Annotated in this window: 55 protein-coding genes and 1 tRNA gene (1 of these 56 only partly in view); 26 read left to right on the top strand and 30 right to left on the bottom strand. The window is 69.5% G+C overall.

Going from position 1 to position 55,677, the window contains the following annotated elements; genetic code table 11:
• Together ACYVF6_RS32555 and ACYVF6_RS32550 are read right to left on the bottom strand one after the other, a co-directional pair.
• On the bottom strand, nt 1-22 hold the start of the coding sequence (locus tag ACYVF6_RS32555) for a response regulator transcription factor (RefSeq protein WP_460526725.1). The gene continues 695 nt to the left of window position 1, outside the view; only the first 22 of its 717 coding nucleotides appear in the window; the start codon lies at nt 20-22; the stop codon falls past the left edge of the window.
• Entirely contained in the window at nt 19-1,173 is a 1,155-nt protein-coding gene (locus tag ACYVF6_RS32550) for a sensor histidine kinase (protein WP_460526723.1), read from the bottom strand. Before ACYVF6_RS32550 ends, ACYVF6_RS32555 begins: the two co-directional genes overlap by 4 nt.
• A gap of 179 nt (nt 1,174-1,352) precedes the next feature.
• Between ACYVF6_RS32550 and ACYVF6_RS32545 the strand changes: the two genes are divergently transcribed.
• On the top strand, nt 1,353-2,039 hold the full coding sequence (locus tag ACYVF6_RS32545; RefSeq protein ID WP_460526721.1) for a YqeB family protein: 687 nt from the start codon (nt 1,353-1,355) through the stop codon (nt 2,037-2,039).
• A gap of 117 nt (nt 2,040-2,156) precedes the next feature.
• Nucleotides 2,157-2,594, top strand: coding sequence for a DoxX family protein (locus tag ACYVF6_RS32540; protein WP_460526719.1), 438 nt, complete (start codon nt 2,157-2,159; stop codon nt 2,592-2,594).
• Nucleotides 2,595-2,599: 5 nt separating this feature from the next.
• Here the strand turns inward: ACYVF6_RS32540 and ACYVF6_RS32535 are convergent, their stop codons facing one another.
• On the bottom strand, nt 2,600-5,119 hold the full coding sequence (locus ACYVF6_RS32535) for a Tex family protein (RefSeq protein ID WP_460526717.1): 2,520 nt from the start codon (nt 5,117-5,119) through the stop codon (nt 2,600-2,602).
• A 189-nt stretch (nt 5,120-5,308) separates the two neighbouring features.
• Here ACYVF6_RS32535 and ACYVF6_RS32530 point away from each other — a divergent pair, with 189 nt between their 5' ends.
• The 6 genes from ACYVF6_RS32530 (at nt 5,309) to ACYVF6_RS32505 (ending at nt 12,181) form a co-directional block, all read left to right on the top strand.
• Nucleotides 5,309-6,415 carry a glycoside hydrolase family 25 protein gene (locus ACYVF6_RS32530; RefSeq protein ID WP_460526715.1) on the top strand — a complete coding sequence of 369 codons (1,107 nt, stop codon included), beginning with the start codon at nt 5,309-5,311 and terminating at the stop codon, nt 6,413-6,415.
• 199 nt (nt 6,416-6,614) lie between these two features.
• The gene (locus ACYVF6_RS32525) at nt 6,615-8,471 is read left to right on the top strand and encodes an ABC transporter substrate-binding protein (protein WP_460526713.1); all 1,857 of its coding nucleotides are present in this window, start codon (nt 6,615-6,617) and stop codon (nt 8,469-8,471) included.
• Between the two features lie 19 nt (nt 8,472-8,490).
• Nucleotides 8,491-9,597, top strand: a complete 1,107-nt coding sequence (locus tag ACYVF6_RS32520; protein WP_460526711.1) for an ABC transporter permease — start codon at nt 8,491-8,493, stop codon at nt 9,595-9,597.
• Between the two features lie 7 nt (nt 9,598-9,604).
• Nucleotides 9,605-10,480, top strand: coding sequence for an ABC transporter permease (locus ACYVF6_RS32515; protein ID WP_460526709.1), 876 nt, complete (start codon nt 9,605-9,607; stop codon nt 10,478-10,480).
• Nucleotides 10,473-11,312, top strand: a complete 840-nt coding sequence (locus tag ACYVF6_RS32510; protein ID WP_460526707.1) for an ABC transporter ATP-binding protein — start codon at nt 10,473-10,475, stop codon at nt 11,310-11,312. Before ACYVF6_RS32515 ends, ACYVF6_RS32510 begins: the two co-directional genes overlap by 8 nt.
• 2 nt (nt 11,313-11,314) lie before the next feature.
• A complete protein-coding gene (locus tag ACYVF6_RS32505; RefSeq protein ID WP_460526705.1) occupies nt 11,315-12,181 on the top strand; it encodes an ABC transporter ATP-binding protein in 867 nt (288 codons plus the stop codon).
• 5 nt (nt 12,182-12,186) lie between these two features.
• On the opposite strand, the gene ACYVF6_RS32500 is transcribed toward ACYVF6_RS32505, so the two are convergent.
• Entirely contained in the window at nt 12,187-12,855 is a 669-nt protein-coding gene (locus ACYVF6_RS32500; RefSeq protein WP_460526703.1) for a helix-turn-helix transcriptional regulator, read from the bottom strand.
• 2 nt (nt 12,856-12,857) lie between these two features.
• Here ACYVF6_RS32500 and ACYVF6_RS32495 point away from each other — a divergent pair, with 2 nt between their 5' ends.
• Nucleotides 12,858-13,565 carry a 4a-hydroxytetrahydrobiopterin dehydratase gene (locus ACYVF6_RS32495; RefSeq protein ID WP_460526701.1) on the top strand — a complete coding sequence of 236 codons (708 nt, stop codon included), beginning with the start codon at nt 12,858-12,860 and terminating at the stop codon, nt 13,563-13,565.
• Nucleotides 13,566-13,578: 13 nt separating this feature from the next.
• On the opposite strand, the gene ACYVF6_RS32490 is transcribed toward ACYVF6_RS32495, so the two are convergent.
• Together ACYVF6_RS32490 and ACYVF6_RS32485 are read right to left on the bottom strand one after the other, a co-directional pair.
• Nucleotides 13,579-14,379 carry a hypothetical protein gene (locus ACYVF6_RS32490; protein WP_460526699.1) on the bottom strand — a complete coding sequence of 267 codons (801 nt, stop codon included), beginning with the start codon at nt 14,377-14,379 and terminating at the stop codon, nt 13,579-13,581.
• Entirely contained in the window at nt 14,376-14,957 is a 582-nt protein-coding gene (locus ACYVF6_RS32485; RefSeq protein ID WP_460526697.1) for an RNA polymerase sigma factor, read from the bottom strand. The genes ACYVF6_RS32490 and ACYVF6_RS32485 overlap by 4 nt, the downstream gene beginning before the upstream one ends.
• A 75-nt stretch (nt 14,958-15,032) precedes the next feature.
• Between ACYVF6_RS32485 and ACYVF6_RS32480 the strand changes: the two genes are divergently transcribed.
• The gene (locus tag ACYVF6_RS32480) at nt 15,033-16,190 is read left to right on the top strand and encodes a TolB family protein (RefSeq protein ID WP_460526695.1); all 1,158 of its coding nucleotides are present in this window, start codon (nt 15,033-15,035) and stop codon (nt 16,188-16,190) included.
• Between the two features lie 9 nt (nt 16,191-16,199).
• On the opposite strand, the gene ACYVF6_RS32475 is transcribed toward ACYVF6_RS32480, so the two are convergent.
• Entirely contained in the window at nt 16,200-17,504 is a 1,305-nt protein-coding gene (locus ACYVF6_RS32475) for a D-arabinono-1,4-lactone oxidase (protein WP_460526693.1), read from the bottom strand.
• Between the two features lie 46 nt (nt 17,505-17,550).
• Here ACYVF6_RS32475 and ACYVF6_RS32470 point away from each other — a divergent pair, with 46 nt between their 5' ends.
• A complete protein-coding gene (locus ACYVF6_RS32470; protein ID WP_460526691.1) occupies nt 17,551-18,726 on the top strand; it encodes an amino acid deaminase/aldolase in 1,176 nt (391 codons plus the stop codon).
• A 228-nt stretch (nt 18,727-18,954) separates the two neighbouring features.
• Nucleotides 18,955-20,190 (top strand): methyltransferase, FxLD system, encoded by a 1,236-nt coding sequence (gene fxlM, locus ACYVF6_RS32465; protein WP_460526689.1) that lies wholly within the window; start codon nt 18,955-18,957, stop codon nt 20,188-20,190.
• On the opposite strand, the gene ACYVF6_RS32460 is transcribed toward fxlM, so the two are convergent.
• Complete coding sequence (locus tag ACYVF6_RS32460; RefSeq protein WP_460526687.1) at nt 20,177-20,833, bottom strand: TetR/AcrR family transcriptional regulator; 657 nt, start codon at nt 20,831-20,833, stop codon at nt 20,177-20,179. The genes fxlM and ACYVF6_RS32460 overlap by 14 nt on opposite strands.
• Before the next feature lie 20 nt (nt 20,834-20,853).
• Between ACYVF6_RS32460 and ACYVF6_RS32455 the strand changes: the two genes are divergently transcribed.
• Both ACYVF6_RS32455 and ACYVF6_RS32450 read left to right on the top strand, forming a co-directional pair.
• Complete coding sequence (locus tag ACYVF6_RS32455; protein WP_460526685.1) at nt 20,854-21,699, top strand: class I SAM-dependent methyltransferase; 846 nt, start codon at nt 20,854-20,856, stop codon at nt 21,697-21,699.
• 67 nt (nt 21,700-21,766) lie between these two features.
• Nucleotides 21,767-22,345: a dihydrofolate reductase family protein gene (locus tag ACYVF6_RS32450; protein WP_460526683.1), complete on the top strand. Its 579-nt coding sequence runs from the start codon at nt 21,767-21,769 to the stop codon at nt 22,343-22,345.
• A 23-nt stretch (nt 22,346-22,368) separates the two neighbouring features.
• Here ACYVF6_RS32450 and ACYVF6_RS32445 read toward each other — a convergent pair whose 3' ends face one another.
• From ACYVF6_RS32445 to ACYVF6_RS32370, 16 genes are all read right to left on the bottom strand, one after another.
• Nucleotides 22,369-23,148, bottom strand: a complete 780-nt coding sequence (locus ACYVF6_RS32445) for a P-loop NTPase (protein ID WP_460526681.1) — start codon at nt 23,146-23,148, stop codon at nt 22,369-22,371.
• Nucleotides 23,148-24,698, bottom strand: a complete 1,551-nt coding sequence (locus tag ACYVF6_RS32440; RefSeq protein ID WP_460526679.1) for a spermidine synthase — start codon at nt 24,696-24,698, stop codon at nt 23,148-23,150. Before ACYVF6_RS32440 ends, ACYVF6_RS32445 begins: the two co-directional genes overlap by 1 nt.
• Before the next feature lie 12 nt (nt 24,699-24,710).
• A complete protein-coding gene (locus tag ACYVF6_RS32435) occupies nt 24,711-25,133 on the bottom strand; it encodes a DUF350 domain-containing protein (RefSeq protein ID WP_460526677.1) in 423 nt (140 codons plus the stop codon).
• The gene (locus ACYVF6_RS32430) at nt 25,130-25,957 is read right to left on the bottom strand and encodes a hypothetical protein (RefSeq protein WP_460526675.1); all 828 of its coding nucleotides are present in this window, start codon (nt 25,955-25,957) and stop codon (nt 25,130-25,132) included. The genes ACYVF6_RS32435 and ACYVF6_RS32430 overlap by 4 nt, the downstream gene beginning before the upstream one ends.
• A complete protein-coding gene (locus ACYVF6_RS32425) occupies nt 25,954-26,373 on the bottom strand; it encodes a DUF4247 domain-containing protein (protein ID WP_460526674.1) in 420 nt (139 codons plus the stop codon). The genes ACYVF6_RS32430 and ACYVF6_RS32425 overlap by 4 nt, the downstream gene beginning before the upstream one ends.
• Nucleotides 26,370-26,873 carry a DUF2617 family protein gene (locus tag ACYVF6_RS32420; protein ID WP_460526672.1) on the bottom strand — a complete coding sequence of 168 codons (504 nt, stop codon included), beginning with the start codon at nt 26,871-26,873 and terminating at the stop codon, nt 26,370-26,372. The genes ACYVF6_RS32425 and ACYVF6_RS32420 overlap by 4 nt, the downstream gene beginning before the upstream one ends.
• Nucleotides 26,874-26,877: 4 nt before the next feature.
• The gene (locus tag ACYVF6_RS32415) at nt 26,878-27,519 is read right to left on the bottom strand and encodes a DUF4178 domain-containing protein (RefSeq protein ID WP_460526670.1); all 642 of its coding nucleotides are present in this window, start codon (nt 27,517-27,519) and stop codon (nt 26,878-26,880) included.
• 114 nt (nt 27,520-27,633) lie between these two features.
• A complete protein-coding gene (locus ACYVF6_RS32410) occupies nt 27,634-30,738 on the bottom strand; it encodes a glycoside hydrolase family 2 TIM barrel-domain containing protein (RefSeq protein WP_460526668.1) in 3,105 nt (1,034 codons plus the stop codon).
• Nucleotides 30,739-30,805: 67 nt separating this feature from the next.
• Complete coding sequence (locus ACYVF6_RS32405) at nt 30,806-31,585, bottom strand: GNAT family N-acetyltransferase (RefSeq protein ID WP_460526666.1); 780 nt, start codon at nt 31,583-31,585, stop codon at nt 30,806-30,808.
• A gap of 1 nt (nt 31,586) precedes the next feature.
• Nucleotides 31,587-32,156 carry a hypothetical protein gene (locus tag ACYVF6_RS32400; protein WP_460526664.1) on the bottom strand — a complete coding sequence of 190 codons (570 nt, stop codon included), beginning with the start codon at nt 32,154-32,156 and terminating at the stop codon, nt 31,587-31,589.
• Between the two features lie 25 nt (nt 32,157-32,181).
• Nucleotides 32,182-33,051 (bottom strand): DUF6585 family protein, encoded by an 870-nt coding sequence (locus tag ACYVF6_RS32395; protein WP_460526661.1) that lies wholly within the window; start codon nt 33,049-33,051, stop codon nt 32,182-32,184.
• A gap of 92 nt (nt 33,052-33,143) precedes the next feature.
• A complete protein-coding gene (locus ACYVF6_RS32390) occupies nt 33,144-33,929 on the bottom strand; it encodes a TetR family transcriptional regulator (protein WP_460526659.1) in 786 nt (261 codons plus the stop codon).
• A 4-nt stretch (nt 33,930-33,933) separates the two neighbouring features.
• Nucleotides 33,934-34,224 carry a nuclear transport factor 2-like protein gene (locus ACYVF6_RS32385; RefSeq protein WP_460526657.1) on the bottom strand — a complete coding sequence of 97 codons (291 nt, stop codon included), beginning with the start codon at nt 34,222-34,224 and terminating at the stop codon, nt 33,934-33,936.
• An 11-nt stretch (nt 34,225-34,235) separates the two neighbouring features.
• Nucleotides 34,236-35,090: an SDR family NAD(P)-dependent oxidoreductase gene (locus ACYVF6_RS32380; protein ID WP_460526655.1), complete on the bottom strand. Its 855-nt coding sequence runs from the start codon at nt 35,088-35,090 to the stop codon at nt 34,236-34,238.
• Between the two features lie 82 nt (nt 35,091-35,172).
• Nucleotides 35,173-36,102, bottom strand: a complete 930-nt coding sequence (locus tag ACYVF6_RS32375) for an AEC family transporter (RefSeq protein WP_460526653.1) — start codon at nt 36,100-36,102, stop codon at nt 35,173-35,175.
• The gene (locus tag ACYVF6_RS32370) at nt 36,099-37,058 is read right to left on the bottom strand and encodes an NAD(P)-dependent oxidoreductase (protein WP_460526651.1); all 960 of its coding nucleotides are present in this window, start codon (nt 37,056-37,058) and stop codon (nt 36,099-36,101) included. Before ACYVF6_RS32370 ends, ACYVF6_RS32375 begins: the two co-directional genes overlap by 4 nt.
• On the opposite strand from ACYVF6_RS32370, the gene ACYVF6_RS32365 reads away from it, so the two are divergent.
• Nucleotides 37,049-38,470 (top strand): aminotransferase-like domain-containing protein, encoded by a 1,422-nt coding sequence (locus ACYVF6_RS32365; protein ID WP_460526649.1) that lies wholly within the window; start codon nt 37,049-37,051, stop codon nt 38,468-38,470. The two genes, ACYVF6_RS32370 and ACYVF6_RS32365, sit on opposite strands and share 10 nt — an antisense overlap.
• An 18-nt stretch (nt 38,471-38,488) precedes the next feature.
• Here ACYVF6_RS32365 and ACYVF6_RS32360 read toward each other — a convergent pair whose 3' ends face one another.
• Both ACYVF6_RS32360 and ACYVF6_RS32355 read right to left on the bottom strand, forming a co-directional pair.
• Nucleotides 38,489-39,154, bottom strand: a complete 666-nt coding sequence (locus ACYVF6_RS32360) for a response regulator transcription factor (RefSeq protein WP_460526647.1) — start codon at nt 39,152-39,154, stop codon at nt 38,489-38,491.
• A complete protein-coding gene (locus ACYVF6_RS32355) occupies nt 39,151-40,419 on the bottom strand; it encodes a sensor histidine kinase (protein ID WP_460526645.1) in 1,269 nt (422 codons plus the stop codon). The genes ACYVF6_RS32360 and ACYVF6_RS32355 overlap by 4 nt, the downstream gene beginning before the upstream one ends.
• A 166-nt stretch (nt 40,420-40,585) precedes the next feature.
• On the opposite strand from ACYVF6_RS32355, the gene ACYVF6_RS32350 reads away from it, so the two are divergent.
• Together ACYVF6_RS32350 and ACYVF6_RS32345 are read left to right on the top strand one after the other, a co-directional pair.
• Nucleotides 40,586-41,098 carry a M15 family metallopeptidase domain-containing protein gene (locus ACYVF6_RS32350; RefSeq protein WP_460526642.1) on the top strand — a complete coding sequence of 171 codons (513 nt, stop codon included), beginning with the start codon at nt 40,586-40,588 and terminating at the stop codon, nt 41,096-41,098.
• A gap of 86 nt (nt 41,099-41,184) precedes the next feature.
• Nucleotides 41,185-42,672 (top strand): flavin-containing monooxygenase, encoded by a 1,488-nt coding sequence (locus ACYVF6_RS32345; RefSeq protein WP_460526640.1) that lies wholly within the window; start codon nt 41,185-41,187, stop codon nt 42,670-42,672.
• Nucleotides 42,673-42,675: 3 nt separating this feature from the next.
• Here ACYVF6_RS32345 and ACYVF6_RS32340 read toward each other — a convergent pair whose 3' ends face one another.
• The 3 genes from ACYVF6_RS32340 to ACYVF6_RS32330 all read right to left on the bottom strand — a co-directional run bounded on the left by ACYVF6_RS32340 (nt 42,676) and on the right by ACYVF6_RS32330 (nt 47,981).
• Nucleotides 42,676-43,866, bottom strand: coding sequence for a thiolase family protein (locus ACYVF6_RS32340; RefSeq protein WP_460526638.1), 1,191 nt, complete (start codon nt 43,864-43,866; stop codon nt 42,676-42,678).
• 225 nt (nt 43,867-44,091) lie between these two features.
• Entirely contained in the window at nt 44,092-47,256 is a 3,165-nt protein-coding gene (locus ACYVF6_RS32335; RefSeq protein WP_460526636.1) for an AfsR/SARP family transcriptional regulator, read from the bottom strand.
• A 17-nt stretch (nt 47,257-47,273) separates the two neighbouring features.
• Nucleotides 47,274-47,981: a dienelactone hydrolase family protein gene (locus ACYVF6_RS32330; RefSeq protein ID WP_460526634.1), complete on the bottom strand. Its 708-nt coding sequence runs from the start codon at nt 47,979-47,981 to the stop codon at nt 47,274-47,276.
• A 142-nt stretch (nt 47,982-48,123) separates the two neighbouring features.
• Here ACYVF6_RS32330 and ACYVF6_RS32325 point away from each other — a divergent pair, with 142 nt between their 5' ends.
• The 3 genes from ACYVF6_RS32325 to ACYVF6_RS32315 are packed head-to-tail and all read left to right on the top strand — an operon-like array spanning nt 48,124 to nt 51,142.
• Nucleotides 48,124-49,248 carry an NAD(P) transhydrogenase subunit alpha gene (locus ACYVF6_RS32325; protein WP_460526632.1) on the top strand — a complete coding sequence of 375 codons (1,125 nt, stop codon included), beginning with the start codon at nt 48,124-48,126 and terminating at the stop codon, nt 49,246-49,248.
• 18 nt (nt 49,249-49,266) lie between these two features.
• Entirely contained in the window at nt 49,267-49,758 is a 492-nt protein-coding gene (locus tag ACYVF6_RS32320) for an NAD(P) transhydrogenase subunit alpha part 2 (protein WP_460526630.1), read from the top strand.
• Nucleotides 49,751-51,142 (top strand): NAD(P)(+) transhydrogenase (Re/Si-specific) subunit beta, encoded by a 1,392-nt coding sequence (locus ACYVF6_RS32315; RefSeq protein WP_460526628.1) that lies wholly within the window; start codon nt 49,751-49,753, stop codon nt 51,140-51,142. The genes ACYVF6_RS32320 and ACYVF6_RS32315 overlap by 8 nt, the downstream gene beginning before the upstream one ends.
• A gap of 14 nt (nt 51,143-51,156) precedes the next feature.
• Here ACYVF6_RS32315 and upp read toward each other — a convergent pair whose 3' ends face one another.
• Nucleotides 51,157-51,798: a uracil phosphoribosyltransferase gene (gene upp / locus ACYVF6_RS32310; protein WP_460526625.1), complete on the bottom strand. Its 642-nt coding sequence runs from the start codon at nt 51,796-51,798 to the stop codon at nt 51,157-51,159.
• Between the two features lie 156 nt (nt 51,799-51,954).
• Here upp and ACYVF6_RS32305 point away from each other — a divergent pair, with 156 nt between their 5' ends.
• The 6 genes from ACYVF6_RS32305 (at nt 51,955) to ACYVF6_RS32280 (ending at nt 55,577) form a co-directional block, all read left to right on the top strand.
• Complete coding sequence (locus tag ACYVF6_RS32305; protein WP_460526623.1) at nt 51,955-52,185, top strand: hypothetical protein; 231 nt, start codon at nt 51,955-51,957, stop codon at nt 52,183-52,185.
• Nucleotides 52,186-52,261: 76 nt separating this feature from the next.
• The gene (locus ACYVF6_RS32300; protein ID WP_460526621.1) at nt 52,262-52,756 is read left to right on the top strand and encodes a tRNA adenosine deaminase-associated protein; all 495 of its coding nucleotides are present in this window, start codon (nt 52,262-52,264) and stop codon (nt 52,754-52,756) included.
• Nucleotides 52,757-52,905: 149 nt separating this feature from the next.
• Nucleotides 52,906-53,385 (top strand): tRNA adenosine deaminase-associated protein, encoded by a 480-nt coding sequence (locus ACYVF6_RS32295; RefSeq protein ID WP_460526619.1) that lies wholly within the window; start codon nt 52,906-52,908, stop codon nt 53,383-53,385.
• The gene (gene tadA, locus ACYVF6_RS32290) at nt 53,382-53,843 is read left to right on the top strand and encodes a tRNA adenosine(34) deaminase TadA (RefSeq protein ID WP_460527203.1); all 462 of its coding nucleotides are present in this window, start codon (nt 53,382-53,384) and stop codon (nt 53,841-53,843) included. The genes ACYVF6_RS32295 and tadA overlap by 4 nt, the downstream gene beginning before the upstream one ends.
• Nucleotides 53,844-53,916: 73 nt before the next feature.
• A tRNA-Ser gene (locus tag ACYVF6_RS32285) sits at nt 53,917-54,004 on the top strand.
• Nucleotides 54,005-54,059: 55 nt separating this feature from the next.
• Nucleotides 54,060-55,577, top strand: coding sequence for a potassium/proton antiporter (locus tag ACYVF6_RS32280; protein ID WP_460526617.1), 1,518 nt, complete (start codon nt 54,060-54,062; stop codon nt 55,575-55,577).
• The last annotated feature ends 100 nt before the right edge of the window (nt 55,578-55,677 follow it).

The following is a 55,677-nucleotide window of genomic DNA, read 5'->3' as shown; positions in this document are numbered from 1 at the left end:
CCGCGGAATCGCCGGCTGTCATGCCGGCCAGGGTAGCCACGCCGCGAGCCGGAACCCGCCAGACGCGCCCGGTCCGTACTCCAGCCGCCCCGCCGCCAGCGCCACCCGCTCCGCCAGCCCGATCAGCCCCTGCCCCGACCCCAACTCCGACCCCAGCAGGGCTTCGTCACCCCGCCGGCTCGTCGCTGTGTTCGTCACCTCCACGGTCAGCCCGTCGCCTGCCGCACCCTGCACAACCACGACCACGGACGCACCCGGCGCGTGCCGCCGCACGTTGGTCAGCCCTTCCTGCACGATCCGGTACGCGGTCCGCCCCGGCCCGTCCGGCACCTCCCCGGAAATCGACGACCGCAGGTCGACCAGCGTCCCCGCCCGCACGGCATCCGCCACCAGCGCGTGAACGTCGGCCAGCGTGGGCTGCGGCAGGTCGCCCGCCGGCGCCCGCAGCACCCCGATCACCGACCGCAGGTCCTGCAGCGCCTGGTGCGCGCTCGCCCGGATCACCTCCGCCGCCTGCGAGACCTCCGAGGCAGAGGCATCCGGCCGGTACGCCAGCGCCCCCGCGTGCACGCTCAGCAACGACAGCCGGTGCCCGAGTACGTCGTGCATCTCGCGCGCGATCTGCTCCCGCGCCCGGTGCTGCGCCTGCTCCGCCCGCAAGGCGGCCTCGACCTCCGCCCGCGCCGCCCGGTCGCGCAGTGAGGCGATCAGCTGCCGCCGGTGCCGGATGAACAACCCCCAGCCCAGCACGGCGAACGAGGTGATCGTGACGTACCCGATCAGTTCGGAGATCGGCTCGTCCACCCCCGGCACAGTCAGCAGGAAGACCGACCGAAGGAGGATGTTCGAAGCGCAGATCGCCAGCGCGAGCTTCCACCGCCGGTGGATCGCCACCGTGAACAACGCGGCGAGCTGCGCCCCCGCGCTCAGGTCGGCGAACGTGGCCAGCGGCAGCAGCACCAGCGCCACACCCACCGGCCAGCGCCGCCGGAACCACAGCACGACGCAGCTCACGCCCGCGACGACCAGGTGGCTGTAGAGAGTACGGTCGCTGACCGTCGGATCGTCCCAGATCAGCAGCGCCACGACGGCGGCGTAGAGCGCGGCGAACAGGACCAGGCCGATGTCGGCGACCCAGTCCCGCCAGTTGCGCCGCCGCCCGGGATCGTTCACAAGCCCGAACCTACCCAGCGCCACCCCCACCGAGCGGCACCGTGACCAGCGCGGCGACCAAAGTCGACGGCCGCGAGACCTTCGTCGACCGCCGCCCGCCGCAGCCGGCTACTTCGGTCGGCCCGCGCCACCCCGGCGACCGATGTGCCGCCGGGTGCGAGCCGGAAACGATGAGCGGCATGAACGCACACAGCGCGACGGTGGTCGCCCAGCCGAAGGGCGAAGCCGCGTTGGTCTGGGCGGGCTTCCCGATCGTGGGCGCCGGCCTGGCCTGGTTGCTGCAGTCGCTGGCCGGCCGGCTGGTCTCGTTGCCCTGGGTGCCGTTCGAGGGCCCGCTGCGGTTGATCGACGAGATCCCCGAACCGCAGGCGACGATCGGCGCGCTCATCGTGGGCGCGCTCGCCGGCCTGGCGTTCGCTGCCTGGGGTGCGCGCGAGTACGTCACCGTGACCGTCGACAACGACCAGATCACCACGAAACAAGGGGACTCGACGCGCGTAGTCGGCCGCGGCTCGGTAACCGCCGCGTTCGTCGACGGCAAACAGCTTGTGCTCCTTGACCGTTCGAGCAAGGAGCTGCTGAGGCAACGCGGCGACCTGCCGAACGCCAAGCGGCTGCGGGCCGCGTTCGGCGCTCACGGTTACCCGTGGCGGGACGCCGACCCGTTCCAGGACGCCTACAAACGCTGGGTGGTCGACTCGCCGGACCTGCCGGCCGAGGCGCACGCGCTGTTGAAGGCCCGCGCCCGCGCGGTCGAGAACGACGACCGCGACGACGCGGACGAGCTTCGCGACGAACTGTCGAAACTCGGCGTCGTCGTCCGCGATCGCGACAAGCGCCAGTCCTACCGGCGTACCACAGAGTGAGATGAGCCCTTGTTTACATAGGGTTCACGAGACAAACCGAACCAGTCAATGCGACCATGCGTGAGTTGCTTTGGGAAGGGCACCTCCTCATCGCTCGACTGACTGGGAGTCCCAACGATGCAACGAAGGTTGAACGAAGCCGTCCCCGCACTGTTCAGGATCGTGGTCGGCCTGCTGTTCCTGCTGCACGGCTCCGCGTCGATGTTCGGCGTGTTCGGCGGCAACCGCGGCTCGGGTGAGTCGATCCCGCTGGGTCAGTGGCCCGGCTGGTACGCCTCGCTGATCCAGGTCGTCTGCGGCGCACTGGTCATCGCCGGGCTCGGCACCCGCATCGCCGCGGTGATCTGCTCGGGCTCGATGGCCTACGCCTACTTCGTCGTGCACCAGCCCAACGCGCTCTTCCCGCACGTCAACGGCGGTGAGACGGCGGCGCTGTTCTGCTGGTCGTTCCTGCTGATCGCCGTGCTCGGGCCGGGCCGGTGGTCGCTGGACGCGCTGATGGGCGGACGTAAGGCGGGCTCGAGCAAGCTCGAACCCGCCACCGCCGAGTCGTAGAAGAGCTACTTGCGTTTGCGGTTCTTGCGATCGGAGTCGCCGGAGCCGCCGACCAGCCCAGCGCGACGGAGGGCGTCTGCCATCGCGCCGCCGCCGGCCGGGACATCGCGGTCCCGGCCGCCGCGGTCGCGCTGCTGGCGTCCTCCGCCACCGCGGCCACCCTCACCGCGGCCAGCCTCACCGCGGCCAGCCTCACCACGACCGCCGTCGTTACGCCGGCCGCCGCCTCCACCCTCGCCGCGGCCGCCACCGCCGGCACCGCCGCCGCGCTGGGACTGGCCGCCGCCACCACCGCCACCAGAGCCGCTGCCGCCGCTCGCGTCGTCGTCCAGGCGCAACGTCAGCGAGATCCGCTTGCGCGGGATGTCGACGTCGAGCACCTTGACGCGTACGACGTCACCCGGCTTGACGACCTCGCGCGGGTCGGAGACGTACGTCTTCGACATCGCCGAGATATGGACGAGCCCGTCCTGGTGCACGCCGATGTCGACGAACGCGCCGAACGCCGCCACGTTCGTCACCACACCCTCGAGAACCAAGCCCCGCGTCAGGTCCTCCAGCGTCTCGACGCCCTCCGCGAAAGTCGCGGTCTTGAACTCCGGTCGCGGGTCGCGACCCGGCTTCTCCAGTTCCGCCAGGATGTCGGTCACCGTCGGCAGCCCGAACGTCTCGTCGACGAACTGGTGCGGCTGAAGCTTCCGCAGCACGGAAGCGTTCCCGATCAGCTCGGCGATGTCGCCACCGGAAGCCGCCGCGATCCGCCGGACGACGGGATAGGCCTCCGGGTGCACCGACGAGAAGTCCAGCGGATCGTCCCCGCCGCGGATCCGGAGGAAGCCCGCGCACTGCTCGAACGCCTTCGGCCCAAGCCGCGGCACCGACTTCAGCGCGTCCCGCGACCGAAACGCCCCGTTGGTGTCGCGGTGCGCCACGATCTGCCCGGCCAGGCCGTCGGAGATCCCCGAGACCCGGGTCAGCAACGGCGCCGACGCGGTGTTGACGTCGACCCCGACCGCGTTCACGCAGTCCTCGACCACGGCGTCCAGCGACCGGGACAGCTTGGTCTCCGACACGTCGTGCTGGTACTGCCCGACCCCGATCGACTTCGGGTCGATCTTCACCAGCTCCGCCAGCGGGTCCTGCAGCCGCCGGGCGATCGACACCGCGCCACGCAGCGAGACGTCGAGCTCGGGCAGCTCGGACGAGGCGTACGCCGACGCGGAGTAGACCGACGCTCCCGCCTCCGACACCACGATTTTCGTCAAGCGGGCTTGGGGGTACTTCGCGATCAGGTCGGACGCCAGCTTGTCGGTCTCGCGTGACGCCGTGCCGTTTCCGATCGCGATCAGCTCGACGTTGTGCTGGGCCGCGAGCCGCGCGAGCGTCACGATCGACTCGTCCCACCGGTTGCGCGGCACGTGGGGGTAGATCGTCTCGGTCGCCACCACCTTGCCGGTCGCGTCGACGACCGCGACCTTGACGCCCGTACGAAAGCCCGGGTCGAGCCCCATCGTCGGCCGCGCGCCCGCGGGCGCCGCCAGCAACAGGTCGCGCAGGTTGGCCGCGAAGACTCGCACCGCCTCGTCCTCGGCCGCCTGCCGCAGCCGCATCCGCAGGTCGATCCCCAGGTGAACGAGGATCCGCGTGCGCCACGCCCAGCGAACCGTGTCCTGCAGCCACCCGTCGGCCGGCCTGCCCTGGTCGGTGATGTCGAACCGTGCGGCGATCCGCTGCTCGTAGTCGCCCAGCCCGACCTCGACGACATCGGACGCGGCACCGGTCGAAGGCGCCAGCGTGAGCCCGAGCACCTCTTCCTTCTCGCCGCGGAACATCGCGAGGATCCGGTGCGACGGCAGCTTCGCGAACGGCTCGGAGAAGTCGAAGTAGTCGGAGAACTTGGCGCCCTCCTCTTCCTTGCCCTCGCGGACGGCCGCGACCAGCTCGCCCTGCGCCCACATGCGCTCGCGCAGGTCGCCGATCAGGTCCGCGTCCTCGGAGAACCGCTCGGCGAGGATCGCGCGGGCGCCCTCCAGCGCCGCCGCCGCGTCCGCCACACCCTTCTCCGCGGAGACGTACGAAGCCGCCACCGCAAGGGGCTCCTGTGAAGGATCGCCGAGCAGCCCGTCGGCCAGCGGCTCCAGCCCGGCTTCCCTGGCGATCTGCGCCTTGGTACGCCGCTTCGGCTTGTACGGAAGGTAGATGTCCTCCAGCCGCGCCTTGGACTCGGCGGCCAGGATCTGCGCCTCGAGCGCGTCGTCGAGCTTGCCCTGCTCACGGATCGACTCGAGGATCGCCGCCCGGCGTTCCTCCAGCTCGCGGAGGTAGCGCAGGCGCTCCTCGAGCGTGCGCAGCTGGGCGTCGTCGAGCGCTCCGGTCATCTCCTTGCGATAGCGCGCGATGAACGGAACCGTCGCGCCACCATCGAGCAAGTCGACGGCCGCGGCGACCTGTCCCTCCCGTACTCCGAGCTCTTCGGCGATCCGCTGCTGTACGCCCGGCTGTCCTGGCTGTGGCTGTGTCGTCACCCGCCCATTCTGCCGACTGCGATGACCGAACGGTGCGTGACCCGGAACTTCGCGTCCGACCAGCGATGGTGACGCCCAGCGACCGGCGCCTCATCAGATGTGTATGAATTTAAAACCACCCCTAGCCAAAGGGTTACCGGAAGGGGAAGACTCGATGCTGACTCGTGCGAACACCACCTGGAGGGGCCTGTGGCGCTCAGCAGAGGGATCGACGTATCGCGCTATCAAACCGTCACGTCGTGGAGCAGGGTCAAGTCGGCCGGCTACCGCTTCGTCATCATCAAGGCGAGCGAGCGCAACAACCTCGAGTCACCGGTCTGGCTGCGTTACGCACGCGACGCCCGCGCGGCCGGTCTGCTGATCGGTTCGTACCACTTCGGACGGCCCGCCCAGTCGTCCGCGGCGTCGCAGGCATCGTTCTACGTCGACCGGCTGCAGGAGGCCGGCTGGCGGTCCGGCCGCGACATGCCACCCGTACTCGACATCGAGGACACCGGAGGCAAGGGCAAGACCGCGCTCACCGACTGGGCCGTCGCATTCGTACGCGAGGTCGACCGCCAGCTCGGCCTGAGCGAGAGCTGGTTGCGTTGCGGCTTCTACAGCAACCGCGACTTCTACAACAACCGGCTCGACGGCGGCCGGCTGCACAGTGGCCGCTGGTGGTGGGCCGCGATCTGGCCCTCCGGTCAGGACCAGCCGACCCAGGACGGGCAGATGCCGTCCGGCTCGGCGATCTGGCAGTGGACGGACCGGGGCAGTGTGCCCGGAATCAACGAGAACACCGATCTCGACGTCGCGCGCGACATCGACCTGCGCAAGCTCGCGCCGGGCTTCTACGAGGAGGAAGACATGCCCACCTTCCGCCACTACGGTCTCCGTAAGGCGTTCGCGATCCCGCCGGTCAACGCGTCCGGTCAGCCGACGCCTCGGGCGTTGCCGTTCGACACCGAGTGGCACGACCCGGCACCGGCGTCGCACGGGCCGGGCGGGTCGAGCTACACCCGTAAGTCGAGTGACGGTTGGTCCGATCACGAGCTTTCAGCCCTCACGATCACGGGAATGAGCCCGGGCGACCAGTACCAAGTGCAGCTGGCGATCGTGGACGCCGAAGGTGAGGAATACCTCTGGACAGCGGTGTTGCACGAGGGAAGGGCCACGACGGGAGGGGAGTTCACCTCGGTGAGCCGCACCCTGCGTAGCCGGCGAAACCAGCGGGTCCGGTGGCGATTCATCTATCTCGGCAAGGAAACCGACGTCAAGGTCACGCGTGCCGACTGGATCATCAAGGAGTACTGACGCCTGCGCTCCGTCGCGCCGGTTGCCCGCGGTAACCGGCTACCGATATACCAACCGACATACCAATGTGTGTGCAATCGTTACCAGGAGCCGGATTCGGTCACGCCGGCAATCTTGACGGGTACTCCCCGAAGGGCCTTTGCTTAGGCCCAAAGTCGGCATGCGGCCGAGTCGCCGCGTATCCGGATGGAGGGTTGTCGTGGAAGATTCTGCTGGCAACCAGGACTGGAAGCAGTACGAGAATGTCGCCGACGTCGTCGCCTATCACCTGAATCGGCGCGGCGTACTGAAAGCGGGATTCGCTGCTTCGGCGGCCGCCCTGCTCGGCGGCGCGACGCTCGGCGCGTGCAGTGGGGACGGTGGCACCTACTCCGGCAACAACAAGAAACCGCCCGCGGGTGAGGAAGAACCCCTCGGCAAGGCCAATATCCCGACGCCTCGCGACAAGACGCTCATCATCGGACAGGTCGACTACCAGATCTTCAACAGCTTCAACGCGAAAATCCCGAACGGCGTGCAGTCGGGCTCCGGGTTCGACACCATGGTCCGGGAGTACCTCTTCTACCTCAACACGCCGACCGGCGAGCTGATCCCGTGGCTCGCCGACAAGTACGAGTACAACGCCGACTTCACGACGCTGACGTTCCACTTCAACCCGGGCGTCAAGTGGAACGACGGGAAGCCCTTCACGGCAAAGGACTTCAAGTTCACCGTCGAGCTGATGCGCGACAACGAGAACCTCATCGGCGGCGGTGGCGACCTGGCGGAGTTCGTCAAGACCGTCGAGACGCCGGACGACCACACGGCCGTCATCCAGCTGAAGCGGCCCGACCCGCGCTTCCACTACGGCTTCATCTGCAACATCGCCACCGGCTTCGAGGTGCTGCCCGAGCACGTCTGGAAGGGCCAGGACCCGACGCGGGTGAAGGACAACCCGCCGGTGCGCACCGGGCCGTACATGCTCGACAAGACGATCCCGAACCAGAAGATGTTCGTCTGGAAGAAGAATCCGGACTACTGGAACAAGGCGAAGTTCGATCCGGCGCCGGAGTACGTCATCTTCCAGTCGGCGGCGACCTCGCAGGACGCCGCGAGCCAGGCGTTCAAGCGCGCGGAGTTCGACGTCGGCTCGCTCGACGAGGAGCACGCGAAGATCCTGCGCAGCCAGGGCTACAAGTACCTCATCACCACGCCGTTCCACGACCCGTGCCCCCGCGGCCTGTGGCCGAACAACGACCCGTCGCGCGGCATCATCAGCGACCCGCGCATGCACTGGGTGGTGTCGTACCTCGTCGACCGGGAGAAGATCGGCAAGACCGTCTGGCCGGTCGAGACGCCACCGGCGCAGTATCCCTGGGCCGACTACGACGGCAACAAGAAGTACGAGAACACCGCGGTCGCGGAGAAGTACAAGCTCGCCTACGACCCGAAGCAGGCCGAGAAACTGCTCGACGAGATGGGCGCCAAGAAGGGCAGCGACGGCAAGCGGATGTGGAAGGGCAAGCCGGCGTCGGTCGAGATCATCACACCCGCGCCGGTCGACGGTGCGGAGTACATCATCGGCAAGCTGGTCTCCGACGAGCTGAAGAAGCTCGGCGTCGCCTCGACGATCCGGAGCTACAGCGGATCGGTCTACACCGACAAGAACCAGCGCGGCGAGTTCGACGTCACCTCCGAATGGCTTTGCCGCGCGTCGTGGGACCCGAACCAGCTCTACAGCTGGCTGAAGGCCAAGTACGCCAAGCCGGTCGGCAAGAACGCGGCCGACAAGAACATCCCGCGCTTCCGCAACGCGGACATGGACAAGATCACCAACCAGCTCGACAACCTCGACCCCGAGAGCGCGCAGGCCAAACCGCTGCTGGAGCAGGCGCTCACGGAGTACTTCGAGACGCTGCCGTGCATCCCGATCATCCAGACCGCGTATCCGGCCTACTACAACACGGCCTACTGGACCGGCTGGCCGACCGAGCAGAACCTCTATCAGGTGCCGAACAACTGGTGGGGCCAGTTCATGTTCGTCATCGGAAAGCTCAAGCCCACGGGCCGCAAGTGAAGCCGGAATCGAGCGCGAAATGAGTACCGAGCCGGCTCCCGCTCCCGAGGTCAAGGCTCCGGAGGACGAAGGCGAAGGGGCGCGCGAGGCCAACGCCGTGCAGGCGTGGTTCGCGCGGCACCCGCTGGGTGCGTACGCACTCCGGCGGTTCCTGCTCTACCTCGTGCAGCTGTGGGGCGCGATCACCGTCACGTTCTTCTTCTTCCGTCTGATACCCGGTGACCCGGTCCAGACGCTGATCCAGACGCTCGAGCAGAACTACGTCTACAACACCGAGGCGAGCGGCGCGGTGATCGAGCACTACCGCCAGGAGTTCGGGCTCGACGGCAACGTGTTCTCGCAGTACCTGCACTACCTGTACAAGGTGCTGTTCGAGCACGACATGGGCCCGTCGCTGCTGAACTATCCGACGCCCGCGCAGGACGTCATCTTCCGTGCCCTGCCGTGGACGCTCGGCCTGCTCGGGATCGCGGCCGTGCTGGCCTGGGCCATCGGCCTGGTGATCGGCGCGTTCGCCGGCTGGCGGCGGGGCAAGGCCGGCGCGGACCTGCTGACGAACCTGTCGATCGTGCTCGCGCACGTGCCGTTCTACTTCCTCGCGCTGATCCTGGTGTTCGTGTTCGCCAACCAGCTCGGGTGGTTCCCCGCCCGGTCGGCGTACGACTCGAAGCTGGATCCCGGCCTGAACCTCGACTTCGTCGGCAGTGTGCTGTGGTACGGCACGTTGCCGGCGCTGTCGATCGTCGTCATCGGCATCTTCGGCTGGCTACTGTCGACGCGGATGCTGATGGTGCCCGTGCTCGGCGAGGACTACCTGACGTACGCGCAGGCGAAGGGACTCAAGCCACGCAGGATCCTGACGCGGTACGCCCTGCGCAACTGCTACCTGCCGCAGATCACGGCGTTCGGCATCCAGCTCGGCTTCATCTTCAACGGCAACGTGCTGGTGGAGCAGCTGTTCAACTATCCGGGGCTGGGTGGAACGTTGGTGAACGCCATCAAGATCCTGGACTTCAACACGATCCTCGGCATCACCAACCTCGCGATCTTCGGTGTGCTGACCGCCAACCTGATCCTGGACCTGCTGCTACCCGTCCTCGACCCGCGCGTGAAGTACTGGCGGTGATGGCGAGATGAGAGCCCTACGCGCCATCTGGCGGACGATCCGCGGCAGCTGGAAACTGGCGGCCGGGCTGGTGGCGATGCTGCTGCTGACCCTGATCGCGTTGTTCAACGACGCTCTGGTGAACGCGATCGGGGGCGGGCAGAACCCGCTGGCGATCGCGGCGTACCAGAAGTGGCTGGTGCCGTCGCCCGCGCACTGGCTCGGCACCGACCAGTACGGCCGGGACGTGCTGGCGATGGTGATCGACGCTCTGGCCGTGTCGCTGCAGGTGGGTGCGATCGCCGGCATCATCTCCACAGTGGTCGGCGTCATCATGGCGTTCGTGGCCGGCTACAAGGGCGGCGCGGTCGACGGAGTGCTGTCGACGGTGACCGACATGGTGCTGGTCGTGCCGAGCTTCCCGTTGCTGATCGCGCTGTCGGCGTACACCAAGAACGTCGGCATCGTCGAGGTGGGCCTGATGCTCGCGGTGTTCAGCTGGCCGTTCGCGGCGCGGACGATTCGCTCGCACGTGCTGGCGTTGCGGGCGCAGCCGTACGTCGAGCTGGCGCGGGTCAGCAAGCTGCGCGACATCGAGATCATCCTCTACGAGCTGCTGCCGAACATGCTTCCGTACATCGGCGTGGGCTTCGCCTCCGCCGGGCTCGGCGCGATCTTCGCGCTGGTCGGCCTCGAGGTGATCGGCCTCGGACCAGGTGACGCGACCGACCTCGGGAAGATCATCTACGGCTCGATCACGACCGGCGCGATGACGCTCGGCGCCTGGCCGCTGTTCGTGGCGCCGATCTTCGTACTGACGGTGCTGTTCGCGGCGCTCAACCTGATCAACATCGGGCTCGAGGAGATCTACAACCCGCGGCTTCGGGGGGTGGCTGGTGCATAGGGCGGACACGACGGAGCCCGAGCTGCTCTTGCAGGTCAACGATCTGCACGTTCACTATCGGGCTGCCCGCGGCGACGTGAAGGCCGTGAACGGTGTGTCGTTCGGGGTGCGACGGGGCGAGATCCTGGGCATCGCGGGCGAGTCGGGAAGCGGCAAGAGCACGCTGGCCGTGGCGTTGCTGCGGTTGCTGAAGCCGCCGGGTTACGTCCAGGACGGCGAGATCCTGTTCCATCCGTCGGGCGAGTCACCGCTGAACCTGCTGACCGTCGACGAGCGGCGGCTGCGGTCGTTGCGGTGGCGGACCTTGTCGTACCTGCCGCAGGGCTCGATGAACTCCATGAACCCCGTGATGCGGGTCGCGGACCAGTTCCGGGATGTCATCGTCGAGCACTCGTCGCGTACGAAGGCCGAGATCGACGCGATGATCCCGCGGCTGCTGGGCCAGGTCGGGCTGGAGCCGCACGTGGCGCGGATGTATCCGCACGAGCTGTCCGGCGGGATGAAGCAACGCGTACTGATGGCGATCTCGATCGCGCTGGAGCCGGACCTCGTGATCGCCGACGAGCCGACCACCGCGCTGGACGTGACGATCCAGCGGGTCATCCTGCAGAGCCTGGCCGACCTGCGCGACGAGTTCGGCGTGACGCTGGTCGTCATCTCGCACGACATGGGCGTGCACGCGCAGCTCTGCGATCGGGTCGCGGTGATGTACGAAGGCTCGGTCGTGGAGGTCGGCGACGTGCACCAGGTGTTCCACCGGCCGGAACACGACTACACGCGGAGCCTGATCGAGTCGATTCCGCGAATCGGCGAGAGCGCGGAGGTGGGCTGAGCATGGCCGGTGCGGGCAAGCAGATCGAGCTGCGTGACGTCGAACAGCGGTTCCACGCGCGGGGGAAGCTGTCCGGCTTCACGACAGCCGTCGACAAGGTGTCGTTCACGCTCGGCTCGGACCTGGAGGCAGGCTCGGGTGAGGCCCGGATCGTAAGCCTGGTTGGGCAGAGTGGCAGCGGGAAGAGCACGATCGCGCGAATCGTGCTGGGCCTGCAGAAGCCGACATCGGGCACGGTGACGTACGGCGGCAAGGACATCTTCTCGCTGTCGAAGGGGGCGTACGACGACTACCGGCGCAACGTGCAGCCGGTGTTCCAGGACCCGTACGCCATCTTCAACCCGTTCTATCGCGTGGACCGTGTGTTGTGGACGGCGATCAGGAAGTTCGGGCTGACGAAGGACCGGGCGAAAGGGCTCGCGCTGATCGAGGAGTCGTTGCGTGCGGTGAAGCTGGATCCCGCTCAGGTGCTCGGGCGCTATCCACACCAGCTGTCCGGCGGCCAGCGGCAGCGGGTGATGCTGGCCCGCGTCCACATGCTGCGGCCGGCGTTCATCATCGCCGACGAGCCGGTGTCGATGCTGGACGCACAGGTGCGCAAGCTGTTCCTCGACATCCTGCTGGACTTCCAGCGGACGTACGGCATGACGACCTTGTTCATCACGCATGACTTGTCGACGGTCTATTACGTGGGTGGCGATGTCATGGTGATCACGAAGGGCGTGATCGTGGAGCGGGGTCCGGTGAAGAAGGTCATGCACACGCCCGAGCACCCGTACACCAAGCTGCTGCTGGCCTCGGTGCCACAGCCCGACCCGTCCAAGCGCTGGACCGACCGGATCGCGCTGGCGGACACCGAGACCGGCTGAGTGGTTCAGCCGCTGTCGTTGGCCGCCACGAACGCCTTCGCCGCGGCCACCGCCGCCTGGCGGAGCCGGCCGGGCTCCAGGACGAGCACTTCACCGCCGATGCCGAGGTCGTGGAGAACGGCGTGGGCGTTGTCCTCGTCGCCGACTTCGAGCACCGCCTCCACCCAGCCGTCGGCGTCGGGTTCGGACAGGGATCGCGACCGGACGTACACCCAGTCGACCCGCTGGATCGCGTCGCCGCGCAGGCGGAGCTTGACGACGTAGCTTCCCAGCGACCCGAGATAGCGGGCCGACGACGCCTTCCAGTGGGCGGCGAGGTCGAAGTCCTCCGGGCGTTCGAACGTCTCGTCCAGAACGCTCACGCTGCGGATGCGGTCGGCTCGGTAGGTCCGAAGCCCGGCGTCACGGCGGGCGACGAGATACCAGGTCATGTTGTCGCGGACCAGGCCGAACGGCGCCAGGACGACCGTGAACGGCGAGGACGTTCGGTACCGCAGGCGGACGAGCCGGTCGGCCCAGATCGCCCGCTGGAGCTCGGCGAGGAACGCCTTGGGCGGCTCGGGACCCCAACTGCCCTGGGTGACATGGATCCGCTGGCGGGCGTGCTCGACGCGGTCACGTGCGGCCGGTGCGATGGCGGCCAGCGGTGACGTATAGGCCTGCAAGGGTGCCATTCATGAGCAATCAAGCCATGCGCACTCAAGCACTGACCGGGCAGCAGGTCACCGACGCCGGTCTCGACGGCTGGGCGTTCCTCCTGCACTACGGCCAAGGCGGACTCGAGACCCGGATCCGCACGGAGAACTTCGCCGCCGGCCTGCGGATCGTCACCGCGATCGGCGATGCCGCGACGGAGCTCGGCCATCATGCCCAGCTCGACCTCCGTCCGACCATGGTCGACGTCCGGCTGACCACCCGTGGAGGCGGCGGCGTGACGGAGCTGGACGTACGGCTCGCCCGGCGGGTCTCCGAGATCGCCGCAGCCGCGGGCCTCCCACTCGCGGGCGGAGCCGTCTCGCGCCTCGAGCTGGGGCTCGGCACGCCGTCGTACGACAAGATCGCACCGTTCTGGACGGCGGTGCTGGACACCGAGCACGTCGTCGGCACCGAGGAGTGGGGAGACGCCGGCGACCCGGACAACGCGCTGCCGATGGTCTACTTCCTGCGCTCGGACACCGGCGAACGCTGGCATCCCGACGTCTGGGTCGACCCGTCGCAGGTGCGCCCGCGGATCGACGCGGCCGTCGCCGCCGGTGGCCGGCTGGTCAGCGACGAGCACGCGCCGGCGTACTGGGTGCTGGCCGACCCCGACGGCAATGTGATCCGCCTCTGCACCTGGCAGCCAGGCGACACCGTTCTCTGCGACTCGCAGTACCGGCCGTAGCCCACGCTGGGGTTCAGAGCAGGAGAGTCACCGTGGCGGTGGTGCCGTCTCGGTAGGTCACCTGGAGAGCAGCGCCATCGCGGCTGGCGGACTCGAGCTCGGTTCCGGGCAGCCAGAGCGCGAACTGTCCGCCGGCGACGGTGGCGGTGACCTCGCCACGGCTCGGGCTGGCGTAGCGGACTCCGGTGACGTCCGATCCCGCGGGTCCGGCAACGACCGACAGGTACCTGCCGTCCAGGGAGCCGGTGCCGAGGACAGTCGCGGAGAGGCCGCGGCGATCCGGCCGGTCGGCCGGCGGGGTGGACCCGATCGAGCCGAAGTACTCCCGGAAGAACGGCCGTCCTTCGTCGGTGATGCACAAGGCGGAGAAGCCGCCGGGGCCGGCGAGGGTCACCAGCGTCCAGTCGCCACGTCGTTCCGCGATCGCGGTGGTCGCCGACGACAGCGCGTCGCGGTACTCCGGGCTTCCCGACCCCTGCTGGTCGCGGCAGGCTGCGGCGGCCTTCGTACGTTCGGAGGCGGACATCGCCGTCGGAGTGCCGGTCCAGGTGGCGAACGCCTGGTCACCGCCGAACGCGGACGGCAGGAGGATCGCGACGGACGCCACCGCCGCCGCGACACCGGATGCCAGGACGACCCGGCGGGCCCACCGGGTACGGCGGGCACGGCGGCCGGCTCGGTCGGGCTGCGTACGAAGCGTCGGGTCGGTCGCGAGGATCCGCCGGAGGTCGGCCTGGGCGCGGTCCCCGTGTACGTCGACGGAGCCGCCGGCCGGGTCCAGCGTCCGCAGAGTGTGCAGGTCGTGGGAAGTCATGAGGAGTGCCTTTCGGACATCGCGCTTTGGAGGGGTGCGGGCTGTGGGTCCGGGGAGTCCTGGGAATCGTGGACGAGGTGCTTTCGCAAGGCGCGCCGGGCGCGACTGAGCCGCAGCCTGAACGCGACGGGCGTGATGCCCACGACCGCGGCGGCCTGGGGCGCGGCAAGCCCGTCGAGCACGGTGAGGGACAGCGCCTCCTGGTGCCGGGCCGAGAGCCGGTTCCACGCCGCACCGAGATCGACCTGCCTGGGCACGAGATCCGCGTCACCGCCGGACGACGACGTGAGGGCCGTCTCCGCGAGCCTGACGGCCAGCGCTTCCCGGCGTCTGACACTGCGATGGGCGTTCAGGATCGTGTGCCGGGCGATGCCGAAGAGCCAGGCCCGGGCGTCCACGAGCCTCGGCGGTACGTCGCCGAAGCGTCGCCAAGCCACGAGGAACGCCTCCGCGACGACATCTTCGGCCTGGGTGTCATGCACCCGGCGCCGCACGAAGCGGATCAGATCGGCGTACGTCGCCTCGTAGAGCTCCGTGAACCGGGCCTCGCGGTCGGGAGCACGTGAGGAGTTGGTCATGACCTGTACCTGTCCACCACGGGCTCGAGTGTGTCGGTGCGACACACTTCGCCTGGAGGCGGACACGTAGGCGGCATGAGCAGATCTCTCGTCACAGCACTTGCCGTTCTTACGGCGATGACCGTTCTCACACCTGCCGCCGAAGCGTCGCGGCCCTGGCCTGCCCTGCCGGAGACTGGAGCCGGCCGCCCGACCATCACCCGGCTCACCGACGGCGACGGGGAGTCCCACAGCCCCGAGGTCTCCGACGACGGCCGGGTGATCGCCTACATCGCGCAGGACCCGGCCGGACGCCCCCGGCTCGGCGTCTGGCAGGCCGGCGACCGGGGCGGATCGGTGACGGTCGGCCCGCGGATCTACGACCTCGGCGCGCTGTCGGGTAACGGCCGGTTCGTCACCTACACCAGCCGGGACCAGGCGAGTGGGCACCTTCAGGTGTTCCGGCGCGACCTGGCGACGACCCGCTCTGTGCAGCTGACCCGTGGGAACGGCGACTCCCTCGCCCGGTCGATCACCGACGATGGTGCTGTCGTCGCGTTCATGTCGAGCGCCACGAACCTCACGCGCGAGCCGGCCGGACCCGGCTGGCACAGCTTCGTCTGGTCGGCGAACGAGCAGCGGATCAGCGCGGTGGGCCCGGCAGGCATCGAGACGGCCAACCCCACGATCGCCGGCAGCGGTCGGCGGATCGCGCTGCTCGGCGTGTTCGGCGAAGGTACGGCCGCCAGGACGGACGTCCTCCTCTGGGATCGGCGGACCGGCCACACCCGCCGGGTGACCCGCGGCAACGCCGACTCGTCGTACCTGCGGATCTCCGACGACGGCAGCCGGCTCGCGTTCTCCTCACTCGCCACCGACCTGACCCCTGAACCAGATCGGCATCCAGGCTTCTGGGACCTGTTCACCTGGGACCTCGCCACCGGCTCCACGACGCGGGTGACCGACGGGGACGAACGCACTTACGCCACCGGGATGTCGGACAGTGGACGGCTCGTGTCGTTCGACTCCATGGCGACCAACCTGGTCGAGCCCGACGAGCCGGCGACCGCCGACGCCTTCGTCTACAGCACGTCGACCGGGCGGCTCCGACGCGTGCTCACCTGCCCGAAGGGGAGCTGCATGGATCCCACCCTCACTGGTACGGGAAATGTCCTGATCATGTCGTCGGACTCTCCGGAGATCACACCCGGAGACGACAACGACCGGACCGACATCTTCCGGGTCGCCTACTGACGCCGGCGCTCAGCCGAGTACGCGGTCGAGGTAGGCGTTGGAGAACACGCGGCTCGGGTCGGTCTCGTCGCGGACGCGGAGGAAGTCGCCGAAACGGGGGTAGAGCTCGCGGAGGTCGTCGGCCGTGCGGTGGTGGAGCTTGCCCCAGTGCGGCCTGCCGCCCACAGCGGAGGCGATCTGCTCGACCGCCTCGAAGTACGGCTCGTACGGCAGCTTCTCGTACTGGTGCACGGCGACGTACGCCGACTCGCGGCCGTGCGCGGTCGACAGCCACAGGTCGTCGGCGGCGGCGAAGCGGACCTCGATCGGGAACGCGATTCGCTCGCTGCTGTGGTCGATCCAGTCCTCGATCTCCTTCAGCACGTCGGGCAGGGCCGCGCGCGGGATGGCGTACTCCATCTCGCGGAACACGACCCGGCGCGGCGACACGAAGACCCGATGCGAACGGTCGACGAACTCGCGTGCGCTGAGCGCCCGGGACGCCACCCGATTCGCCACCGGCGCCAGCTTCGGCGCGATCGCCAACAGGCGGTTGACGGCGCCGAACACGCCGTTGCTGAGCAGCTCGTCGTCGATCCAGCCGCTGATTCGCCCGACCGGGCGCAGCGGGGTCCCGCCAGGCACGCGGTTGTTCTGCTTGGTCGACGTGCGGTCGGTGTACGGAAACCAGTAGAACTCGAAGTGCTCGTTGCCCTCCACCAGCTCGTCCAGCCCGGCGAGAACGTCGGGCAACGGCATCGGCCCTTCGACCGCCCGCAGCGCGAAAGCGGGCTCGCAGCGCAACGTCACGGCCGTCAGGACACCGATCGCGCCGAGACCGAGCCGGGCCGCGGCGAACAGGTCCGGGCGTTCGGACTCCGAGCAGTAGACCTGCGTGCCGTCGGCCGTGACGAGCTGCAGCGCCGAGACCTGGGTCGCCAGACCGCCGAACGTCAGACCGGTGCCGTGGGTGCCCGTGGAGATCGCCCCGGCCAGCGTCTGGCGGTCGATGTCGCCGAGGTTGCGCATCGCGAGGCCGGCGCCGTCGAGCAGGCGGTTGACCTCGTGCAACGGCGTGCCCGCACCGAACGTCACCAGCCCCGCCTCGGCGTCGACGTGGTGGAGCCCGGTCAGGTTGTCGAGCCGCAGCAGGACGCCGTCGGTGACGGCGATCGGCGTGAACGAGTGCCCCGAGCCGACGGCCTTCACCCGCAGGCCCTCCCGGACCGCGCCCGCGACGAGCTCGCTGACCTCGTCGCTGTCGTAGGGGAGCTCCACGCGCCGCGGCGAGGCCGAGGCCGTGCCCGCCCAGTTGCGCCACTTCGCAGCATTCACGGGTACAGCATGCCTTTCCGGGCACTCGTGCGTCATGCTCTTGACCATGACGTCGTCTGATCTGTACGGCCGCTACAACCAGGCGACCGCCGACCTCGACCCGCCGTTCGCGATCGTGGACCTGGAGGCGTTCGACGCCAACGCCGCCGATCTGGAACGGCGCGCGGGCGGGCTGCCGATCCGGGTGGCCACCAAGTCGGTACGCGTGCCCGACCTCATCCGTCGGGTCGTCGACCGGCCGGGCTTCCAGGGCCTGCTGGCCTACTCGCTCGCCGAGGCGCTCTGGCTCACCGGTCAGGGCTTCGACGACCTCGTGGTGGCCTATCCGACTGTCGACCGGGCGGCGCTGCGGGCACTGGCCGCCTCCGAGGCCGGTACGGCCGCGATCGCGCTGATGGTCGACGACGTGGCGCACCTGGATCTGATCGACGCGGTCTGCGGCCCGGCCGCCGGTCGTCCGGAGATCCGCGTCTGCGTCGACATCGACACCTCCTGGCGTCCGCTGGGCGCGATCGCCGGCGCGCGGAGATCACCGGTACGCACCGCAGACGACGCGCTCGCGCTGGGCCGGGAGATCGTGGCGCGGCCGGGCTTCCGGCTCGCCGGCATGATGACGTACGAGGCGCAGATCGCGGGCCAGATCGACAGCGGCCCGGCGATCACGCTGATGAAACGCCGCTCGGCCCGCGACATCGACGACCGCCGGCGGGCGATCGTCCACGCCCTGCAGGAGCTCGCGCCGCTCGAGCTGGTCAACGCCGGCGGCACCGGCAGCCTCGAGGTGAGCGCCGCGGGCTTCGGCGTGACCGAGCTGACCGCGGGTTCGGGGCTTTACGGGCCAGGCCTGTTCGACCACTACAACGACTTCACGCCACGCCCGGCGGCGTTGTTCGCGCTGTCGGTCGTACGCCGTCCAGGGCCGGATGTGGTGACGCTGGGAATGGGCGGCTGGATCGCGTCCGGACCGCCTGGGCGGAACCGGCTCCCGGTGCCGTACCTCCCCGCTGGACTCAAGCTGACGCAGCTGGAAGCCGCCGGCGAAGTGCAGACACCGCTGCTCGGCGAGCCGGCCGGACGGTTGCGGATCGGCGATCGCGTGTGGTTCAGACACGCCAAAGCCGGCGAGTTGTGCGAACACGTCAACCAGGTCCAGCTGGTCGACGTTGAAGAGCTCGCCGGCTCGGCACCGACATATCGCGGCCTGGGCCAAGCCTTCGGCTGAACCCTGGTGGACGCCTGCCTCAGAAGGCGTGCGGCGAAAAAAGGTACGAGATGTACCCCGCGACCGCCAGCACGCTAATCACGGCGAACGCGCCCAGGACCAAGGGCCAATTGAATCGTCCGGTCATCGTTCCACCTCCCCGTAGCGTCTAATTTTACCCTCTCTTCGCATGACGACGTCTACTTGGTTTTGGTTGCACTCCCGTTCCACTGTGCGAGACTGCCTGCTATGTCGGACTCGTCGGAGCGGCTTCGGGCTTCCATGATCGACGACCTCCGGCGGCGTGGGCTGATGATCAGTCCATCGGTGGACGCCGCACTGCGATCCGTGCCCCGGCACGCGTTCCTGCCCGAGTCCACACCCGAGCAGGCCTACGCCGACCAGCCTGTCGTCACCAAATGGGCCGACGGAGTACCGGTCAGTTCCGCATCCCAGCCGGCGATCGTCGCGCACATGCTCCAGCAGCTCGACGTGGCTCCAGGCCAACGGGTGCTGGAGATCGGCGCCGGCACGGGCTACAACGCCGCGTTGTTGTCGCAGCTGGTCGGCCCGTCGGGCACGGTCACGACCGTCGACATCGCGTCGGACGTCACCGAACGGGCGCGCGATGCCCTTGTCTCATTGGGTTTCGACAACGTCCACGTGGTGTGCGGCGACGGCGGGCTGGGCTACGCGCCGGACGCGCCGTACGACCGCGTGATCGTGACCGTCGGCGCGTGGGACCTACCGGCGGCGTGGTTCGCGCAACTGAGCTCGGGCGGCAGGCTCGTTGTCCCGTTGGGACTTCGCGGCCCGCAGCGGTCGATCGCGTTCGAATACTCCGGCGGTTGCTGGAGCAGCCGTTCGATCGTCGACTGCGGTTTCATGGCGATGCAGGGCGAGTTCGCCAGCCCTGGAAGGCTTGTGCGCCTCGGCCCGGACGCCGAGCTCACGATCTCCGTCGACGACGGCCGGTCCGTCGATGCCGCGGGGCTCTATGCCTCGTTGCGCGGCGATCCCGTGCTGGTCGAGACCGACGTGACGGCGACGGCCGACCTGCTGTCGGCCAGCCAGTGCCTGTGGGTGGCGCTGACCGAGCCCGACGCGTGCTGGCTCACCGCGTCGGCGGCCGCGATCGGGGCGGGTCTGATCGACCCGCCGATGGACCTGTTCGGCGACGGGCGAGCGGGCATGGCGCTGGTACGAGACGACAGCCTGGCGCTGGCCGTCCGCCATGGCGGAGGCGTCGGGTCCGGGCGAAACGGGCGCGAGCGTTATCGCCTGGACGTCGAGGGCTACGGCAGCCGGGCCGGCGAGCTGGCGGCGCGGATGGCGCGGTCGTTGCGCGACTGGGATGCCTACGGCAAGCCGGACACGTCGCGGCTGCGGGTCGAGGTGCACCCGCCGAACGCCCACGACGAGGCGCTGGCCGGCAAGTACCTCCTCGGCAAGCACTCCTGCCGGCTGGCGATCACCTGGACGTGACCACGACGCCGCCGATGACGGCGGCGACCATCTTCTCCACGGCCGCGGGTTCGGGCGGGTCGCCGGTGCGGTCGGCGAACAGCAGGTGCGCGGCGCCGATGAGCGTACGGGCGAGCGTGTCGACGTCGGCATCGGCGCGGACGCGCTCGAGCTGGCGTTCGGCGTCGAGGTAGAAGGCGACCATCGTCGCTGCTTCCTTGAGGATCGGGATGCCGGTCGGCCAGGTCTCCCGCAGGCGGGCGCGGAGCTCGTCGCGAAACGTCACCAGCGGCACGATCGCGGTCGTGACCGACGAGCTGAACACCGTCGTCAGCGCGTCGGCGAGATTGCCGGCGACGGTGCCGGTGCCGGCGATCGCGCTGAGAGCCGCCGCCTGCGCGTCCATCCAGTAGATCCGGTCGCGTACGAACTCGGCGAGGAACGCGTCGAAGTCGTCGAAGTGCCGGTGCAGCACGCCTTTCGCGACGCCGGCCTCGTCGGTGACGGCCCGGCTGGTCAGGCCGCTCGGTCCGGCGCGGAGCAGGACGCGTTCGGCAGCCTCGAACAGCTGCTGGCGGACATCGCGGATCGCAATGCCGGTCGGCGCCACCGCACTGCTCCCTTCGGCTTCCCTCGTCCAGCCCAACCTTGCCAGAGTGGGCATGCGCCCATTAAAGTGGGCACATGCCCACTCTACCCTCGAAACCAGCGAAGACACCGGAAACGCCCGAGACCCAGCCGCACCGGCTGCGGCAGGCGGCGGAGTCGTTCGGCGTGGACGCCGAACGCTACGACCGCACCCGGCAGCCGTACCCCACCGCGCTGATCGAGCAGATCGTCGCCGCCGCCCCGGGCCGGAACGTGCTCGACGTCGGATGCGGCACCGGCATCGCGGCCAGGCAGCTCCAGGCGGCCGGCTGCACCGTGCTCGGCGTCGAGCCCGACGCCCGGATGGCGGAGTTCGCCCGCGAACGGGGTCTCGAGGTCGAGGTGTCGAACATCGAGGCCTGGGAGCCGGCGGGCCGGCAGTTCGACGCGGTGATCGCTGCCACCGCCTGGCACTGGATCGACCCGAAGGCGGGCGCGGCCAAGGTGGCCTCGGTGCTGCGGCCCGCGGGGGTGTTCGCGGCGTTCTGGCACACGTGGCAGCTCCCGCCGAAGGTGGCGGAGGCCCTCGTCGCCGCCTGCCTGCGCGTGCTCCCGGACTCGCCGTTCAACTTCGGCGGCATGGCGAACATGCTGGACATCTACCAGCCGTTCCTCGACAAGACAGCGGACGGGATCAGGGAACAAGGCGGGTTCGCCGAGCCGGAGCAGTGGCGGTACGACTGGGAACGCGCCTACACCCGCGAGGAATGGCTCGACCAGCTGCCGACGTCCGGCGCCTTCACCCGGCTTCCCGGCGACAAGCTCACCGAGATCGCCAACGACGTCGGCGCCGCCATCGACACGATCGGCGGCAGCTTCACCATGCCGTACACAACGGTCATGGTCACCGCCGAGCGGACCAGCCCGGTCCGGCGCGGTTAGCGATGAGTTTCGCAGTGGTATCGGGTCTATGCCTGCACACGGATCAACCGTCCTTCAGGAGCGCAGCATGACCGTTACCTACACCTTCGACGTCTTCTCGAGCCTCGACGGCTTCGGCACCGCCTCCGGCGACTGGACCGGATACTGGGGCAAGCAGGGCCCCGAACTGCTCGACCACCGCTTCGCCCTGTACGAGCACGAGCAGCGGATGGTGTTCGGAGCCAACACGTACCGGGCGTTCGCGCAGATGCTGGCCTCGAGCACCGAGGAGTCCGAGGTCCGTGACCCGTGGGTCACCCGGATGGTGAACCTGCCGGCCACGGTGGTGTCGACCACGCTGCGGGGCCCGCTCGACTGGCCGGACGCGACCGTCGCGAGCGGCGATGCCGTCGAGGTCGTCGCGCGGTTGAAGGAGGAGTCCGACGTGCCGTTGCGGTCACACGGCAGCCTGTCGATGAACCGCGCGCTGATGGCCGCCGGCCTGGTCGATCGCGTCCAGGTGACGGTCTTCCCCGTGATGACCGGCCAGACCGGCACGGAGCCGGTCTTCCAGGGCGCGGCCGACTTCGACCTCGAGCTGATCGAGACCCGGACGCTCGATGGCCGCACGCAGGAGCTCATCTACCGGCCCACCCTGCACCCCTGAGCCGAGCCGACCCCTTAACGGCGTCAGAGCAGGATCGACTTGATCCGGTCGGCCAGGCCGGTGAGCGCGGTCGCCGTCTCCGAGCCAGGTGCTGCTTCCACCAGCGGCACCCGGCTCGAGCCCTGGCCGTCCATGGGCTGGAACGGGATCGCGGCCAGGCGGCCGAGGCCCTGGCCCCAGATGGAGTACTCGTCGGGTACTTCCTCGAACAGGTGCAGCCGGTGCCCGCACGACGGGCAGGCCAGCCCGGTCATGTTCTCGACGCCGCCGAGGATCGAGATCGAACGGCGGCGGAGCATCGAGACCAGCTTGCGCGCGTCCAGGTGGGCGGCGTACTGCGGTGTCACGATCACCACGGCCCGGGCTCCCGGCAGCAGGCCGAAGATGTCCTGTTGCAGGTCGCCGGTGCCCGGCGGGACGTCCACCAGCAGCACGTCGACGTCGCCCCAGGCCACGTCGACGACCAGCCGGCGCAGCAGCAGTTGCACCAGCGGCGACGACCAGTCGAGCGCCTGGTCTTCCGACACGAGGAACTGCGGCGACATGATCTTCACGCCGTCGCGCTCGACCGGCTCGACGTCCGGCTGGTCCGCCTGCCACAACGTGATCGAGCGGGCTTCCTGCCGCCGGGTGAGGCCGAGCATCGCCGGAATGTCCGGACCGTAGACGTCGGCGTCGACCAGGCCGACCCGGACGCCGGCGGCGGCCAGCGCCACGGCGACGTTCAGCGTCACCGTGCTCTTGCCGACGCCGCCCTTGCCGCTGGCGAAGACGATCGTCGGCACACCCTCAGCAACTGCCATCAGTAGTTCCGCCATTCGCCGTTCTCGTAGTCCAGGATGCGCGGCCGGATCAGCGTCGACGGCTGAACGTCCACTCGCTGCCGGTCCCGCCCGAACGCGGTCGCGGCCGCGAGCACCGACCGGTCGAGAAAACGCAGCCGGGGTACGTCGCCGGCCAGCGACAGCTGGGGCGGGGGACCGGAAGCAGATGCGAGCACGAACCCCCAGTCACCGAAGCTCGGAACGTCCACGTGGTAAGCCGTCGTGCCGAACCCCGCCTCTCGCATCGAGCGCTCGACACACCAGTACGACTTCGGCGCGAAGTACGGCGACCCGGCCTGCACCACCGTTCGCGCACCTGGCGCCAGCACGTTGCGTACCAGCGTGTAGAACTCGACGGAGTAGAGCTTCGCCGTCGCCACGTCATCCGGGTCGGGCATGTCGACGATCACGACGTCGTACCGCGACTGCGCCTTCCGCAGCCAGCTGAACGCGTCGGCGTCGACCACCGACACCCGCGGATCCGCGAACGCTCCGTCGTTCAACGAGGCAACCGGCTGGTACGTCCGCGCCAGCCGGATCATCGCCGGGTCCAGCTCCACCAGCGTCACGTTCGACACGTCCGGATAGCGCAGCACCTCGCGCAGGGCCAGCCCGTCGCCGCCGCCGAGGATCAGCACGTTGCGATGCCGCCCGGTCATCGCCGGATGCACCAGCGACTCGTGATAGCGGTACTCGTCGACCGACGAGAACTGCAGATCCCCTTGCAGGAAAAGCCGAACGTCCGACCGGCCGCTCAACGACACCGAGCGGGTGACCACGATCTCCTGGTACGGCGTACGTTCGGCGTGCACGATCGGGTCGTCGTACAGCGCCTGCCGGGCCGTGAGCTCCATGCTGTCGGCCAGGACGTACGCCACGCCGAGGACGAGGAGTACGACGGCCATGCCCGTCCACAGCCCGACCCGCACCAGCCGCCGCAGCTGCCGCCGGAACAGCCACAGCACCACCGCGATGCCGGCCACGGCGTTGACCACGCCCACCACCAGCGCGCCCTTGATCTGGCCGAAAACAGGCAACAGCAGAAAGGGAAACGCCAGCCCGCCGATCAGCGCGCCGACGTAGTCGGCCGCGAACATGTCGGCGACCGCGTGCCCCGGATCCTGCTTGCGGATGCCCTGCAGCAGCGTCATCAGCAGCGGGATCTCCGACCCGATCAGCACGCCGATGACGAACGCGATGACGATCAGCGGCACGGTGTAGAGGTCGAGCCAGGCGAACGCGGCGTACAGCGCGAGCACCGACAGCCCGCCGATCAGCGCCAGCATGCCCTCGACCATCGCGAACGACGCGATCGCCCGCCGCTGCAGGCGTTTGGCGGCGATCGAGCCGACGCCCATCGCGAACACCATGACCGACAAGACGATCGCGGCCTGCGTGACGGAGTTGCCGATGAGGTAGCTGCCGAGCGCCATCAGCGCCAGCTCGTACACCAGACCGCAAGCCGCGCAGACGAAGACCGCCAGCAGGACGAGGAACCTGGCCAGGCGCGGAGGCAGGGAAAGCTTCACGAGGCGGTACGACTACGAGATGGCCGCGGCCACGATCCCCGCGATCGAGAGGTAGGCCGCCGCGACGACCCATGCTGCTGGGTGCGTCTGTGTCTCCACGACCGTGTCGCCGAGCTTCCCGGGTGTCACGAGGTCGATGACGAGGAACGCCAGGCCCATCAGCAGGATGCCGATCAGCCCGTAGATCAGCGTGCTCGCCAGGCCGGTGCCGAACCCGCCTTCGCTGGACAGGATCGCGGTCGCCACGATCAGGCCGACGCCGAGCAGCTGCGCGCCGAGCACCGCGGCCGCGCCGACGTTACGGTCGGTCCAGATCAGCTTGCTGAGCTTGCCCGGCGTGAGCAGGTCGACCAGGACGAACCCCAGCCCCATCAACGCGATACCGACGACGCCGTACGCCAGCCCGATGCCGGCCTCCTGCAGGATGTCGATCATTGCGAGCCCATTCCTTGGTCGGTCCCTTGGTCGTTGCCCTGTGGGGGTTGTTGAGTCTGTTGAGGACGGGGTGGCGATTCAGGCTGCTGCGGCGGCTGGCCCAGCAGCTCCTCCAGCTCCTCCTGCTCCTCCCGCGACTTCCTGCGGCCGCGGATCAGCCCGACGATCACCCACACCAGCCCACCGCCGAGCAGGATGATCGCCAGCACGAGCCACAGCCACTGCACGTCGAACGTGCGCTCCACGGTGTTGCCGCCGGTGTTCTGCTGTCCTTCCGGCACGGGCACGGCGGGCGCCTGGCCCTTCTCCGCTACGAGGACCGGGAGCAGGCCGACGGCGTTGGAGACCGCGACGTTCGGCTCGTCCAGCAGCTCGTCGGCGTCGATACCGGCGTTGGTCAGGTCGGACTTGCCGAGTGTGACGCCACCCGTGGGCTGGATGTCGTACGTCACCGACGTGAACTCCTCCTCGACGGAGTCGTAGCTGTAGTCGACGACGAGCTCGACGGACTTCGAACAGTCCCGGTGGTCCGACACCGGGCTGCCAGGCCCGAAGTTGGATCCGGTCTCGGCATCGTCGAACCGCCAGCCGTAACAGATCTGCTGCGCTTCGTACGCTGCCGCCAACCGGTCGGACAGCGCCTGCGCCTCGGTCCGGGTCAGCACTGGCGGGTCGGAGGAGAAGCTGGTGCCGGAGTAGGTGCCTGAGCTGCTCGACGCGTCGTAGCTGTCACTCGAGCCGTCGCACTGGCTGAGCAGGAAGCCCCCGCCGATCACGGCGGCGACGACGAGCCAGACTGCGGTCTTGGACCCGCCCTCGCTCATTTGCCACTCCCTGGACCGCCGCCACGAAACAGTGTGCTGCGCCCGCCCGGACCGCCCCAGCGGCCGCCGATGAAGGGGTACCAGGCGGCGTATCCGCGTTGGGAGTCATTGATCTCGATCCGGCTGCCGGTGCCGGACGGCGTGATCGCCACCATGTCGTCGGAGTAGCGCAGGAACACACCGGCCGGGTCGAACGCCTGGTCGGAGGGCTTGTGCGCCTTCGAGATCTCGTTGGCGACCAGCGTCGGCGCCTTGGCCGACTGGTAGACGGCGTGGGTGCCGGCCGCGGCGCCGATCGGGGAGTAGTGGGACCGAAGGTACGAACGCGGCGAGCTCGGCCAGCTGGTGAGCACCAGCACGAGCACCAGGGCGCCGATGCCGGCGAGGATTCCGCCGCCGACGAGGTGCGGTTTCATGCCGGCTCCAGAACGGTCTGTGTCATGACGATCTCCGCCGTCTGCGGATAGGTGTGCCAGGTGGACCAGGTGACCCGAGAGCCGTCGCCAGCGGGCAACACGTCGGCCGACAGCACGGTCATGGCTTCCGGCGAACCGGGGAAGACGCCGCCGAGCGCGTTGGGCAGGTCGGCGAACCGCTCTCGCAGCAGCTTCACCTGCTGGCTGAACTCGCGTGGCGCCGGCCGGGAGACCTCGGCGGTGAAGCGGTACGACCAGCCCTCGATCGCCTGCCCGTGCGTCCGCGGCAGCGGACCGGTGACGTCGGGCAGGCAGGCGACGGTCTCCCGGATCGCGCCGGCGAAGACCTGGTGCGACGCGCCGAGCAGCCTGAGCTCGACCTCGATGCCGGCCAGCCGGACCGTGCGGACGGCCAGCGGATGCAACGCGTCGCCACCGAGCACGAACCCCAGCGCGTTCGCCGTCGTGTCGACGTACGGCGTGCCGATCGTTACGAGCATGCCGTCAGCTTCCGGGATAGATCGTGAGCGCACCGTTGGGAACGCGTTCGCCCGTGCTGGCTTCCCAGCTGCCGCCGCCACCCTCGCCGAGGAACCGCTCGAACGCGAGATAGCGGTTGCCGGAGGCTTCGTAGTCGACGTACTCGACCCGTCCGGAAGGCGCGACGCCGGTGGTGCCCTCGCTGCGGTAGTCGGCCGTGCTGTGTTCGGTGCGGCGATACTCGACGCCCTCGAACGTGAGGGACTTCCGGTCGGGCAGCAGGTCGTCGGCGTCTCGCTCGCTCCACCAGACGACCTCGAGGTCGGGGTCCTCCTCGACGGAAATCCAGGTCTTCTGCCCGTCGGTGTCGGCGTCGAGAATGTGCTCGCTCCAGGTGAAGCCGCCCTCGCGCAGGCGCAACGAGCCGCGCACGAAGTACTGCCGGCCGAGGTATTCGACCATGTCGCCGGCCTTCAACGCCCGCGGGTCGCCGGCCGTCTCGCCGACCGAGGCGAACGGATCCTTCGGCCCGGCAGCCGGCTGCGGAGCGCTCGGCGAAACGCTTTCGCGGCCGCGCCTCGCCATCAGTAGCACGACGGCCACGACGAGTGCGAGCACGATGACGACAAGCACGACGAGAAGGACGACCAGTGCTGCGGATGCCATGCCTCAAAACCCCCTTGGTCACTGGCCACCAAGAGTGCCACAAACCGGAGAAGCCGCGGTACCCACCTGTGGACGGAGTCGTCCGGCGGGGACCGCGGCTTTGTCCGGTTGTGCTCAGCTGCGGTGGACGAGACCGGGGTCGTCGCCCGGGCGCAGGGGGATCAGCCGGTAGCGCAGGCGGTACGTCGTGCCGGACGGCAGTCGATAGCGCTCGAGCGTGTCTGGCCCGCAGCTCGCGCCGCCGAGGCCGCGCTGGCGTGCGTCGATCGCGAGGTACGTCACGTCGTCCGGCGTCAGGTCCACGGTGTGCCAGGCCGAGCCCAGCGCCTTGTCGGAGTAGTGCGAGGCCTTCGCCTCGACCACGTCCTCGGCGCTGACCAGCAGGCCGGCACCGTCTTCACGGCGGAGGGCGAGCCAGCGTACGTCGGTGTGGTTGCCGTGCTCCTGCGGCAGGATGTAGGGCACGTACTGGTCGGTGACGGTCGAACGCCAACGGCCCACCGGAGCGCCCAGCTTGCGGTCGATGTAGCTCTCGTGCGGCCCGCGTCCGAACCACTCCAGCTGCTCGAAGCCGGCCGGGACCCGCGCGACCACCCCCACCCGCGCCAGGTCGGTCAGGCCCTCGTCGATCTCGAACGCGTGGTCGGCCGCGATCACGCCGTCGGCGTACACCGACAAGCGCTCGGTGTGGGTGAGGCCCAGCTTCCTGCCCTCGGCGACGTAGCGCACCATCCGCGAGACCACGACCACGTTGGCCGACTCCGTGCGTACCGAGTCGGTCTGCGGCTCGGCGACCAGCCGGTCCAGGCCGGCGGCCTTCCAGCGGAAGTAGGCCTGGTTGGAGGTGTGCCAGGTGTCGTCGGACATCCGGATGCCGTCGTTGTCGGTGGGCGCGCGCCAGACGGTCGGCACCGGCCCGGCCGCGAGCAGGTCGACGCCATCGACCTTCCAGGCGGTCAGCGCGCCGTCGTCCTGGTTGACCGAGACCTCGACCCGGGAGTTGCCGATCGTCCACGTGTCGCCCGACTCGGAGGCCTGCAGCGTCTCGGAGATCTCGCGGACGGAGACGGCCGGACGCGGGCCGGCACCAAGCGCGAGCTGCACCCAGCCCACCTCGTGCCCGGCGCCGATCAGCGGCTGGTCGCTCGGGTCGACGAACCGCAACGTCACGTGCGCCTCCTCGCCCGGGCCGAGCAGCGGCCGGCTCCACGGCCGCGGCAGCAGGCTCGACTCGCCCGCCGGCGTGGAGAGCTGCGGCAGCGTGGTGGTCTCGATCACCCGGCCGTCGACGGCGACCTCCGCCGTCACGCGCAGGTGGGACAGGTCGCGGAAGTCGTACTTGTTGACCACGCGCAGGACGTCGCCCTCGAGCACGGCGTCGAACGGCTGGAAGATCCGCTTGGCCTCCCACATCGCGGTGTGCGGCGTACGGTCGGGCCAGAACAGTCCGTCGCAGACGAAGTTGCCGTCGTGGATCTCCTCGCCGAAGTCGCCGCCATAGCCCCAATACGTGCGTCCGTCCGGCGTCTCCTTGCGAATGCCGTGGTCGAGCATCTCCCAGATGAAGCCGCCCTGCAGGCCGTGGTGCGACTCGATCGCCTCCCAGTAGTCGGCGAGGTTGCCGCAGGAGTTGCCCATCGCGTGGGCGTACTCGCACATGATGAGCGGGCGCCAGTCGGTCGTGGTCTTCGCCCACTCGACGATCGAGTCGATCGACGGGTACATCGGGCAGACCAGGTCGGTCGAGGGGTGGCCGCCCTCCCACTGGTGGCCGCTGATCGCGCCTTCGTAGTGCAGGATCCGGCTCGGGTCGACGCGCCGCACCCAGCCGGCGGCGGCGTCGTGGTTGGCGCCGTAGCCCGACTCGTTGCCGAGCGACCACGCGATGATGCTCGGATGGTTGCGGTCGCGCAGCACCATCCGGCTCACCCGATCGACGAACGCGGCTTGGTAGCGCGGGTCGTCGCACAGCGTGGTGTAGTTGGCGTGCGACTCGATGTTGGCCTCGTCGATGACGTAGAGGCCGTACTCGTCGCAGAGATCGAGGAAGTACGGGTCGGGCGGGTAGTGCGAGGTCCGGACTGCGTTGACGTTGAACGCTTTCAGCACCTGCACGTCCTTGCGCATCAGGTCGCGCGGGACGGCGCTGCCGCGGGTCTCGTGGTGCTCGTGCCGGTTGACGCCGTGGAAGTAGACGGCCTTGCCGTTGACGAGCAGCTGCCGGTCGCGGATCTCCACCGTGCGGAAGCCGACCCGGGTGCGGGTGGCTTCGACCTCGTTGCCGTCGGGATCGCGCAGGCTCACGACCAGCGTGTAGAGCGTGGGCACCTCGGCCGACCAGGGGTGCACCTCCGGCAGCTGCGTGGTCAGGCGCTGCGGCGAGCCGGTCGTCGGCCCGGACAGTGTTTCGGTGAGCACGGTCTGGCCGTCGGAGTCGTACAGCGTCGCGGTGGTCGTCCAGCCGGACGCCTCGCCCTTGATGTCGGCTTCGACAGCGAGCGTGCCGGCGCCGGTCTTGTGGTCGTACCCCGCGGTCGCGGCGACGTCGGCGAGGTAGACCGGGCCGGTGGCGTAGAGGTAGACCGAGCGGTTGATGCCGGCCTGCCACCACTGGTCCTGGTCCTCGATGTAGCTGGCGTCCGACCACTGGATCACCTGGATGGCCAGCAGGTTGTCGCCGGGCTCGAGCGCGCTGGTGATGTCGTACTCGCTCGGCAGCCGCGAGTCCTTGCCGATGCCGACCGGGGTTCCGTTGACCCAGATCGTGCTCACTGACGTCGCGGCGCCGACGTGGAGGACGACGCGCCTGTCCTCCCAGTCGCCGGGGAGCGTGAAGCGCGTGCGGTAGAGGCCGGTGGGGTTGGTCTCCGGAACGTGCGGCGGGTCGTTCGGCGTAAAGGGCATCTTGACGTTGGTGTACTGCGGGTTGCCGAACCCCTGCATGGTGAAGTTGCCGGGCACGGCGACCCGATCCCAGCCGCCGTCGTAGGTCAGCGGGCCGACGGCCTCGGCGGGCATGTCCTCCGGACGGCTGTAGGCCTGGAAAGCCCAGTCACCGTTGAGATCGAGCTGCCTCGGGTTCTCGTCGAGGTGGGCTGCCTCGGTGGTGGGGTACGGGAGCAGCGTCGCCCGGCCGGGCAAGCGGTTGGCACCGGTGAAGTCCGGCGTCTCCCAGATCTTGAGGACGTCGGTCACGCTCGGCCCGGGCTGTGCTGACATCGTGTAACGCCTTTCTCCGCAGTGTTCTCCAGCACGGTACTAGGCGTAAATGTACGGCCGCCGCCCCCTAGCCAGGGGTGACGACGTAGGGGATCGAGCTGGCGATCTGGACCAGGCCGAGCCTGCGCAGGATCGGTGCGCTGTCGGGGGAGGCGTCGACGTGGAGGTAGCGGTAGCCGCGGTCGACCGCGACCTTGGCGCGGTACGCGACCAGCGCGCGGTAGATGCCCTTGCCGCGCCACTGCTCCAGCGTCGAGCCGCCCCACAAGCCGGCGAACTCGGTGCCGGGCGTGCCGCGCAGCCAGGCCGCGCTGACGACTTCGCCGTCGGCGCTTTCGGCGACGACGTTGACGATCGAGCTCTCCAGGCGCTTGAGCAGCCAGCTGTGGTCCTCGCCCCAGATGACGTCCTGGAACGCGACGATCCGCTCGAAGTCGGCGGGTTCGGCCACCTCGCGGATCGTCACGCCGTCGGGCAGTCGTACGTCCACGGCCTGCTTGGACGCCTCGCCGACGAGGATCGCCTCGACCTCCTCGGCCTGGAAGCCGGCCTTGGCCAGGCGGTCGGCGAGGTCGGCGGGCTCGTCGTAGTCGTAGTACTTCCACTCCGCCCGTACCCCGAGCGAGGTGAAGAAGGTGTACTGCTCGGCGATGAAGGCGTCGAGCGCCTCGCCGTCGAGGCCGCCGAGGTCGCGGTAGGTGAGAAACGCCTGGCCGGCGCCGTGCACGCGGACGACCGGCCCGACCTCCTCGACGACCGTACTCTCGCCGGGATCCGCGGGCTTCCGGCCGCGGACCTGGTCGTGGTAGGCCTGCCGGTAGGCGAGCGCCTGCTCGTCGAGCGCCATGTCAATGCCAGCTTTCGTGTCGGAGTACGCGTCCCACCAGGAACGCCGAGTCGGTGTGGGCTGGGTGCTCGAGAGTTCGGAGCAACGCCGAAGCATACGTCGGGGCACCGAACGACAGCGGCTCGTTCATCCAGGGCAGGCCCGCGGGGTCGTCGGCGGTGTGCGCCTTTTCGTACCACCGCGACTGATCGTACGGGCTGATCGGATGGCGGGACTGGTAGTAGACGCGGTAGGGCTCGAGGTGGTCGTAGCCGAGCTTGGCCGGCTCGTCGGTCGGTGCCCACTCGCGCTGCAGCAGGCCGCCGGAGACGATCGCGAGCTTCTCGACGATGGCGAGGTACCTGTAGCCCATCGGGATGTCGTCGTACAGCTGGCCGACCTCGGGCGAGCTCATGCCGGCGGCGACCCAGCCGCGGCCGAAGCCGCGGGCTTCGACGAACCACTGGGTGCTCGGCTCGGTGAGGTCGAAGGGATCGAGGCCGGCGGTCGGGGTGTCGTACTGGATGCCGGTGGGTGGGAGGGCCGGCAGGTGTTCGCGGGCCCAGGGCTCCGGGGTTGGGTCGTCGGCCATGGCAAGAGCGTAGGTTCCAGAGTTCCTACGCTGGCAGCTGGTCTGTCAGCGTTTCCGCGACGGCCGCCAGAACGAAGTCGTTCGGGATGAACCATGCGGGGTATCTAGCCACATTGTCGACGCCGAAGAAGCTGCGATTCATCCGCACGACGAGTTCGTCCCCCATGACGTAGACGCTCTCGATCCGGTCCCAGCGGGCCAGCCTGCTTCGTGTGTACCGAAGTCCGCGGTCGTTGACGGTGAACTCGCCGAACCGGACGCCCCGGCCGGCCCTGACGGCTGCGAGCGCACGGGGGACCTGGGTCGCGCGGACCCGGTCGACGATCGCTCCTCCCAGCTCCTGGATGTCGGCGACCTGCCAGTACGAGTGGTCGAGCGCGATGGTCGCGCCGCCCGGGCGCTTCACGGTGTAGGTGTGATGCGCGGGGTCGGTCGTACTGATCGAGTTGATCGGATGGAACTGGCGGAAGACCGACAGTTCGGTCCAGCGGAATGCCTGCGTTCGGTCGCGTCCGCTGCGCGTGAGCCCGCTGTGCACGAGCCCGAAGTCGAACAGGTACACGCGGCTGCCGGCCGGCATGATGGCCCCGATCGACCTGCCGGCCCGCACGGCCTTGGCGACCAGCCGGATCGCGGCGAAGAGAAGGAGCAGGGCGAAGAGAACGATCAGGGGGATGAGGCCGGAGGCACCGGCACCGATGGTGAGGAGATACGCCAGGCCGGCCGTGAAGGCGGCGACGTACACCAGGGCCCCGATCGTGACCCACGCCGGACCCCGGCGCCGTGCGGGGGCCGCGTCGTAGACCCGGAACGTGTGGCCCAGGTTGTGCTCGGCCGCTGCTGCCCGCACGGCCGGTGGAGCCGTGTCGAGCCCGTGACCCGGCCTGAGCTGCAAGGCGACACCCCTCCCTCCCCGCCGTTGCCTGCCGTCGACGGGCCGGCAACGAGCCCAGGCTACCGCTGTTCTGATGCCGCTCGCTTGGTCAGCTACGCGATGCCGACCGCGCCGCAGAATGCGTTGGTCATCGTTTCGATGACGGTGTCCCGGTCGGGCACGGCGACTCCCGCGTCGATCAGGCGCCTACGTACGAACATGTGCACGCCGACCGGCGCGATCAGTTGTGGCAACAGCAGTGGGAGCGGGAGGTCGCGGCATCGCCCGGCATCGATTTCGGAGGTCAACCAGCCACCGACGACTCCCACGATCCGCGGCACGGTCTGTTCGCCGGTGAACCGCATCACCAGGCCGCCCGGATTGGCAAGAACCTCCGCGCACAACGCCTCGACGACGCCGCTGTCGTCGGCGAGGGCGTCGAAGACAGCGGCGTAGACGGCTCGTACGCCGTTCTCGAACGAGGGGAAGGGGCGCCCGTCGGCCAGCACCTGCTCCACGACCGGCAGCGGTGTCGAGCGCTCGAAGACCGCGGCCAGCAACCCTTCGCGGCCGCCGAACTGTGCGTGTACCGAGGTCATCGCGCATTGGGCGCGGCGGGCGACCTCTTCGATGGTGAACGCGGCGATGCCCGCTTCCGCGATGAGCTCTGCCGCGGCGACGACCGCCCGATCCCGTACGCTCGGCCGGCGGCCGGGGTCCACGCCGGCCGCGCGCACCGCCACCTCGAGCGCATGGCGGCTGCGGATCCTGCGGAACATCGTCGAACGCGAAACACCGGCCCGCCGTGCGATCCGATCCAGCGAGAGGTCGGCGATGGGCTGCCCGCTGTGTTCGGCCTCGGCTATCGCCGCGTCCACGATCGCCTGGTCGATCGGCATCCCGTCATCCTAGGGTGTTCAGGGCCACTCCGAACTTCTCCGCGGCGAGCTCCGGGAAGGCTTGGAGGAAGATGGCAGGGTTCGTATAGCAGGTGATCGCGCCGATCATGCCGTCGAAGTAGGCCATCACCTCCGCCTGACCCTCCAGACGCTCGACTGGCCCGTGCGGAGGCGTCGTCGCGGGATTCGCGCCGAACGGTAGGTACATCACCGCTGCTTCGTGCAGTGTCGCGGCGACCATCGCGGAGTTCCGGGCAGTGAGTCCGTCGAAGAACCGTTCGACCACGTCCCGCATGAGTCCTCTCCTTATTGCTTGGTGAGCCCGAGGGCGCTGACAAGCATGCGATCCATCCAGCGGTCGGGCAGGATGCGGCGCATGAAGATCATCGGCTTGGCTCCGGATCCCACGGGGTAGCGGCTTCGGGGGCGCCGGCTGGTCAGGGCGTGCACCACCGCGCGGGCCACCACGTCTGGATCCGAGCCCTTGGCAGCCGATCCGGACACTCCGGTCGCCATCGCCTGCAGCGCCGCGCCGTACTTCTCGCGGCCCGCTGCCGGCAGCCCGCTGAGCCAGGTCTCGGTGTCCCGGATGAGCTTGCCGCCCATCGGCGTGGCGATCGCGCCGGGCTCGATCACCGACACGTGCACTCCGGACCAGCCCAACTCGATGCGCAGCGAGTCGCTCAGACCTTCCAGGCCGTGCTTGGCGGCCGCGTAGGTGGCCATCAACGGTGGGCCGACCTTGCCGCCGGCGGAGCTGACGTTGACGATCCGGCCCCGATCGCGGAAGAGCAACGGCAGGAACGCCTGGGTCACCGCCAGGTGACCGACCAGGTTGACCTCGAGCTGACGGCGGAACTCCTCCAGCGGAAGGAACTCGACCGGGCACGGCACTGTGGTGCCGGCGTTGTTGACCAGGCCGGCGAACCTGCCGCCGTCGTCCAGCCGCTCCTCCACCAGGGCACGGACGGCGGCGATGGACTCCGCCTGCGTCACATCGAGGTGGACGGGAGTCAAGCGCTCCGACCCCGCCTGCCGCAGGGCCTCTCCATCCTGCTCGCGGCGGATGCCGGCGAACACGTCGAATCCAAGAGCATCCAGGGCAAGCGCACACGCCCGCCCGATGCCGGTCGAGGCTCCAGTGATGACGATTGCTTGCATGGAACTGACACTAGACGCTAATGATTATTCGGTCAAGTGTCATGACTCACAACGCGAACTGGTCAGAGCTCCATGCCTGCGATCAGCGCAGCACCAGCCAGGCCGTCGCCGGTACGGTCACGGCGCTGAGCAGGGTGGACATGGTGATCGCCGCCGGTACGGCCGGCACCTCGGCCGCGAACCGCTGGGCGAGGACGTACGTACTGCCGGCCGGCGGCAGCGAGGCCAGCACCACGCCGGCTCGCACCCAGGGGGCGTCGATCACCAGCAGGTGCCCCAGCACGCACCACACCAGCAAGGGATAGACCACGAGCTTCGTCACCGTGAGACCGGCGACGGCAAGCCTGGCTCGGCTTCCGAGCCGCCGCCCGGCCAGCGAGCCACCCAGCGCGAACAGCGCGGTCGGGGCAGCCGATGCTCCGAGCAGGCCGAGGAATCCGTCCAGCGGACCCGGAACGGCGCTCCCGGTGGCCGCGACACCGGCGCCGCCGGCGATCGCCACGACGATCGGGTTCGAGGCCGTGACGCGGACCAGCAGCCGGCCGGCTCCGCCCCGGGCACCCGGCGAGCCGCTCATCGTCGCCGCCGCGATCGACAGCAGCACCATCACCTCGGCCAGCACGGCCATCGCCAACGGTCCGGCGCCGCGGTCGCCGAAGTAGGCCAGCATCAAAGGAGGGCCGAGAAACCCGAGGTTGCCGACGGTCGCCGTCGCCGCGCACGCACCGGCCACGGGCGTGGGCGAGCGGGCAAGCCTGCGGGCGGCGGCGAACCCGCCGGCGAAGACCAGTGCTCCGGCGCCGAGATAGCCGGCGTAGAAGACCGGATCGAACGACGCGTCCAGCGGCTGCGCCGAGATCAGCCGGAACACCAACGCCGGCAGGGCGAACTGGAACGCGTACCGTCCGAGGGCGTCCAGTGCCTGTGCGGTCACCAGCCCGGTCCGCCTGGCCACCCAGCCCAACGCCACGACGCCGAACACCGGCACGCTGAGCAGCGCGACGCCGGTCATCTTCCGGTGACCGCCCCGGTGCGTCGCTCGATCGCCCGGATCACCGCGACCATATCGGTGTCGCCGAGCCCCAAGGCTTCGGTCTCGCCGAACAGCGCGTGACAGGCATCGAGCAACGGCGAGGCGATACCGGCCGATCGCGCGGCCGCGGCGATCACCTGGTTGTTGTACAGCACGTTGGAGATCGAGGCCTGTACCTCGAAGTCCCCGGCCAGCAGCTTGGCCGCCTTGCCGCGGGACACACTGCTGGCCATCGGGCCGGCGTCCAGTATGCCGGCGAACTGCCGCAGGTCGAGCCCGTGCCGTTCCGCGAAGTGCGCGGCCTCGGCCAGCCCGGTGACCATCGTGATCAGGAACAGGTTGACCGACAGCTTCATCAGCAGCGCGTTGGGCACCGGCCCGCAGGCGACCGACTCAGCGCACATCGGCTGGATCAGCGGGCGTGCCTCCTCGACCGCGCCCGGCTCGCCGGCCAGCATCGCCACCAGTTGCGCGGCCTCGGCGGGCTTGCGGGAGCCGGAGACAGGCGCCTCGACGTAGTCCCCACCGGCGGAACGGATGCCGGCCTCGAGCCGGTGAGAATACTCCGGCGACGTGGTGCCGAGGTGCACGATCAGGTGGCCCCCCACCCGCTGGTCGAAGTCGGGCGTGCCACGGCCGAGCACGCTGTCGATCGCCGGACCGTCGGACAACATCAGGAACACCACGCGGGTACGCCGGAACAGCTCGGCCGGACCGGCCGCCACCTGAGCGCCTGCCGCCCGCAGCGGCTCGCTCCTGCCCGGCGTCCGGTTCCAGACCAGCAACGGAACGCCGGCGCGTGCCAGGTTGAGCGCCATGGGCTGACCCATCACGCCCAGACCGATGAAACCCACATTCATGCCGCTCATCGTCACGGCCAGGAACGGCTTGGCCCAGAGCCAATTCCGCGTAGATTGGTTTGCCGATGGATCCAATCGAGCTTTCGCATCGACTGGGCCGCTGGTCGTCCGGGCGAGGTCCGCTGTACGTCCTGCTGGCTTCGCGGCTCCGCGCGTTGATCGACGACACCGAGCTCGTACCAGGCGAGCGGTTGCCACCCGACCGCGTGCTGGCCACCACACTCGCCGTCGGGCGCAGCACGGTCGTGACCGCCTACGATCTGCTGGCCGTGGAAGGCCGGATCGTACGCCGCCAGGGCAGTGGCACCCGCGTCGCCGGCCCGGCCGTGCCGGAGCCGCACAGCACCACCGACGCACCGGTGTTCCTGCACCTGCTCGAACCCCGCGACGACGTGATCCTGCTGGCCTGCGCGGCACCGGACTCGCCGCCGCCCGAACTGGTCGAGGCGTACGCACGGACCCTTCCCGAGCTCGCGGCGATCACCGGCGACATCGGCTACCACCCACTCGGACACCTCGAGCTGCGCCAGGCGATCGCCGACCGCTACACCCGCCGGGGCATCCCCACAACGGCGGAGCAGATCCTGGTCACCACAGGAGGCCAGCAGGCCCTGTCATTGCTTGCCCGTGCGTTCGTCGCACCCGGCGACCGGGTCCTGGTCGAAGCACCCACCTACCCCGGCGCCCTCGAATCCCTCCGCGACGAGGGTGCCGTGCTCCGCACACTCCCCGTCGGCCTGGCTGGCTTCCGTTCAGCGGCCGCCCAACACCAGCCCCGGCTCGCCTACGTGATCCCCAGCTTCCACAACCCGACCGGTGCCGTGCTACCCGCCCTCGACCGCCAACACCTGGCCCGCGACGCCGAGGCAGCCGGCGTCACCCTGATCGAGGACGAGGCCCTGATCGACCTCGGCTTCCCCGGCGCGCAGCCACCCCCACCACTGGTCGCCCATTCGGCCACCGTGGTCTCGATCGGCTCACTCAGCAAAATCGCCTGGGGCGGCCTGCGCATCGGCTGGGTCCGCGCCGACCTGCCAACCATCACCCGCCTCGCAAGACTCCGTTCAGTGCACGACCTCGGCGGAAACGTCCCCGCACAACTGGCCGCCACCGCCCTGCTGCCACAGCTTGAAGCACTCGCACAACGCCAGGCCCCGCAACGGCAGGCCCGCCACAACCACCTGCGCACCGAACTGACCCGCCACCTCCCCGACTGGCACGCATCAGCAGTAAACGGCGGCCAAACCCTGTGGATTCGCCTACCTCACGGCAACGCCTCGGCATTCGCCCAAGCCGCCCTACGACACGGCGTCGCCGTCCTCCCAGGCGCCGGCCTCGACGCCGGCGGCAGCAGCCAAGACTTCCTACGCATCCACTTCATCGCACCCCCAACCGTACTGACCGAAGCCGTCCGCCGACTGACCAAAGCCTGGCAGCACTACCCAGCGAACGCCCCCCACACCACCGCGCCACAGCTGGCCATCTAGCTCGGCAACCCCCAAGGCCTACCGCCCAACCAGCCCGTTCTCGTACGCATAGACAACAGCCTGCACCCGGTCCCGCAACCCAAGCTTGGCCAGCACCCGCCCAAGATGTGTCTTGACCGTCGCCTCCGACAACACGAGCTGCTGCGCGATCTCAGCATTCGACAACCCACCAGCGAGCAAGAGCAACACCTCCCGCTCCCGCGAAGTCAACTGCTCCAACCCGTCAGCAGCCGAAGCAACGCCGGTGTCAGGCAGATAGCTGGTGAACCGGTCGATCAACCGCCGCGTCGTGCTCGGCGCCACCACGGCGTCTCCGGAGTGGACAGCGCGAATAGCCCCGACGAGTTCGGCCGCCGATGCCTCTTTCAACAAGAAGCCGGACGCCCCGGCCTTCAACGCCGCGAAGGCATACTCGTCGAGGTCGAACGTCGTGAGGATCAGAACCTTCGGCGTGGCGTCCCGGCGCTGGCGGCAGATCTCGCGGGTGGCGGCGACGCCGTCCATGCCGGGCATGCGGACGTCCATCAGGACGACGTCGAGGTTGGTCTGCTTGACCTGCTGGACGGCCTGATGCCCGTTGCTGGCTTCGGCGACGACCTCGATGTCGGGCTGGGCGCTGAGCACCATCTTGAAGCCGGTACGGATGAGTTCCTGGTCGTCGACCAGCATGATCCTGATCGTCACAGCGCCGTCCTCGCGTGGACCGGCAGCCAGGCGTGGACGAGGAACCCGCCCGCGGGGTGCGACTTGGCGTCGAGCTGCCCACCGAACGCTGCGACGCGTTCCCGCATGCCGACCAGCCCGTGCCCTGGAACCCCCGGGACTCCCGACGCACCCGTCGTAACCGCACCAGCGGCGCTGAGGTCAGGGTCGGTCGCGGGTCGCGAACGCCCCGCTCCGTCGTCGGCGATGTCGATCATGATGGCGTTCTCCCCGTAGACCAGCCGGACGGTGGCTTTCGCTCCCGCGCCGGCGTGCTTGAGTACGTTCGTCAGCGACTCCTGCACGACACGGTAGATCACGAGCTGCAAGCCCGGCGGCAGCTGCCCCGGCTCGCCCTCCGTCGTCAGGCTCACTTCGGGCCCGGACGACCGGACCTGCTCGACCAGTTCGGGAATCTGCTCGATGCCGGGCTGGGGCGCGTAGACCGCGCCCGCGTCGTCGCCGTCGCGGAGGACGCCGACGATGCGCCGCATCTCGGCCAGCGCCTGCTTGCCGGTGGTCCAGATCGTGTCCAGCGCCTGCCGGGTCAGCTCCGGATCATGGTCGAGCGCCTGCCGGCCGCCCTCGGCGTGCACCACCATCACGCTCACGTTGTGGGCGACGACATCGTGTAGCTCGCGGGCGATCTGCGCCCGTTCGTTCGCGACCGTGATCTGCGCGCGCTGGTCTCGCTCGCGTACGGCATGCGCCTGCTGCTCGCCCGCGTGCCGGCTGCGAGCCGCACCGTAGAAGCCGGCGAACCACACCGTGCCTACCGCCAGCATCACCGCCACCGTGGTCGCGATCGTTGTGGGAGGCGAGAACTGCGCTGAGCTGAAGAACGGGAATACGTTGAGAACGCGCTCCGGCAGCTGCCAGGTCATCGCGCTGACGATCACGCCCAGTTCCGTGACCACCCCTGCCACCACCGCCCACTGGAACGAGCAGCGCCGGACCACGGCGTACATCGCGACCACGATCGCGAGATCGGCGGGCACCGGCGGCAACCCGATGACCACCTGGAACGCGGAGGCCACCGCGACGGCCACGAAGACTTCGATGGGGTGCCGGCTGCGCCAGAGCAACGGGACGAGCAGGGCGGCCGACCCCACGAAATAGATCGCGAGGGCATAGATACCGAAGATGCTGCTGTCCTGCTCGGCCAGGGCTACCAGGAAGGTCAGGACGACCAGCGGCGCGATCCAGAGCAGGTCGCCGGTCTGCGGCTGTTTTGGCTGATCAGGCACGTCTGCAGCCTAGACGTCGCGGCAGCGGCGATGGGTCAGCCAAACGTATGACGTTCACTGTCCACGAACGTATTGCACACAGAGTCGCCATGCCCCAGATGGTGGCCGGGAAGTCCGCTCGTTTGGCCGACGCCTGGCAGGTGCCCGCAAATCTAGCTTCGTAAATATGAAGGAAACGAGGGGCATTCGACGGCTGCTGGCGTACATCGTCATGACCTTGATGTTGATCATGGGGATGCTGGTGCTGTTCCGCGGCCAGGTCTACGCGTTCGCCGACGCCAGGGCATCCGAACCCGAGCTCGCCGACGTCGACCCGGCACTCCGGCACGCGATGGAAGTCGCGATGAGGGACGCGGCCGGTCAAGGAGTACGCCTCCGGGTCGTCTCCGGCGGTCGATCGCTTGCCGAGCAACGCGAGCTGTACGAGAAGGCAGTCGCCGAGCACGGCGCGGCCTCGGCGGCCAAGTGGGCGGTGCCGCCGAACGAGCTGTCAGCACACGTGAAGGGCCTCGCGGTCGACGTCGGCCCGGTCGCCGGCTCGGCCTGGCTGCGCGAGCACGGCGCGCGCTACGGCCTCTGCCAGGTCTACGCCAACGAGCCTTGGCACTTCGAACGTACGGCCAAGAACGGCACCTGTCCGGCGCTCGCCTCCGACGCCTCGGCCGTCGAGCACTTCTGAACCGCACGACGCGATGTGCACGAGGCAGGTTCGTAGCTACTATCGAGTAGGGTTTGGCGAACTGTAGTAGCCCATGGGAGCCGCTCATGACTGATCCGCGGGGTTCGACCGGAGTAGTGATCATCGGCGCCGGCTTCTCCGGCCTCGGCATGGCGATCCAGCTGCTGAAGGCCGGCCGCACCGACTTCGTGCTACTGGAGAAGGCCGACGACGTGGGCGGCACCTGGCGCGAGAACACCTATCCGGGCTGCGGCTGCGACATCCCGTCCAGCGTCTACTCCTTCTCCCACGACCTGAACCCCGCGTGGACCCGCACGTACCCAGGACAGCAGGAGATCTGGGACTACCTCCGGCGGCTCACCGAGTCGTACGACCTGCGCGAGTACATCCGCTTCGGTGTCGAGGTGACGTCCGCCCGCTGGGACGCCGATGCGAACGAGTGGGAGGTCGCGTCGGCGAGCGGTGACACCTACCGCGGTCACGCGCTGGTCAACGGCTTCGGGCTGCTGCACGTGCCGCGAATACCCGAGCTGCCGGGGCTCGAACGCTTCGAGGGCGAGGCGTTCCACTCCGCGCAGTGGAACCACGACGTCGACCTGCGCGGCAAGCGCGTCGCGGTGATCGGTACGGGCGCGAGCGCGATCCAGTTCGTGCCGAAGATCGCGCCCGAGGTCGGTGAGCTGTACATCTTCCAGCGCACGCCGGGCTGGCTGATCCCCAAGCCGGACCGGCCGTTGCCGGACTGGATGAAGCGGCTCTTCGCGCGCGTTCCGCTCGCGCAACAGGTCTACCGCAAGGTCGTGTGGCTGCGGCTGGAGGCTCAGGCGCCGGCGTTCAACGGCAACGCGACCATGCAGAAGGTGGCCGAGCGGATCTCGCTGAAGCACCTGCACGACCAGATCGAGGACCCCGAGCTGCGCCGCAAGCTCACGCCGTCGTACCGCACCGGCTGCAAACGGGTGATGCCGTCCAACGACTACTTCCCGGTCTTCAACCGGGAGAACGTCGAGCTCGTCGACCGCGCCGCGGTCGAGGTCACCGAGCGGGGCGTCGTCGACCGGGAAGGCGTCGAGCGTGAGGTCGACGTCATCATCCTCGCGACCGGCTTCGAGGTGATGGAACGCCTTGGAGACTTGAAGATCAGCGGCCGCGACGGCGCGGACCTGGCCGACACGTTCGACTCCCACGGTCTGACGACCTACCTCGGCATCAACGTCAGCGGGTTCCCCAACCTCTTCTTCCTGCTGGGCCCGAACACCGGTCTCGGACACAACACCGTGGTGTTCATGATCGAGCAGCAGATCAAGTACGTCATGCGCTGCCTCCGCCTGCTCGATCGCACCCACGCCGCAGCTCTCGACGTCCGGCCCGAAGCCCAGCAGGCCTTCAACGCCGACATCCAACGCAAGCTCGGCAAGGGAATCTGGACCCGCGGCGGCTGCGCCAGCTGGTACCTCGACGCCGCCGGCGTCAACCGCGCGATCTGGCCCGGCTACTCCGGCACCTACTGGTTCGCCACCCGCAGGGTCCGCCGCAACGACTACGAGCTGATCGGTTCGTCGGTCCAGGACTAAGGCTCAGGGCAGTTCGAACAGCGTGCTCACGCCCTGCCCGACGCCTACACACATCGTCGCCAGGCCGCGACGGACCGCGCCGTGCCGCATGGCGTGGACGAGGGTGACCGCGAGCCGCGCGCCGGAGCAGCCCAGCGGATGGCCGATCGCGATCGCGCCGCCGTTGACGTTGACCTGCGAATCGTCCAAGCCCAGTTCGCGAATCACGGCGATCGACTGCGACGCGAACGCCTCGTTGAGCTCGACCAGCCCGAGGCCGTCGATCGTCCATCCGTAACGCCGCAAGGCCTTCCGCGTCGACGGCACCGGGCCGATCCCCATCACGTCGGGATGGACGCCGGCCGCCGCGGTGCCGACGTAGCGCGCCAGCGGCTCCACGCCGAGCTCGGCGACCACCTCGTCGGACGCGAGTACGACGCCGGCCGCACCGTCGTTGATCGGTGAGGAGTTGCCGGCCGTGACTGTGCCACCTTTGCGGAACGCCGGTCGCAGCTTGGCCAGCTGTTCCATCGACGTGTTGTCGCGAATGCCTTCGTCGGCATCGACCAGGCCGTGCTCCTTGGTGAAGACCGGCAGCAGCTCGTCGGCGAAGACGCCGTTGTCGCGGGCGTGCGCGGCCCGCTGGTGGCTGCGCAACGCGAACGCGTCCTGCTCCTCGCGGCTCACGCCGTAGCGGACGGCGACCTCCTCTGCCGTTTCGCCAAGCGTGACAGGCGGATACAGCTCCCTCATCTGCGCGTTGACCATCCGCCAGCCGAGCCGCGTGTCGAAGATCTCGGGCCCGTGCCGGTCGTCGAGCCGCGGAATGACGTACGGCGCCCGGCTCATCGACTCCGACCCACCGGCGACGCAGAGGTCGGCCTCGCCGGAGGCGATCATCCGCGCGGCCGAGGCGATCGCCTCCAGGCCGGAGGCGCACAGGCGGTTGACGGTGGCGCCGGGGATGGTTTCCGGCAGCCCGGCCAGCAGTACGGCCATCCGCGCGACGTTGCGGTTGTCTTCGCCGGCCTGGTTGGCCGCACCCCAGTAGACGTCGTCGATACGTGCGGGGTCGAGCGCGGGCAGCCGCTCCAGCAGCCCTTTCACCACGGCGGTCGCGAGGTCGTCCGGGCGTACGCCGGCGAGCTTTCCCCGTGCCCTCCCGATCGGAGTGCGCACCCCGGCTACGACATGAACGCTTCGGGTCGACGGCATGCTGACACGGTACGACGCCCCGCACCGGCCCGCGACTTTCGTGCGCTGGCCGCACAGCCACAGCCGCGACCGTCAGCGCGGCCCCAGCAGCAGCTCTGCCAGCGTGGCGATCCACAGCCCGGCGACGACCGCCATGGCCGCGACCGCCACGCCCACGACCAGCGCGAACCGGATCCGCTGCGTACACATGCCGCGGGACCCTGGCAGAGCCCTCTCACAAAACTCTCATAAGCCCTGGGCATAGAACGGCGGCAGCCGCAGGCTGGCGACCTCCAGGCCGAGCTCGCCCAGCAGCCGCTGCCACTCGGTCCGGTACGCCGCCCCATCGTCCTCGCCCAGCACGCGATCCAGCCGCGCCAGTACGCGCGCTATCTCCAGCGGCCGTCCCAGCCGGCGCCACCGGGCCAGCGACTCCCGCAGCGGCTTGGCCGCCGGCTCGGCACCTTCGCCGCGTACGACCGCAAGGTCGCCAAGCGACCGGAGCGCGTCGCCGGACATCTCGGCGTCGCCGAGCTCCTCGGTCACAGCCAGCGCCCGCCGCAGCCGTTCCCCGGCGGGCTCCGTCTGCCCGAGCGCGATCTCCACGTTCGCGAGCTTCACCTCGGCCGACGCGACCGTCAGCGCGTCGTCGACGCGTTCGGCGGCCTGGATCGCCTCCTGCAGCAGGGATTCCGCGGTCTGCGCCCGGCCGATCCCCGCGAGGACGTCGGCCTGCGTCATCAACCGCCAGGCCAGGATCAGCGGCCGGTCGTGCGAGCGCTCGATCGCCACCGCGCGGCCGATCCATGGCTCGGCCTCGGCTGGCTGCCCGGCGTCCAGGAACGTGCTGGCGCGGTAGGCCATCACCGTCGACACCAGCTGGGTCGGCGTCTCGGCGTCGCAGCTGTCGTACGCCTCGTCGAGGAAGCCGGCCGCCGCTGCCAGCCGACCGAGTACGCGCGCGGTGTGCCCGGACTGCGCGAGCGCCCGGATCGTCCGCTGCTTGTCCCCGACCGAACGGGCCAGCGTGAGCTGCCGCTCGGAGATCTCGGCCATCTTGGCGTAGTCGGCCAGGTCGGAGTACGTCGCGAACAGCGCGGAGAGCACCCGCAGCAACAGATCGCCCGGTCCACCGTCTGCGGCCTGGCGCAGGCTGCCGGCGGCCCGCTCGTACGCGCGGATCCGGTCGGCGTCGTACGCGCGCAGCTGCAGGAACGCGCCGATTCGCAGCGCCAGCCGGGCAGCCAGCGACGCGTCGCCGCGCGAGCCGGCTCGTTCGATCGCGGCCAGGAGGTTCGCGCGCTCGGTCTCGAACCAGTCGAACGCGGTGTCGCGGGCGAGCCGCAGCGCGAGCGCCGGTCGCGGCGGCGCGCCCAGCCCGAGCGCCGACGTCATGCCGTGCTCGATCAGCTCATCAGCCTCCGACGCCAGCGCCAGCCAGCCCTCCAGCACCCGCACGTCCGCCGCGCCACGATTGTCGCCGCCATCGTCGCCACGATTGTGGGCAGGATTGTCGCCGAGATTGTCGCCACGATTGTGGGCAGGATTGTCGCCGAGATTGTCGACAAGATTGTCGGCAGGTCTGTCGCCACGATTGTGGGCAGGATTGTCGCCACGATTGTGGGCAGGATTCACGCCGAGATCGTCGCCACGATTGGCCGAGGGCGACGGTTGCTCGGCCGCGTACTCCGCGACCAGGTCGTGCAGCCGATACCGTTGCTGCCCGACGGCATCGGTCCCGCGCGGCTCGACCAGGTGGATGTCGGTCAGCTCCCGCAGCAAGTCCCCGGCGGGCGCGCCACACACCGCGTCGGCGACCCAGGCCGGCCAGTCCGCCGCGCCGAGCCGGCCGAGGCCGCGGAACAGCCGGGCGGAGTCAGCCGCCAGCGCTTGGTAGGACAGCGCGATCGACGCCCGTACGTCCAGGTCCCCGACGGCCAGCTCGTCGAGCCGCCCGCGCTCGGCGGCCAGCCGGTCGGCCAGTCCGGCCGCGTCCCAGTCCGGCTGGGCCGCCAGCCGAGCCCCCGCGATGCACACCGCGAGCGGCAGGCCCGCGCACAGGTCCACGATCCGCCGGGCCGCGTCGAGGTCGGCGGTGACCAGCTCGCGACCGGCGACCTCGGTGAGCAGCCCCAGCGCGGCCTCGTCCACCAGCTCCGGAACGCTGATCCGCTGGGCCGTCATCAGCGCGGCGAGCTGCCGGCGGGAGGTCAGGATGACGCCGCTGCCGCCCGCGCCCGGCAGCAACGGCCGGACCTGAGCCTCGCTGGCCGCGTCGTCGAGCACGATCAGCAGGCGGCGGTCGGCGAGGTGGCTGCGGTACATCGCGACCCGCTCGTCCCGGTCCTCCGGCACAGCCAGCCCGTCGACGCCGAGCGCGCGCAGGAACCCGCCGGCGACCTCGTGCGGGTCGGCCGGCTCGGCCTGGCTGCCGCGGAGGTTGGCGTACAGCTGCCCGTCGTGGAAGACCTGCGCGAGCCGGTGACCGGCCGCCAGCGACAGCGTGGTCTTGCCGACGCCGCCCGGCCCGACCAGCACGACGACGCCTCCGGCCGTACCGCCACCGGCGATCGCCTGGGTGAGAGTGTCGAGCAGCCGTTCCCGCCCGGTGATCCGGCGTACCGCAGGCGGCAGCTGCCGGGGGATCGGCCGGCCGATCGAGCTGGAGACGGGCGTCGCCGGCTCGCCCCGCAGGATCCGCTGCTCCAGCTCGCGCATCCCCGCGCCCGGCTCGACGCCGAGCTCGTCGGCGAAGCGGCGGTACACGGCCTGGTACGTCGCCAGCGCGTCGGCCCGCCGCCCGGCTCCGGCGAGCGCCCGCATCAGCCGGCCGTACAGGTGCTCACGGTACGGGTGCTCGGCGAGCAGCGGCTGCACCTCGCGTATGACAGTGTCGAACCGCCCCAGCGCCAGCTCGGCATCGAGCTTCGCCTCGGCGGCGGCCAGGCGTTCCTCGGCGAGCCCCTGCCGGATGTCGGCACCGAGCCCGCTGGGGACGTCGGTCAGCGCCGCGCCACGCCACAGTGACAGCGCCTGGTCCAGTGCGTTCGCCGCGGCCGCGTGGTCGCCGGCGTTGGACGCCCGCCGGGCGTCGGCCACCAGCGCCTGGAACTCCGCGACGTCGAGCCGATGCTCGCCGAGCCGGAACTCGTACCCGCTCGTCCGGGTCACGATCAGCCCGTCGTCGACCTCGTGCAGCCGGGTGCGCAGCTTGCTCACCAGGTTGTGCAGCTGGGCCTTGGCCGTGGCCGGCGGATCCGGCCACAGCCGGTCGACGAGGAAGTCGGTGGAGACCTGCCTGCCGGGATTCAGCAGCAGCATGGCGAGGACGAACCGCTCACGCGCGCTGCCCGCGGGCAGGCGAACGCCTTCGTGATGGACCTCGACCGGGCCCAGCAAGCGGAACTCCACGCCGCAGTTCTACCGAATTACGGAGTGTGTGCCTTGATGAAGCCCAGTACGCGGTCCCAGGCGTCGGCGCACTCGGCGGAGAAATCGGCGTACGAACGGTCGAAGAAGCTGTGCGGCGCGCCCGGGTAGGTGTGGATCGAGTGCTCGACGCCGGCCTCGGTGAGCCCGGCGTCGTAGGCGGCCACCTGCTCCGGCGGGATGCCCTGGTCGGCGCCGCCGAACAGGCCGAGCACCGGCACGCGGGTCCGCGGCGCGATGGTGATCGGCGTCTGGCCGCCCTCCTCGCGCGGCTTCATCCCGCCGTAGAAGCCGATCGCGCCCTGGTGGCCGAGCGACTCGTCGGCGCCGAGCAGGAAGGAGTACGACCCACCGAAGCAGAAACCGATCGTGAACAGCGCGCGGCTCCGCCCGGTCTCGCGAAGCGCCGCCGCTCCGGCCACCACGTCGGCCGACACGCCGGCGTACGTCGTCTGCTTCACATGCGGCATGAACTCGAAGTCCTCACCGCGCTTGTCCGTGCCCGCGGTCCGCCCGAAGTAGTCGATCGCCACCGCGTCGATCCCGACAGCGGCGAAGTTCTCGGCCAGCCGCTGATAGAACGCGAACAGGCCGCGGATGTCCGGCAGGATCACCACCGACGCGCCGGTGGGCTCGGGCGCCTCGGCCCGCCAGGCCATGAACTCTGTGCCATCCGCGGATGTGAGCGTGAGCGGCGTGCCGGGCACGGGCTCGGGGGCTCCAGCGGGACGTGGTGGTTCGGCGTCGAACGCAAAGCACATTTTCGCGGCATCCTAACGGGTTGCTGTTGGAAGAAGATCTTCGCCGAACCTACTCCCGGGACGTTCGCGTGCCATAAGGTTGCGCCTCGTGAGGGTAGCTGTGCTCAAGGAGACCCGTCCCGGTGAGCGCCGGGTCGCGCTGGTTCCCGATGTGGTCCCACGGCTGGTCGAAGCGGGGTTCGAGGTGTGTGTCGAACCCGATGCGGGTGAGCACGTCCACGCCAGCGACGACGCCTACCGCGAGGCCGGGGCCTACGTCGCGTCCGACGCGTTGGACCGGGCTGACCTGGTGGTTTCGGTGCAGCCGCCGGGCCCGTTCGTCGCCGGCAGCCTGCCGAAGGGCACGATCACCGTGTCCATGCTCGCGACCACGCAGCAGCTGCCGCTGGTCCGCACGCTGCAGGCCCGTGGTGTCACGGCGTTCTCGATGGACCTGGTGCCACGGACGTCGCGTGCGCAGGCGATGGACGCGCTCTCATCCCAGTCGCTGGTCTCGGGCTACCGCGCGGCGATCGTCGCGGCCGAACGGCTCAACCGGTTCTTCCCGCTCTACATGACCGCCGCCGGCACGGTGAAGCCGGCGACCGTCCTCGTCCTCGGTGCGGGCGTCGCGGGGTTACAGGCGGTCGCGACCGCGCGCCGGCTGGGCGCGATGGTCGAGGCCTACGACGTACGCGAGGCGGCGGCCGAGGAGATCCGCAGCCTCGGCGCGCGCTACGTCGACATCGGGCTGCCTCCGCTGGAGGGCGACAACGGCTACGCCCGTGAGATGTCAGACGAACGTGCCCAGCGCCAGCGCGAGCTGCTCGCGCCGCACGTCGCCAAGGCCGACGCGCTGATCACGACCGCGGGCGTCCCCGGCAAGCCGGCACCGATCCTCGTCACCCGCGACATGACCGCCGGGATGAAACCGGGCTCGGTGGTCGTCGACGTCGTGGCCGAGCTCGGCGGCAACGTCGCCGGCAGCCGGCCGGGCGAGGAGTTCGTCCGCGACGACGTGCTGATCTGGGGCGGCCGCAACGTGCCGAGCCAGATGCCCGAGGTCGCGAGCCGGCTCTACGCGCAGAACGTCGTGAACCTGCTTCTCTTGATCGGACGCAGCGGCGACGTCGTGGTCGACTTCGACGACGACATCATCGCAAGCACCTGCGTCACCTATGAAGGCAAAGTACGCCATCAGCTGACGGGGGACCTGCTCGGAGAGGTGAGTTAGCCCCAGATGGATGGCATCGTGCTCCTGACCATTTTCGTGCTGAGCGCATTCGCCGGCTACGAGGTCATTTCGAAGGTTTCGACGATCCTCCACACACCGTTGATGTCAGGCGCCAACGCGATCCACGGCGTGATCCTGGTGGGCGCGGTGCTGCTCGCCGGGCGGGCCGAGACCACGGCGGAGCTGGTGGTCGGCCTGGTCGCGGTGTTCCTGGCGACGCTCAACATGGTCGGCGGGTTCGTCGTCACCGACCGGATGCTCGACATGTTCCGGGTCAAGCGGCCGGCGGTGGCGTCCGGGCCACCAGGCAAGTCCTCGCGAGGCTCCGGCGCCAAACCGGCCGCCGCTTCGCCGGCGGACGAGCCGGCCGCCGCGTCTCCCTCCGCAGCCGGCGACGAGCCGACGCGGGCGGACCGCTACTCCGACGACACCCCCACCCACGCTCGCGACCGCTGGGACAGCTCGTTGCCAGAGGAGTCCGACATCTCGAAGGCAGACCGCGATGACTGATGGCCTGGCGATCTCCTCGGCCTGGGTCGACCTCGGGTTCCTGGTCGCGGCCGTCTGCTTCATCGTCGCGCTGAAGGCGTTGTCGTCCCCGCGTACGGCCCGGATCGGCAACCTGATCGGCGCGTTCGGCGCCTTGCTGGCCGTCGTGCTGATGTTCGTCGCGGCCAAGCCCAAGCACCTGATCCCGATCCTGGTCGCGGTCGCGATCGGCGGTCTCGCCGGTGCGATCGCCGCTCGCCGGGTCGCGATCACCGCGATGCCACAGCTGGTGGCGCTGTTCAACGGTGTCGGCGGCGGTGCGGCCGCGCTGGTGGCGGTGCTCGAGCTCGCCGGACCGCACGGTGAGATCTCCGTTCCGGCGCTGATCGCCGTCGGGTTCACGGTGCTGGTCGGTGGCGTGAGCTTCGCGGGCTCGGGCGTGACGTTCGCCAAGCTGCAGGAGCTGATGACGACCCGGCCGCTCGTGCTCCCGCACGCGCGCTGGATCATGCTCGGCTCGGTGGCGGCAGCCTTGCTCGCGGCGGTGTTCGTCGTGCTGACGTCGCTCACATGGATCGCGATCGTGCTGCTGGTGCTGGCGCTCGGGCTCGGCGTGCTGCTGGTGCTGCCGGTCGGTGGCGCGGACGTGCCGATCGTCATCTCGTTGCTGAACGCCTTTACCGGCTTGTCGGTGGCGGCGAGCGGTTACGTGCTCGGCAACACGCTGCTGCTCGTCGCCGGCACGCTGGTGGGCGCCGCCGGCACGTTGCTGACCCGGTTGATGGCGCAGGCGATGGGACGTTCGGTCGGCAACATCCTGTTCGGTGCGCTGCGCGGAGCGTCGACGCTGGGCTCCACCGTCGAGGGTGTGCGGCCGGTGCGTTCGGCCAAGCCGACCGACATCGCGGTGCTGCTGGGGTACGCCCGGCGGGTGATCGTGGTGCCGGGGTACGGCCTGGCGGTGGCGCAGGCGCAGCACATCCTGCGCGAGCTGGCCGACGTGCTGTCCGAGCGCGGCATCGAGGTGGTCTACGCGATCCACCCGGTGGCGGGCCGGATGCCCGGGCACATGAACGTCCTGCTGGCCGAGGCGAACGTGCCGTATCCGCAGCTGCGTGAGATGGACCAGGTGAACCCGGAGTTCAAGACCGCCGACGTGGCGTTGGTGGTCGGCGCGAACGACGTCGTGAACCCCGTCGCGCGCAACGGAGTCGGCACCCCGATCTCGGGCATGCCGATCCTCGACGCCGACCAGGCCAAGGCGATCGTGTTCCTGAAGCGTTCGATGCGGCCGGGTTTCGCGGGCATCGAGAACGAGCTGCTCTACGACCCGAAGACCACGCTGCTCTTCGGCGACGCCAAGGACTCGCTGAGCCAGCTCGTGAGTGCCGTCAAGACGCTCTGAACCTCGCGGGTCCGTTAGTCGACGACGCCGTAGAGGCGGTCGCCGGCGTCGCCGAGGCCGGGGACGATGTAGCCCTTGTCGTTCAGGCGTTCGTCCATGCCCGCCGTCACCACCGTGATCGGAACGGTCAGATCATCGAGCTCGCGCTGCAGCCGGTCGATGCCCTCCGGCGCGGACAGCAGGCAGATCGCCGTGATGTCGTCGGCGCCGCGGTCGATCAGGAAGCGGATCGCGGCCGCCAGCGTGCCGCCGGTCGCGAGCATCGGGTCGAGGACGTAGCACTGCCGTCCCGACAGGTCGTCGGGCAGGCGCTGGGCGTACGTCGATGCCGTCAGCGTGTCCTCGTCGCGGATCATGCCGAGGAAGCCGACCTCCGCGGTCGGCAGCAGCCGCATCATGCCGTCGAGCATGCCGAGGCCGGCCCGCAGGATCGGCACCACCAGCGGCTTCGGGCTGGCGAGCTTCGCGCCGGGCGCCACGCTGACAGGCGTCCGCACCTCGATCGGCGACGTGCGGACGTCGCGCGTCGCCTCGTAGGCCAGGAGCGTCACCAGCTCGTCGGTCAGCCGCCGGAACGTGGGCGAGTCGGTGTCCTGGTCGCGAAGGTACGTCAGCTTGTGCGTCACCAGGGGATGGTCCGCCACATGAATCCGCATGCGCCGAGCTTAGAGGCTCCCTCTGGCGCCGGGCCGCGCCGCCGGAACCGGTCAGCCAAGATCGTCGAAGAAAAGAAGTGACAGGCAGCGCATTGGTAACGTCACACGGGAATCATCAAGCTGGCCGGGAGCGACGACCCTGCGGAGGTCCTAGCTATGGCGAGGCAAAGCGAAGACCGGAACGGCGCGCACGATGACGGCAAGAGCGACAACGGCGACGAGAACGGCACCAATGGCGAAACTCAGGCCGAACGGCTCCGAAGGCGGGCGGCGTTCCTGCGCGACCTCGCCGAGATGAAGGAGCTACGCGCTCGCGTACGCCCACGGCGTACCCGCGTAGCCAAGCTCCGCGAGGCACGCCGCCGGGCGACCTATCGCTCATCGTGAGCAAGCGGCGTCAAAAAGCCGCGCGGCTCATCGGAAATAGCCGGATGTCCCAGCCGTCTTCTGTCACGATTCCTCCATGGCCGAGGACAACCCCGAGGGAATCGACTTCGCCATGGTCGCCTACGTCGAAGAAGGCACCTGGCAAGTCGCGTCGCTGCCCGGGTGGTCGACCCGCGACCTCGACACGTTGGTCCGGGCCGTGCGGCAACTGCCCGCCGACGGTGGCACACTCGGACTGATCTCGGTCGACGACGACTTCTTCATCCTGATCCGGGTCGAGGGCCAGACCGTACGCTGCCTGTTGTCGGATGTCACGGCGGCGACGGAATGGCCGCTGGCACACGAGGTGTTGGACCAGCTACACCTGCCCGTGCCCGACGAGGATGAGGAGGACCAGCCGCAGCCGGCCGGCGATCTGAGTATCGTTGCGGATCTCGGCATGGGAGCCATGGACCTCGGTGCTCTCTGTGACGACCTTGACCTGTACCCCGACGACATGCTGGCCGAGATCGCCGAGCGACTCGGTTTTGGAGCGGCCTTCCGGCGCGCCGTTGATGCCGCGCTCGGATAGGGCCGGATGGGCCCAAAGTGCTCGCACGGAACGCGAGCCACGTCCGTCCCCTGGTTTACACCGGGGGACGACCCCCGGACCCCGCGGCAAAGTCGTGTTGAACTTGGCGTTGGAAGACCCCCGAACGAAGCTTGAAGGAATGGTGTGCGGTGTCATACTTCGCGGCGGCATTCGCTCGTGATGATGGCGACTGGATTGGTGCGGAGCTCGACCTGGACGAGGTCGAGACCATCGAGGATCTGGCCGACTCGGCCCAGGAGGAGATCGAGGCGGACAGCGAGTTCGTCATCGTCCTGATCGAGGACGAGGACTGGTTCGCCGTCTTACGAGTGGCCAGCGATGCCTCGGCTGAGATGTACGTCTCGGACGCGGCGGAGGCGTTCCGGTCACCGCTCGGCGAGCTGCTCGTGCTCGACATCGGCGGCTTCGAGGCCGAGGACGACGACGGTGACGACGGTGAGCTCACCGTTCCGGCTGCACCGATGGGTGAGCCGGGTCTGCTCACCGACCTCGGACTGAAGAGCGGCGACCTGGTGGCGCTGGCCACGGGCGGCAGCACGTCCGCCGACGCGATCACCGAGATCGCCGAGCGGATCGGCGCCGTCGACGCGCTGGAGGACGTCCGCTGACGGCTGCGCAGAGCTGGGCCTCGGCGATGCGTGCCGCGCTCGCCGAGGCCGATCTCACGCGCGAAAGCGGTGACGTACCGGTGGGTGCGGTGGTGCTCGACTCGAGCGGCGCCGTGGCCGGCCGGGGGCACAACACCCGCGAGGAGTCCGCCGACCCCACAGCACATGCCGAGCTGATCGCGCTGCGTTCGGCCGCGGCCGCGCTGGGAACCTGGAGGCTCTCCGGCTGCACGCTCGTGGTGACGCTCGAGCCCTGCGTGATGTGCGCGGGCGCGCTCGTGCAGGCCCGGGTGGACGCGCTCGTGTTCGGCGCGTACGACGAGAAGGCGGGTGCGGCAGGCTCGGTCTGGGACCTCGTACGCGACCGTCGGCTGAACCATCGGCCGTCGGTCACCGGGGGCGTCCTGGCCGACGAGTGTGGTGCCGTACTCCGCGACTTCTTCGCCGGGAAACGGTGAGCGCTTGCCCAATCTGAGCGCGGGTGGGCGGGTGCGCTGTGGTTCCCGTCCGGCGTCTTGTACTCTTCTCGGCGGTGGCGTGTCCGAGCGGCCTAAGGAGCGCGCCTCGAAAGCGCGTGAGGGGCAACCCTCCGCGGGTTCAAATCCCGCCGCCACCGCCAAGCATTTCTACGTGATCCCGGGCCTCGTCCCGGGATCCGGCCCGAGGCACCGCCGATGACGATCGAGACTTTCGACTGGTGGCTCCTCGGCGCTGCCGTCGTCGTTCTGATCGCTGTCCTCGCCGTCCGGGTTGCCGGCCGGCTCGGGCTGCCTGGCCTGCTGGTTTACCTCGCGATTGGTGTCGCCATCGGCGAGTCCGGCTTTGGCGTCGAGTTCGACGACGCGCGGCTGGCGCAGCTGATCGGCTACACCGCGCTGATCATCATCCTGGCCGAGGGCGGCATCACGACCCGCTGGTCGGAGGTGCGTGGGTCGCTGGGGCTCGGCATGACCCTGGCGATCGTGGGGACCGCGGTCAGTACGAGCGTGGTGGCCGCCGTCTCGCACTACCTCCTGGGCTTCGACTGGCGGCTGGCGTTCCTGCTCGGCGCGGTCGTCTCGGCCACGGACGCGGCGGCGGTCTTCTCCGTACTCCGCAAGGTGCCGTTGCCGCCGCGGCTGGCGGGTGCGCTGGAGTCGGAGTCCGGTCTCAACGACGCGCCGACGGTCTTACTGGTGACGCTGCTCAGCACGACCGCGCACGACCCGCACGCGTGGTACGAGTACGGGCTGATCATCGGGTGGGAGCTGCTCGGCGGCACCGTGGTGGGTTTCCTGACCGGCAGGGTGGGCGCGTCGGTGATCCGGCGGGCCGCGCTGCCGGCGTCGGGCCTGTATCCGCTCGCCGTTCTGGGGCTGGCGTTCCTGGCGTACGCGGGGTCGGCGGCGCTGCACGCGAGTGGGTTCGCGGCGGTCTACGTGGCGTCGCTGGTGCTGGGCAACGCGAAGCTGCCGCATCGCCGCTCGATCCTCTCGTTCGTCGAAGGGCTGACCTGGCTGGCGCAGGTTGGGCTGTTCGTGATGCTGGGGCTGCTGGCGTGGCCGGGGCGGATGGGGCTGGGCACGCTGGCGTACGCGCTGGTGATCGGCGTGGCGCTGACGTTCGTGGCCCGTCCGATCGCGGTGGCGCTGTCGGCGCTTCCGTTCCGGCTGCCCGTACGGCAGGGGGCCTTCCTGTCGTGGGCAGGCCTGCGTGGGGCGATCCCGATCGTGCTGGCGACGATCCCACTGGCGGCGGACGTACCCGTGCCGCGGGCCGACCTGCTGTTCGACATCGTGTTCGTGCTCGTGATCATGCTGACGCTGGCCCAGGGGCCGACGCTGCCGTGGGTCGCGCGGCGGCTCGGCGTCATCGAAGGCGACCGGGTGGCGGACCTGGAGGTCGAGGCGGGGCCGCTGGACCTGCTCGATGCCGACCTGCTCGAGGTCAAGATCCTGGCGACGTCGAAGCTGGCGGGCGTCGAAGTGGGGGAGTTGCGGCTGCCGGCAGGCGCGTCGGCGTCGCTGCTGGTTCGGGACGGCCGGCCGATGGTGCCGTCCGCCTCGACCGTGCTCCGCGCCGGCGACGACGTACTGGTCGTGACGCCCCGCCGCGTCCGCGACGCGACCGAACGCCGGCTACGCGCCGTCAGCCGTGACGGCCGCCTGGCCCGCTGGCACTTCCGCCGCGCGGCTCCTCCTTCGGCCGACTAGGCCCTGTTTCATAAGTGGTTGTTGTGATCTGGGTGTGCTCGGCGTGTCGGTGATCAAGAATGTGCGAGGTCTCCGGTAGATGGTTCATCGACCAAGACGA

It is taken from the genome of Flindersiella endophytica (assembly GCF_054779015.1).
Note: the sequence above shows the minus strand (reverse complement) of the source record. Positions and strands in the feature narration are given on the sequence as shown.

Bases quoted from the DNA above. Each gene is read 5' to 3' on its own strand.
- ACYVF6_RS32545 (WP_460526721.1), top strand. From the start codon at position 1,353: ATGAACGCACACAGCGCGACGGTGGTCGCCCAGCCGAAGGGCGAAGCC.
- ACYVF6_RS32540 (WP_460526719.1), top strand. From the start codon at position 2,157: ATGCAACGAAGGTTGAACGAAGCCGTCCCCGCACTGTTCAGGATCGTG.
- ACYVF6_RS32520 (WP_460526711.1), top strand. From the start codon at position 8,491: ATGAGTACCGAGCCGGCTCCCGCTCCCGAGGTCAAGGCTCCGGAGGAC.
- ACYVF6_RS32515 (WP_460526709.1), top strand. From the start codon at position 9,605: ATGAGAGCCCTACGCGCCATCTGGCGGACGATCCGCGGCAGCTGGAAA.
- ACYVF6_RS32505 (WP_460526705.1), top strand. From the start codon at position 11,315: ATGGCCGGTGCGGGCAAGCAGATCGAGCTGCGTGACGTCGAACAGCGG.
- ACYVF6_RS32500 (WP_460526703.1), bottom strand. From the start codon at position 12,855: ATGGCACCCTTGCAGGCCTATACGTCACCGCTGGCCGCCATCGCACCG.
- ACYVF6_RS32495 (WP_460526701.1), top strand. From the start codon at position 12,858: ATGAGCAATCAAGCCATGCGCACTCAAGCACTGACCGGGCAGCAGGTC.
- ACYVF6_RS32490 (WP_460526699.1), bottom strand. From the start codon at position 14,379: ATGACTTCCCACGACCTGCACACTCTGCGGACGCTGGACCCGGCCGGC.
- ACYVF6_RS32485 (WP_460526697.1), bottom strand. From the start codon at position 14,957: ATGACCAACTCCTCACGTGCTCCCGACCGCGAGGCCCGGTTCACGGAG.
- ACYVF6_RS32480 (WP_460526695.1), top strand. From the start codon at position 15,033: ATGAGCAGATCTCTCGTCACAGCACTTGCCGTTCTTACGGCGATGACC.
- ACYVF6_RS32470 (WP_460526691.1), top strand. From the start codon at position 17,551: ATGACGTCGTCTGATCTGTACGGCCGCTACAACCAGGCGACCGCCGAC.
- fxlM (WP_460526689.1), top strand. From the start codon at position 18,955: ATGTCGGACTCGTCGGAGCGGCTTCGGGCTTCCATGATCGACGACCTC.
- ACYVF6_RS32460 (WP_460526687.1), bottom strand. From the start codon at position 20,833: ATGCCCACTCTGGCAAGGTTGGGCTGGACGAGGGAAGCCGAAGGGAGC.
- ACYVF6_RS32455 (WP_460526685.1), top strand. From the start codon at position 20,854: ATGCCCACTCTACCCTCGAAACCAGCGAAGACACCGGAAACGCCCGAG.
- ACYVF6_RS32450 (WP_460526683.1), top strand. From the start codon at position 21,767: ATGACCGTTACCTACACCTTCGACGTCTTCTCGAGCCTCGACGGCTTC.
- ACYVF6_RS32445 (WP_460526681.1), bottom strand. From the start codon at position 23,148: ATGGCAGTTGCTGAGGGTGTGCCGACGATCGTCTTCGCCAGCGGCAAG.
- ACYVF6_RS32435 (WP_460526677.1), bottom strand. From the start codon at position 25,133: ATGATCGACATCCTGCAGGAGGCCGGCATCGGGCTGGCGTACGGCGTC.
- ACYVF6_RS32430 (WP_460526675.1), bottom strand. From the start codon at position 25,957: ATGAGCGAGGGCGGGTCCAAGACCGCAGTCTGGCTCGTCGTCGCCGCC.
- ACYVF6_RS32425 (WP_460526674.1), bottom strand. From the start codon at position 26,373: ATGAAACCGCACCTCGTCGGCGGCGGAATCCTCGCCGGCATCGGCGCC.
- ACYVF6_RS32420 (WP_460526672.1), bottom strand. From the start codon at position 26,873: ATGCTCGTAACGATCGGCACGCCGTACGTCGACACGACGGCGAACGCG.
- ACYVF6_RS32415 (WP_460526670.1), bottom strand. From the start codon at position 27,519: ATGGCATCCGCAGCACTGGTCGTCCTTCTCGTCGTGCTTGTCGTCATC.
- ACYVF6_RS32410 (WP_460526668.1), bottom strand. From the start codon at position 30,738: ATGTCAGCACAGCCCGGGCCGAGCGTGACCGACGTCCTCAAGATCTGG.
- ACYVF6_RS32405 (WP_460526666.1), bottom strand. From the start codon at position 31,585: ATGGCGCTCGACGAGCAGGCGCTCGCCTACCGGCAGGCCTACCACGAC.
- ACYVF6_RS32400 (WP_460526664.1), bottom strand. From the start codon at position 32,156: ATGGCCGACGACCCAACCCCGGAGCCCTGGGCCCGCGAACACCTGCCG.
- ACYVF6_RS32390 (WP_460526659.1), bottom strand. From the start codon at position 33,929: ATGCCGATCGACCAGGCGATCGTGGACGCGGCGATAGCCGAGGCCGAA.
- ACYVF6_RS32385 (WP_460526657.1), bottom strand. From the start codon at position 34,224: ATGCGGGACGTGGTCGAACGGTTCTTCGACGGACTCACTGCCCGGAAC.
- ACYVF6_RS32380 (WP_460526655.1), bottom strand. From the start codon at position 35,090: ATGCAAGCAATCGTCATCACTGGAGCCTCGACCGGCATCGGGCGGGCG.
- ACYVF6_RS32375 (WP_460526653.1), bottom strand. From the start codon at position 36,102: ATGACCGGCGTCGCGCTGCTCAGCGTGCCGGTGTTCGGCGTCGTGGCG.
- ACYVF6_RS32365 (WP_460526649.1), top strand. From the start codon at position 37,049: ATGGATCCAATCGAGCTTTCGCATCGACTGGGCCGCTGGTCGTCCGGG.
- ACYVF6_RS32350 (WP_460526642.1), top strand. From the start codon at position 40,586: ATGAAGGAAACGAGGGGCATTCGACGGCTGCTGGCGTACATCGTCATG.
- ACYVF6_RS32345 (WP_460526640.1), top strand. From the start codon at position 41,185: ATGACTGATCCGCGGGGTTCGACCGGAGTAGTGATCATCGGCGCCGGC.
- ACYVF6_RS32340 (WP_460526638.1), bottom strand. From the start codon at position 43,866: ATGCCGTCGACCCGAAGCGTTCATGTCGTAGCCGGGGTGCGCACTCCG.
- ACYVF6_RS32315 (WP_460526628.1), top strand. From the start codon at position 49,751: ATGACTGATGGCCTGGCGATCTCCTCGGCCTGGGTCGACCTCGGGTTC.
- upp (WP_460526625.1), bottom strand. From the start codon at position 51,798: ATGCGGATTCATGTGGCGGACCATCCCCTGGTGACGCACAAGCTGACG.
- ACYVF6_RS32305 (WP_460526623.1), top strand. From the start codon at position 51,955: ATGGCGAGGCAAAGCGAAGACCGGAACGGCGCGCACGATGACGGCAAG.
- ACYVF6_RS32300 (WP_460526621.1), top strand. From the start codon at position 52,262: ATGGCCGAGGACAACCCCGAGGGAATCGACTTCGCCATGGTCGCCTAC.
- ACYVF6_RS32280 (WP_460526617.1), top strand. From the start codon at position 54,060: ATGACGATCGAGACTTTCGACTGGTGGCTCCTCGGCGCTGCCGTCGTC.